This is a genomic window from Comamonas sp. BIGb0152 (assembly GCF_024809975.1).
In the GTDB taxonomy this organism is placed as follows: domain Bacteria; phylum Pseudomonadota; class Gammaproteobacteria; order Burkholderiales; family Burkholderiaceae_C; genus Comamonas.
The window spans coordinates 1-56,998 of record NZ_JANUDY010000007.1 but is presented as its reverse complement, the minus strand read 5'-3'; the positions used below and the strand labels follow the sequence as shown (position 1 = coordinate 56,998).

General features: G+C 63.1%; 51 protein-coding genes (1 of these 51 cut by a window edge). 34 read left to right on the top strand and 17 right to left on the bottom strand.

What is annotated here, in order from left to right:
- From M2375_RS14600 to M2375_RS14530, 15 genes are all read left to right on the top strand, one after another.
- Nucleotides 1-294, top strand: the 3' portion of a protein-coding gene (locus M2375_RS14600) for a GspH/FimT family pseudopilin (protein WP_259168395.1). The gene continues 204 nt to the left of window position 1, outside the view; the window shows 294 of its 498 coding nt (coding positions 205-498); the start codon falls outside the window, past its left edge; its stop codon occupies nt 292-294.
- Entirely contained in the window at nt 291-728 is a 438-nt protein-coding gene (locus M2375_RS14595) for a prepilin-type N-terminal cleavage/methylation domain-containing protein (protein ID WP_259168393.1), read from the top strand. The genes M2375_RS14600 and M2375_RS14595 overlap by 4 nt, the downstream gene beginning before the upstream one ends.
- Entirely contained in the window at nt 725-1,447 is a 723-nt protein-coding gene (locus tag M2375_RS14590) for a prepilin-type N-terminal cleavage/methylation domain-containing protein (RefSeq protein WP_259168390.1), read from the top strand. The genes M2375_RS14595 and M2375_RS14590 overlap by 4 nt, the downstream gene beginning before the upstream one ends.
- Nucleotides 1,447-2,316, top strand: coding sequence for a general secretion pathway protein GspK (locus M2375_RS14585; protein WP_259168389.1), 870 nt, complete (start codon nt 1,447-1,449; stop codon nt 2,314-2,316). The genes M2375_RS14590 and M2375_RS14585 overlap by 1 nt, the downstream gene beginning before the upstream one ends.
- An 18-nt stretch (nt 2,317-2,334) precedes the next feature.
- Nucleotides 2,335-3,672: a PilN domain-containing protein gene (locus tag M2375_RS14580; RefSeq protein ID WP_259168388.1), complete on the top strand. Its 1,338-nt coding sequence runs from the start codon at nt 2,335-2,337 to the stop codon at nt 3,670-3,672.
- Nucleotides 3,669-4,235: a type II secretion system protein GspM gene (gene gspM / locus M2375_RS14575; RefSeq protein ID WP_259168387.1), complete on the top strand. Its 567-nt coding sequence runs from the start codon at nt 3,669-3,671 to the stop codon at nt 4,233-4,235. The genes M2375_RS14580 and gspM overlap by 4 nt, the downstream gene beginning before the upstream one ends.
- Nucleotides 4,232-4,873, top strand: coding sequence for a hypothetical protein (locus M2375_RS14570; RefSeq protein ID WP_259168385.1), 642 nt, complete (start codon nt 4,232-4,234; stop codon nt 4,871-4,873). Before gspM ends, M2375_RS14570 begins: the two co-directional genes overlap by 4 nt.
- Nucleotides 4,874-4,916: 43 nt before the next feature.
- Nucleotides 4,917-7,355: a type II secretion system secretin GspD gene (gene gspD, locus M2375_RS14565; RefSeq protein ID WP_259168384.1), complete on the top strand. Its 2,439-nt coding sequence runs from the start codon at nt 4,917-4,919 to the stop codon at nt 7,353-7,355.
- Between the two features lie 27 nt (nt 7,356-7,382).
- Nucleotides 7,383-7,799, top strand: coding sequence for a hypothetical protein (locus M2375_RS14560; protein WP_259168383.1), 417 nt, complete (start codon nt 7,383-7,385; stop codon nt 7,797-7,799).
- A gap of 179 nt (nt 7,800-7,978) precedes the next feature.
- Nucleotides 7,979-9,499 carry a cell surface protein gene (locus tag M2375_RS14555; RefSeq protein WP_259168382.1) on the top strand — a complete coding sequence of 507 codons (1,521 nt, stop codon included), beginning with the start codon at nt 7,979-7,981 and terminating at the stop codon, nt 9,497-9,499.
- A 166-nt stretch (nt 9,500-9,665) separates the two neighbouring features.
- Complete coding sequence (locus M2375_RS14550; protein WP_259168381.1) at nt 9,666-10,559, top strand: peptidylprolyl isomerase; 894 nt, start codon at nt 9,666-9,668, stop codon at nt 10,557-10,559.
- Nucleotides 10,560-10,648: 89 nt separating this feature from the next.
- Nucleotides 10,649-11,449 carry an ABC transporter permease gene (locus tag M2375_RS14545; protein WP_259168380.1) on the top strand — a complete coding sequence of 267 codons (801 nt, stop codon included), beginning with the start codon at nt 10,649-10,651 and terminating at the stop codon, nt 11,447-11,449.
- An 11-nt stretch (nt 11,450-11,460) separates the two neighbouring features.
- Nucleotides 11,461-12,768 carry an ABC transporter ATP-binding protein gene (locus M2375_RS14540; protein ID WP_259168379.1) on the top strand — a complete coding sequence of 436 codons (1,308 nt, stop codon included), beginning with the start codon at nt 11,461-11,463 and terminating at the stop codon, nt 12,766-12,768.
- Nucleotides 12,769-12,854: 86 nt separating this feature from the next.
- Entirely contained in the window at nt 12,855-13,751 is an 897-nt protein-coding gene (locus M2375_RS14535; RefSeq protein WP_259168378.1) for a bifunctional 2-polyprenyl-6-hydroxyphenol methylase/3-demethylubiquinol 3-O-methyltransferase UbiG, read from the top strand.
- A 14-nt stretch (nt 13,752-13,765) separates the two neighbouring features.
- A complete protein-coding gene (locus tag M2375_RS14530) occupies nt 13,766-14,632 on the top strand; it encodes a bifunctional 2-polyprenyl-6-hydroxyphenol methylase/3-demethylubiquinol 3-O-methyltransferase UbiG (RefSeq protein ID WP_259168752.1) in 867 nt (288 codons plus the stop codon).
- Nucleotides 14,633-14,674: 42 nt separating this feature from the next.
- Here the strand turns inward: M2375_RS14530 and M2375_RS14525 are convergent, their stop codons facing one another.
- Together M2375_RS14525 and M2375_RS14520 are read right to left on the bottom strand one after the other, a co-directional pair.
- Nucleotides 14,675-16,705 (bottom strand): glycosyltransferase family 2 protein, encoded by a 2,031-nt coding sequence (locus M2375_RS14525; RefSeq protein WP_259168377.1) that lies wholly within the window; start codon nt 16,703-16,705, stop codon nt 14,675-14,677.
- 64 nt (nt 16,706-16,769) lie between these two features.
- Nucleotides 16,770-20,483, bottom strand: coding sequence for a methyltransferase domain-containing protein (locus M2375_RS14520; RefSeq protein ID WP_259168376.1), 3,714 nt, complete (start codon nt 20,481-20,483; stop codon nt 16,770-16,772).
- Between the two features lie 81 nt (nt 20,484-20,564).
- On the opposite strand from M2375_RS14520, the gene M2375_RS14515 reads away from it, so the two are divergent.
- The 13 genes from M2375_RS14515 to M2375_RS14455 all read left to right on the top strand — a co-directional run bounded on the left by M2375_RS14515 (nt 20,565) and on the right by M2375_RS14455 (nt 34,531).
- On the top strand, nt 20,565-21,470 hold the full coding sequence (locus M2375_RS14515; protein ID WP_259168375.1) for a glycosyltransferase family 2 protein: 906 nt from the start codon (nt 20,565-20,567) through the stop codon (nt 21,468-21,470).
- Between the two features lie 66 nt (nt 21,471-21,536).
- On the top strand, nt 21,537-22,325 hold the full coding sequence (locus M2375_RS14510) for a glycosyltransferase family 2 protein (protein WP_259168374.1): 789 nt from the start codon (nt 21,537-21,539) through the stop codon (nt 22,323-22,325).
- The gene (locus tag M2375_RS14505; protein WP_259168372.1) at nt 22,325-23,425 is read left to right on the top strand and encodes a glycosyltransferase family 4 protein; all 1,101 of its coding nucleotides are present in this window, start codon (nt 22,325-22,327) and stop codon (nt 23,423-23,425) included. Before M2375_RS14510 ends, M2375_RS14505 begins: the two co-directional genes overlap by 1 nt.
- A 73-nt stretch (nt 23,426-23,498) precedes the next feature.
- Nucleotides 23,499-24,392 carry an acetylglutamate kinase gene (argB, locus tag M2375_RS14500; protein ID WP_259168370.1) on the top strand — a complete coding sequence of 298 codons (894 nt, stop codon included), beginning with the start codon at nt 23,499-23,501 and terminating at the stop codon, nt 24,390-24,392.
- 200 nt (nt 24,393-24,592) lie between these two features.
- Nucleotides 24,593-25,273 (top strand): nucleoid occlusion factor SlmA, encoded by a 681-nt coding sequence (gene slmA, locus M2375_RS14495; RefSeq protein ID WP_259168368.1) that lies wholly within the window; start codon nt 24,593-24,595, stop codon nt 25,271-25,273.
- Nucleotides 25,274-25,447: 174 nt separating this feature from the next.
- Nucleotides 25,448-26,203, top strand: coding sequence for a TetR/AcrR family transcriptional regulator (locus M2375_RS14490; protein WP_259168366.1), 756 nt, complete (start codon nt 25,448-25,450; stop codon nt 26,201-26,203).
- 19 nt (nt 26,204-26,222) lie between these two features.
- Complete coding sequence (locus M2375_RS14485) at nt 26,223-28,025, top strand: acyl-CoA dehydrogenase C-terminal domain-containing protein (protein ID WP_259168364.1); 1,803 nt, start codon at nt 26,223-26,225, stop codon at nt 28,023-28,025.
- A gap of 38 nt (nt 28,026-28,063) precedes the next feature.
- Nucleotides 28,064-28,513: a DUF2147 domain-containing protein gene (locus M2375_RS14480; RefSeq protein ID WP_259168360.1), complete on the top strand. Its 450-nt coding sequence runs from the start codon at nt 28,064-28,066 to the stop codon at nt 28,511-28,513.
- Nucleotides 28,514-28,580: 67 nt separating this feature from the next.
- Nucleotides 28,581-30,989, top strand: a complete 2,409-nt coding sequence (locus tag M2375_RS14475; protein WP_259168358.1) for a 3-hydroxyacyl-CoA dehydrogenase/enoyl-CoA hydratase family protein — start codon at nt 28,581-28,583, stop codon at nt 30,987-30,989.
- Between the two features lie 82 nt (nt 30,990-31,071).
- Complete coding sequence (locus M2375_RS14470; protein WP_259168356.1) at nt 31,072-31,353, top strand: endonuclease domain-containing protein; 282 nt, start codon at nt 31,072-31,074, stop codon at nt 31,351-31,353.
- A gap of 95 nt (nt 31,354-31,448) precedes the next feature.
- Entirely contained in the window at nt 31,449-32,648 is a 1,200-nt protein-coding gene (locus M2375_RS14465) for an acetyl-CoA C-acyltransferase (protein WP_259168354.1), read from the top strand.
- A 164-nt stretch (nt 32,649-32,812) separates the two neighbouring features.
- Nucleotides 32,813-33,655: an acyl-CoA thioesterase II gene (locus M2375_RS14460; protein ID WP_259168353.1), complete on the top strand. Its 843-nt coding sequence runs from the start codon at nt 32,813-32,815 to the stop codon at nt 33,653-33,655.
- 93 nt (nt 33,656-33,748) lie between these two features.
- On the top strand, nt 33,749-34,531 hold the full coding sequence (locus M2375_RS14455; RefSeq protein ID WP_259168351.1) for an enoyl-CoA hydratase: 783 nt from the start codon (nt 33,749-33,751) through the stop codon (nt 34,529-34,531).
- Here the strand turns inward: M2375_RS14455 and M2375_RS14450 are convergent.
- From M2375_RS14450 to M2375_RS14440, 3 genes are read right to left on the bottom strand one after another with little or no spacing between them, the layout of a single operon-like run.
- Complete coding sequence (locus M2375_RS14450; protein WP_259168350.1) at nt 34,518-35,342, bottom strand: ChbG/HpnK family deacetylase; 825 nt, start codon at nt 35,340-35,342, stop codon at nt 34,518-34,520. The genes M2375_RS14455 and M2375_RS14450 overlap by 14 nt on opposite strands.
- A 5-nt stretch (nt 35,343-35,347) precedes the next feature.
- Nucleotides 35,348-35,764 (bottom strand): GtrA family protein, encoded by a 417-nt coding sequence (locus M2375_RS14445; protein ID WP_404979332.1) that lies wholly within the window; start codon nt 35,762-35,764, stop codon nt 35,348-35,350.
- A gap of 5 nt (nt 35,765-35,769) precedes the next feature.
- Nucleotides 35,770-36,837: a glycosyltransferase family 2 protein gene (locus M2375_RS14440; RefSeq protein ID WP_259168347.1), complete on the bottom strand. Its 1,068-nt coding sequence runs from the start codon at nt 36,835-36,837 to the stop codon at nt 35,770-35,772.
- A gap of 152 nt (nt 36,838-36,989) precedes the next feature.
- On the opposite strand from M2375_RS14440, the gene M2375_RS14435 reads away from it, so the two are divergent.
- Both M2375_RS14435 and M2375_RS14430 read left to right on the top strand, forming a co-directional pair.
- Entirely contained in the window at nt 36,990-37,451 is a 462-nt protein-coding gene (locus M2375_RS14435) for a thioesterase family protein (RefSeq protein ID WP_259168345.1), read from the top strand.
- A gap of 172 nt (nt 37,452-37,623) precedes the next feature.
- Entirely contained in the window at nt 37,624-38,250 is a 627-nt protein-coding gene (locus tag M2375_RS14430; protein ID WP_259168343.1) for a polymer-forming cytoskeletal protein, read from the top strand.
- A 102-nt stretch (nt 38,251-38,352) separates the two neighbouring features.
- Here the strand turns inward: M2375_RS14430 and M2375_RS14425 are convergent, their stop codons facing one another.
- A complete protein-coding gene (locus M2375_RS14425) occupies nt 38,353-38,766 on the bottom strand; it encodes an acyl-CoA thioesterase (RefSeq protein WP_259168341.1) in 414 nt (137 codons plus the stop codon).
- A 41-nt stretch (nt 38,767-38,807) separates the two neighbouring features.
- Here M2375_RS14425 and M2375_RS14420 point away from each other — a divergent pair, with 41 nt between their 5' ends.
- Nucleotides 38,808-40,634, top strand: a complete 1,827-nt coding sequence (locus tag M2375_RS14420) for an ABC transporter ATP-binding protein/permease (RefSeq protein ID WP_259168340.1) — start codon at nt 38,808-38,810, stop codon at nt 40,632-40,634.
- A 3-nt stretch (nt 40,635-40,637) separates the two neighbouring features.
- On the opposite strand, the gene M2375_RS14415 is transcribed toward M2375_RS14420, so the two are convergent.
- The 3 genes from M2375_RS14415 to M2375_RS14405 form a co-directional block, all read right to left on the bottom strand.
- A complete protein-coding gene (locus M2375_RS14415; protein WP_259168339.1) occupies nt 40,638-41,081 on the bottom strand; it encodes a polyhydroxyalkanoate granule-associated phasin in 444 nt (147 codons plus the stop codon).
- A gap of 170 nt (nt 41,082-41,251) precedes the next feature.
- Nucleotides 41,252-41,653, bottom strand: coding sequence for a DUF779 domain-containing protein (locus M2375_RS14410; RefSeq protein ID WP_027011387.1), 402 nt, complete (start codon nt 41,651-41,653; stop codon nt 41,252-41,254).
- Between the two features lie 140 nt (nt 41,654-41,793).
- Nucleotides 41,794-43,314 carry an aldehyde dehydrogenase family protein gene (locus M2375_RS14405; RefSeq protein WP_259168338.1) on the bottom strand — a complete coding sequence of 507 codons (1,521 nt, stop codon included), beginning with the start codon at nt 43,312-43,314 and terminating at the stop codon, nt 41,794-41,796.
- A 295-nt stretch (nt 43,315-43,609) separates the two neighbouring features.
- Here M2375_RS14405 and M2375_RS14400 point away from each other — a divergent pair, with 295 nt between their 5' ends.
- Both M2375_RS14400 and M2375_RS14395 read left to right on the top strand, forming a co-directional pair.
- Nucleotides 43,610-45,598 (top strand): sigma-54-dependent Fis family transcriptional regulator, encoded by a 1,989-nt coding sequence (locus M2375_RS14400; RefSeq protein ID WP_259168337.1) that lies wholly within the window; start codon nt 43,610-43,612, stop codon nt 45,596-45,598.
- 84 nt (nt 45,599-45,682) lie between these two features.
- Entirely contained in the window at nt 45,683-46,528 is an 846-nt protein-coding gene (locus M2375_RS14395) for a creatininase family protein (protein WP_259168336.1), read from the top strand.
- Between the two features lie 16 nt (nt 46,529-46,544).
- On the opposite strand, the gene M2375_RS14390 is transcribed toward M2375_RS14395, so the two are convergent.
- The 7 genes from M2375_RS14390 to M2375_RS14360 all read right to left on the bottom strand — a co-directional run bounded on the left by M2375_RS14390 (nt 46,545) and on the right by M2375_RS14360 (nt 52,952).
- Nucleotides 46,545-47,513 carry a threonine dehydratase gene (locus tag M2375_RS14390; protein ID WP_259168335.1) on the bottom strand — a complete coding sequence of 323 codons (969 nt, stop codon included), beginning with the start codon at nt 47,511-47,513 and terminating at the stop codon, nt 46,545-46,547.
- Between the two features lie 31 nt (nt 47,514-47,544).
- Nucleotides 47,545-48,237, bottom strand: a complete 693-nt coding sequence (locus tag M2375_RS14385) for a VOC family protein (RefSeq protein WP_310473179.1) — start codon at nt 48,235-48,237, stop codon at nt 47,545-47,547.
- The gene (locus M2375_RS14380; protein WP_259168334.1) at nt 48,234-49,172 is read right to left on the bottom strand and encodes a PhzF family phenazine biosynthesis protein; all 939 of its coding nucleotides are present in this window, start codon (nt 49,170-49,172) and stop codon (nt 48,234-48,236) included. The genes M2375_RS14385 and M2375_RS14380 overlap by 4 nt, the downstream gene beginning before the upstream one ends.
- A 22-nt stretch (nt 49,173-49,194) precedes the next feature.
- Nucleotides 49,195-50,088, bottom strand: coding sequence for a PhzF family phenazine biosynthesis protein (locus M2375_RS14375; RefSeq protein WP_259168333.1), 894 nt, complete (start codon nt 50,086-50,088; stop codon nt 49,195-49,197).
- 89 nt (nt 50,089-50,177) lie between these two features.
- Complete coding sequence (locus tag M2375_RS14370; RefSeq protein ID WP_259168332.1) at nt 50,178-50,819, bottom strand: glutathione S-transferase; 642 nt, start codon at nt 50,817-50,819, stop codon at nt 50,178-50,180.
- Between the two features lie 98 nt (nt 50,820-50,917).
- Nucleotides 50,918-52,105, bottom strand: a complete 1,188-nt coding sequence (locus M2375_RS14365) for a PLP-dependent aminotransferase family protein (RefSeq protein ID WP_259168331.1) — start codon at nt 52,103-52,105, stop codon at nt 50,918-50,920.
- 250 nt (nt 52,106-52,355) lie between these two features.
- Nucleotides 52,356-52,952 (bottom strand): LysE family translocator, encoded by a 597-nt coding sequence (locus tag M2375_RS14360; RefSeq protein WP_259168750.1) that lies wholly within the window; start codon nt 52,950-52,952, stop codon nt 52,356-52,358.
- Between the two features lie 236 nt (nt 52,953-53,188).
- On the opposite strand from M2375_RS14360, the gene M2375_RS14355 reads away from it, so the two are divergent.
- Entirely contained in the window at nt 53,189-54,655 is a 1,467-nt protein-coding gene (locus tag M2375_RS14355; RefSeq protein ID WP_259168749.1) for a PLP-dependent aminotransferase family protein, read from the top strand.
- A gap of 28 nt (nt 54,656-54,683) precedes the next feature.
- Here M2375_RS14355 and M2375_RS14350 read toward each other — a convergent pair whose 3' ends face one another.
- Nucleotides 54,684-56,606 (bottom strand): ATP-binding cassette domain-containing protein, encoded by a 1,923-nt coding sequence (locus M2375_RS14350; RefSeq protein ID WP_259168330.1) that lies wholly within the window; start codon nt 56,604-56,606, stop codon nt 54,684-54,686.
- Nucleotides 56,607-56,998 lie beyond the last annotated feature (392 nt).

Sequence of the window (56,998 nt, the reverse complement as noted above, 5' to 3'; positions counted from 1 at the left end):
GCTGCCCGCTATATTGCCGTCTCGCAAGGCGAGCCGGTACGCTTTACCGTGGATCTGCAAAGCAGGCACTATGGTTATACGGGCGCGCAAAAAGAGATTCCCGAAGCCGTGGAGCTGCGCACCACGGTGGCGGACCGCGAGTTCGTGCCCAATAGCTCGGCTTCGATCGTGTTTTTGGCCTCGGGCGGCTCCACCGGGGGCAGCGTGGAGATTCTGCGCAAGACCGGCTCGGGCACGCGCTTGCGGGTGGACTGGCTCTCGGGCCGGGTCACCCAGGAGCCGCTGTTCCAATGAGCGCGCGTTCGCTATCTTCACCACCACGCCGGCAGCAAGGCATGACCTTGCTGGAGATCCTGGTGGCACTGTCCATCATGGCGATCTCGCTGGGCATGATCTACCGGGTGACGGGCAGCAATGCACGCAGCGTGGGCGATCTGGACCACTACCAATATGCGGTGCAGCTGGCGCAGTCCATCATGGACTCGCGCGACTCCGTCTATGAAAGTGGCTGGAACGAATCGGGCCAGAGCAATGGCTACCAGTGGAGTGTGCAGAGCGCGCCGTTCAAGACCGGCGTCGACGAAGGCCCGAATATCCCCGTGTTGCATGAGGTGCATATCAGTGTGCACTGGGCTGATGGCGACCGCCCGCGGGTGTTTGAGCTCAGCACCTTGCGTGCACAGCGCAGGCCTGCCGACCCGGCAGAGAACCTGGTGCCACTGGGATGAAAACCATTCGCACGCGTTTTGCTAGGCACGCCCCTCAAGGCCTGGGCCGCGCAGCCGCCGGCTTCACCTTGGTGGAGATGCTGGTGGCGATGTCCTTGCTGTCGCTGATCGTCTTGGGTCTGGCCGGTGCCATGGGCACGATGGGCCGCACCGAAACCAGTATCGACAACCGGCTCGAACGCATGGATGAATCGCGGGCCAGCACCGATTTTCTGCGTGCCGTGCTGGGCCGCATCTCTGGCAAAAGGGTACAGGGCCTGCAGCAGCAGGGCATGCTCAGTGCCGCGCCGTCCGCATTTTTCTTTGAAGGTGGTGGCCAGTCGATGAGCTGGGTGGGCGTGATGCCCGCCCGCTATGGCGTAGGTGGCCGTTACCACTTCCGTTTGGCACTGGGCAACTACGAAGGGGTGCCTGCGGTGGTGTTGAGCTACCTGCCTTGGACGGATGCACAGACCCTGCCCGACTGGGGTGCTGCGCAAACCTACCCCTTGCTGTCGCACGCGACCGGCCTGTCGTTCCAGTACCTCAATGGTGGCATCGATCCGCCGCAGTGGGGCAGTGATTGGGCGGTGATCGACCAACTGCCGCAGGCGGTGCAGGTGGTGATGACGACCGAGACCGCGGTGCTGGCACCGGTGGTGGTGCAACTGCGGGTGATGCCCGCAGGCGACCCGCGTGGTGGTGGCGGCGGCGCGAGCCTGGGAGGCGCGAACGGATGATGCGCGTACAGCAACAACTCAGCGCCACGCATGCGCACAGGCAACAAGGCATGGCCTTGATTGCGGTGCTTTGGCTGGTGGCTGCGCTCAGCCTGATGGTGACGGGCGTCAGCAGTGTGGTGCGCCAGGAGGCCAAGGTGGTCGGCGTGGCCAAGGACAAGGTCACCGCCCAGGCATTGGGCGATGCGGCCGTGGTGATGGTGCTGCAACAGTTAGCGGCCGACCGCACGATCTTGCAGGAGATCACCGAGACCTCGGTCAATTACCAGGGCACGCAGGTGGCGGTCAGTGTGATGCCGCTCAACGGCCTTATCAATATCAATGGCGCTTCGCTGCCGCTGTTGAATGCCTTGCTGAGCGTTGGTGGTGGCGTGCCTGACGGAGCGGCGCAAGAGCTTGCGATTGCGATCCTCGATCGGCGTGAGCGCTCCTCGCTGGATGGCCGCCGACCCGAGCGTTTTGAGGCGATAGAAGACCTGATGCAGGTGCCCGGTATCGATTACGACCTCTATGCTAGACTCGCGCCCTTGATCACGGCGTCGACGACCGGTTCGGGCGGGTCCACGGTCAACCCGCTGGCCGCGCCACCCCAGGTGTTGCGGGTGTTGGCCAATGGTGATGAGGGCATCGCGGCCCGTATTGCCGCATCGCGCGGTTCTGGCCAGACGGGGCTGGACACGACGGGCCTGGATGCCAACCTGGCGCGCCCCGGTGGTGCGCAGCGCCGTTACCGGATAACGGCCCAGGTTCCCATGGCGGATGGACGTATTTTTCTCGTAGATCGCAGTGTGTACTTTGGGGCCAGAACGCGAGACGGCCTGCCTTGGTACACGTTTGAAGCGCGCCAGATGCTGCAGCCGGCATCCTGATCGAAGCAAAGAACCCTTATGGCAATTTCTACTGAATCGCGCTTTTTTGGGCTGGATTTGAACCAGCTCAAGGCCGATATTCTCAAAACCTGGCGCAGGGCACCGCAGTGGCCGCCGCTGTCATGGCTGCGGCCCGAGCAGATGCTGCGTCTGGTGCCTGCCGACGGTGCGCCCTCGGTGGTGTGGGAGAGTGGCGAGGCTGTGGCCAAGCCCGCGCGGGAGCCTGCTTTTTGGGCCCTGGAACTGCCCGAGTACATGGTGCTTCGCAAGACCGTGGCGCTGCCCGCACTGGACCCGCAGGATTGCGCCAGCGCCGCCGAATTGGAGGTGCAGGCGATCAGCCCTTTCGCGGCTGAGGACCTGCTTTGGGGCTTTACCGAGCTGAGCCGCAGCAGCAAGGCGGTCAAGCTGCTGGTGGTGCTGGCCTCCAGAGCCCAGACCGAGCCCTATCTGCAAGCCCGCATAGCCGATCACATGCAGTCGCCAGCGGGCGCGGCCAAGCCTTTGGCACAGCCGGAGGTGTGGGTTTTTGCTGCCGAGCGCCGGCCTGTGGTGTTTCAGGGTTTTGGCGAGCAGGCACGGTTTGACTGGGGCCGCAAGCGGCTGTGGTGGAATGTCAGCGGGGTGGCGCTGCTGCTGCTGCTGGCAGCGGCCATCGCTGCAACGCCGACGGCCCAATTGCGTCTGCGTGCGATCGAAGCGGTGCATGCCTTTGAGGGCATGGCGGCCAGGACTGGCGATGTGGTGGCCAAGCGGGAGAGCCTGATCCAGAGCGCTGACCAGGTGGCGGGTTTGTCAGAGTTGCTGGCGGAGCGCATTGATGGCGTCCAGGTGCTCAGCATGCTGACCAATGTGCTGCCCGATGACACGGCGTTGCAATCGGCCCGCATCCAAGGCAGCAAGGTCACGATTTCCGGCTTGACGGAGAATGCCTCGGCCTTGATGCAAAAGCTCAGCAACCAGGACGGCGTGAAAGATGTGCGAGCCCCCAGTGCTGCCACGCGTATGGGCGGGGGCAACAAAGAGAGCTTCACCATCGAGCTGGGCCTGGATGCCAAGGTATTTGGTCCCAAGACCGTGCAAGAGGTGGAGGCTGCGGCCAAGCCGCAGGCTGCCGAGCCGGTGAACACCATACCTGCGGGTGCAGAGGCAGCGCCCGCTGCAGCGGGCGCTACACCTGCTGCAATGCCGCCAGCCGCCGCCGTGCCGCCTAGTGGCACAGCTGGGCCAGCCGCCGCACCAGGCCAAGCCGCGCCCCCGCCCTCCAAGGCGACTCTGGGCGGCACTACCAAGCCTCGGGCCACCCTGGGCGGAACCGTAACCCCTCCCGCTGAGCCAGGAGGGAAAAAACCATGATCGAAACCCGTCCCAATCGCAAAGAGCTGCTGATCCTGGTGGCGACCGCACTGCTGGTGCTGCTGCCCTTGATCGCTCTGGGCAGCTATGTGGTCAGCAAGCACCTGTGGGCCCAGTCCCGGCTGTCGGAGCTGGAGCCGCGTTACGCGCGCCTGCGTGGTCTGGATCTCCAGCGTGAAGAGATTGACCAGTCGCTGGAGCGCGCCTTGCAGATCCGCGCCGAATATATTTACCCTGGCAGCCAGGATGTGGCGCAGACCGGCAATGCCGTGCAGCAAAAAGTGCGCAGCCTTTTGACCACTGCCGGCCTGACCGTGGTCAGCAGCCAGGTGCTGCCGGCCAAGGAAGAAAAGGGCTTTGACCGCATTCCCTTGTCGGTACGTGCGGAAGGGGACTTGCTGGCCGTAGACAGCGCGCTGGCCGTGCTGAACGAACAGCTGCCGGTGATGCTGCTGGCGGATGTGGAAGTGAGAAACCAGGGAACCTTGCAGGTGATGAACGATAAGGTGGCCCCTCGCTTGACCCTCCAGATGACCTTGAGTGTGTTGAGGGAGCGTCCATGAAGCGCTATACAAGTGCCATTCTGGTGGCGGCCAATGTTGTGCTGGCGTTGTTGCTGGTCTGGATGTGGCTCTCGCCCAGTGGCGGCCTCAAGAACGCCCATTGGGAAGTTCCCCGTGGCCAAAAGGCCAATCTGGACGGTATCGTGCCCCGCCTGGGCAAGGCGCAGACCATGGACCACAGCCAGTTTCTGGCCATGCTCGACCGTCCCCTGTTCTCGCCCAGCAGGCGCCCGCCGCCTCCGCCCCCCGTGGCTGCGGCGGAAGCACCACCGCCACCGCCGGACTACCTGGCCGATGCCGTGCTCAGCGGTGTCTATATCGGCGAGGATGGCAAAAGTGGCGGCATCATCATCAAGTTCCAGGGCAAGGACAAGTCCCTGCCACTGCAGGGCGTGCTCGATGGCTGGACTTTGAGTTCGGTTGCGGATAACCGGGTGTATTTCACCCGCGCTGGCGTGACCAAGGAAATCGCCTTGCAAAAGGGCAAGCTGCAACAGGGCTATGGCCCGGCAACAGAGACCAACATGCCAGCCAGAGCCATACCTACCCAGATCGGTCAGCCCCCCGCCGGCACCGATACCCCACCACCCCGTCGCCGTGCAAGCCTGGGCGGCTCTACCGCTGCCCAGCGCCCTTGAGCGCGGCAATCCCTCTATATAAATAGAACCTAGGGTCAGAACCATGAAGTCTCCCGTATTTTTCAAGACTGCACTGGTGGTCGCATTGGGCCAGATGGGCGTGCTGCTGCCGCTTCATGCGCAAACCGCCGCACCCCTGCCTTCTGCCCAGCCGGCCGTGCAAGCCAATGGCTCGCTGCCCGTCATTCAAGCGCCCAACATCATGATCGGCCCCAAGATGGGCGGCGATGAGGAGGGCGAATCGACTGAGCCACGCGTGCTGCGTGGCACGGACAAATTGCTCAACATCGACAAGTCTGCGCCCGTTGCCGCTGGCGCGCCGGTCAGCTTCCGCTTTGAGGAAGCCCCGGTGGCCGAGGTGGTGCGCACCGTGCTGGGCGATATCCTCAAGATCGACTATGTGATGCACCCGCCGCTGCAAGGCACGGTGACCTTGACCACCCCGAAGCCGATTGACCCGGACAAGGCCGTCTTCCTGCTGGAGGCCGCACTGCAGGCCAATGGCCTGGCCATGGTGCGCGATGCCCGAGGCACCTACCAGGTGGGCAAGCCCGAGGCGCTGCGCAGTCTGGTGGGCAACGTCCGTCTGGCAGGTGCGCCGGGCAGCATGGCACCGGGCTATGGCGTGATCGTGGTGCCGCTGCAATACATTGGCGCGACCGAGATGTCCAACATCCTCAAGCCCATCATCCCTGGGGAAGCCCTGATCAAGGTGGACACCGTGCGCAATGTGCTGATCATGCAAGGCACGCGTACCCAGTCCGAAGGCTGGATGGAGATGGTCAAGACTTTTGACGTGGACTTGCTCAAGGGCATGTCGGTGGGTATTTACCCGCTCAAGCACGCATCGATTGAAGAAGTGAGTGCGGCGTTGCAAATGGTCAACGGCGGCGGTGCCCAGGCGGGCCAGGGGCAAGGTTCCGGTGGGACCGCGGGGATCGCTGGCGGATCCGCCAGCGCTGCTGCTGCACGCCGACCTGGTCAGGCCACCGGTGCGGCGGCTGGCAGCAATGCCAACAACCAGCTCAGCGGCAATGCGGCTGCGGCAGCGGCGCTGCTCACCTCGTTGGGTGATTCCAACCCGCTGTTTGGTGCGCTGCGCGTGCTGCCCATTCCGCGCCTCAATGCGCTGATGGTGATCACGCCACGTGCCTCTTATCTGGATGAAGCCGAAAAATGGATTCGCCGCCTGGATGTGCCCGGTTATGGCGGCAGCGAGCCGGAGCTGTACGTCTACCGCGTGCAGAACGGCAATGCCAAATACCTGGCCCAGGTGCTCAATGGCATCTTTGGTGGCCAGCAGGGCGCCGGCGGCAATATGACCTCGGGCGTCGCCCCAGGCCTGAACGGCGTCAATAACAACAACAACCGAGCGGGAGGCTTCAACAGCTTTGGCAGCACCTCCGGTTTTTCCTCCGGATTTGGCAGCAACAATGCCAACCGTTTTGGCAACAGCGGAAACGCCCAGCAGCAAGGCGGTGGTGCTCCAACCATCACCGCTACGGCGATTGGCGATATCCGCGTGGTAGCCGACGAGTTCAACAACACCATCCTGGTTTGGGCCACCGGCTCGCAGTTCCGCAAGATCGAGTCCTCGCTCAAGCGCCTGGACGTAGCTCCCATTCAGGTGCTGATCGAGGCCAGCATCATTGAGGTGACGCTCAATGACAACCTGGAGTATGGTGTGGAATGGTTGTTCCGTAACAGTGGTATTGGAGGCCGTAATTACTCAGGCACTGGTAGTCTTGGCTCTTTGAATAACACGACTCCCAGCCCTGTTGCTGCTGCAGCGGGCAATTTTACCTATTCGCTCTTCAACAGCGGTGGTGATATCGCCGCTCGCTTGAGTGCCGTCGCGGGTCAGGGGCAGGTGAAGATGCTGTCCAGCCCGTCGGTGATGGTGATGGACAACCACCCGGCATCTATCTCGGTCGGCGAGCAGATTCCGGTGAAGGTCAGCAGCACCATCACTTCCACCAGCTTTTTGTCAGACAACTACCAGCTGAAGGACACCGGTGTGATTCTGAATGTTACGCCTTCGGTCAATTCCGGCAATATGGTCAGTTTGCAGATCGACCAGTCGGTCATCGACAGCGCCGGCCTCGACACCGCATCGCAACAGACCAAGTTCTCCAACCGCCAACTGACCAGCAAGCTGGCCGTGCGTTCGGGTGAATCGATCGTCATGGGCGGCTTGATCAGAGACCGGAATGAAGACTCCGACTCGGGCATTCCTTTGCTGAAAGACATCCCGATCATCGGCAAAGCCTTCAGTAGTACCGTTAGAAAAACCGCGCGTACGGAACTTCTGCTCGTGATGACCCCTCGTGTCGTACGTACCGATGTGGATGTGCGTGAAGTGAGCGAGGAACTGCGCGACCGCCTGCGTGGTCTGAATGATGATGACCTGCTGACCCGTGCGAACAGCGCCGCGATGCCGCAATCCCGTGTTGCACCGGTGCAGCCGGCACAGGCCCAGTAATGAACTATGTTGTAAAGATATTGAAAAATGACCTCTAATGCACTTATTCAATCCGTGAAAGCTTTGTTTGCAATCGGCGCTGCGGTGTCGATGGTGGCCTGCGCCAGCTTTCAGCCCTCAACGCCGGAAGAGGTCGTCGCCAAAAACGCGTTGGCCTTTACCAACGCCCGGATCAAGGGCGACCATGCAGCGGCTTATGCCTATACCAATGCTGCCTACCAGAAGGCCCGTACCTTGGAGGATTACAAGAAGGCCTACCCCGGCACTTTTGCGCAGTCCGCTGCTATCCACGATGTCAAGTGCGACGAAGAAAAGTGCGCAGTGGGCATCGATTTGAAGGTTAAACCGCCATTGATCACAAAAAATCTGGGTACCATTGATATGTATTCGAAGCAAACTTGGTTGCTCGAAGACGGTCAGTGGCGACTCTATGTTGAGCCCTGAGCCCATCGCCAAGCGAGGTGGGTTGTATGCAATGAAGTTGATTGTTGTAAATTATCAACAGCTACTGCAAAAAAACAAGGCGCTTGCTTTGCAAACCCCGAAGGCGCTATGCTATTATTTCTTAGCGTAAACAATCGTGGTAGTTGCGCTGACTAACTTTTTTTAACTGGAGTGTGTTTATGAAGAAAAATGTTCTGGCTCTGAGCATTGCTGCCATGATTGGCGGTTTTGCTGGTGCTGCTTCTGCTCAAACGACGACTTTCACTGCCCCTACGGCAACCGCGTTCGAGCAATCCGAAGGCGGCGTGGGTCACATTTTGGTGGTTCCTTACTTCACCACGCAAAATGACAACATGTCCGTGTTCCACGTGGTGAATACCGACACCACCAATGGTAAGGCCCTGAAGGTTCGTTTCCGTGGCGCTGCCAACTCTGACGATATCTTGGACTTTACCGTGTTCCTGTCGCCTTTCGACGTGTGGACCGGTTCGGTGCAAGCGGATGCCAACGGTTCGTACTTCATGACGACCGACAACAGCTGCACGTACCCGAACATCCACAACCAGAAGGTCAGCTTTGTGCAAGACCGTCTGGCCAATGGCTGGACTGCTGAAAAGCGTGTGAACAACACGAAGGAAGGCTACGTCGAAATCCTGAACATGGCTGACGTGAAGCCAGGTTCCGATCTGTTCAAGACCATCAAGCACGCTGCCAACGGCGCGCCTGCTTGCGCTGACTCGGTGCTGGAGCGTACCCTGGCTATCAACCCAACGACCGAATCGGCCGCTGCGACTCTGGGTTACGACACGCCTACCGGCCAACTGACCGGCGACTGGTACATCCTGAACGTGGCCCAAACCACCACGTTCTCCGGTGCTGCTACCGCTATCAAGGCTGTGAGCGCTCCTGGTGTTAACGGTCGCGGCAAGTTCGTGGCATTCCCACAGGACAACCAGTCGACCGGCCTGAACAACGATCTGTACACTGCTGATCCACTGTTCAAGACTGTTGGTGCTCAATTCGCAGACACCTCTCCTGCTGTGAATCTGGTTGCTGCTGTGAACTATGACTTCCCAGATCTGTCGACCCCTTACCTGACCACCACTGCAACGCCTGAAGCGCAAGCTTCGCTGCTGACCCAGGCTGTGGCTAACAATGGCGTGTCCAACCAGTTCGCTACGGATTCCATCATCTCTGCGAAGACTGACTGGGTTCTGTCTATGCCTACCCGTCGTTACAGCGTTGGTGCAAACTACGCTGCTACGGACGCTAAGCAATACCGTGTGTTCAACCCACTGGTTGTGACCGCTGCTAATGTTCCATTCTTCGACGCTGGCTCCACCAACGTTGATCCAGACGGCAACATCTGCGTGACCACCACCAGCAACACCTTCTACGATCGTGAAGAATCTTCCGTTCGTAACGGCGCTGTGATCTCTCCCGGCACTGCCAAGATCATCTCGCTGTGCGGTGAAGTGAACGTGCTGGCATTCAAGGACACCGGTACCTCCGTGCTGGGCGCTACCGTGGCTCGTCAGACCGCTGATGTGAAGTACGAAAACGGTTGGGGCCAAGTGAACTACACCCGTCCTCTGCCAGTGGTCGGTGCCTCGTTCATCAAGCTGACCAACTCCGGTGGTGCAGCTAACGGCTTCAGCGGTACCTACGGTATCACCTGGCCTCACCGTTTCTCCAAGTAATTCACCCTGTGGCCGCGAGGCCATAGCTTGAAATACTGAGAGAACAAGCCAAAGGGCAGAGAGCAATCTCTGCCCTTTTTACATTTCTGGAACATTTGCAAAAGCCATCGTGGCATGCCATGTCTCCTGATTTGGTATCCTAGCCTTTTTGCGAGTAGGACTGCTAATGCGTAACCGTCTGTTGTTGGCCCCTGTGGGCATGTTATTGAGTGTTTTTGCGTTGGCAGCCTCCGCTGCGGCCAGCGACAGCCAAGTGCTGGTATCCGGTGTGCCTGGCGCAGAAGTCAGGGCCGTCGATGTTCAGGCCGAGGTACAACGTTTGCCTGCAGAAATGCGCGGTCCTTTTTTGGCGAATAAGGACGGTGTGCAGCAAATGGTGCACGCACTGTTTGTGCGGCGAGCCATGGCCGCCCATGCCCGATCCGCTGGAATTGCGGATGACCCGGAAGTAGCAGCCGCTGCGCGTATTGCTGCAGACAAAGTCATCTCTGACGCGTATCTCGCCAAGTTCAATGCCCAGCACACGCCAGATCCCAAGGTGATTGAGGCTCAGATCAAGGCCCATTACGCTGCCAACAAAGACAGCATGGCGACGCCAGAGGAGGTGCATCTGGCACACATTCTGGTAAAGGGTAAAGATGAGGCCGCCAAGCTGAAGGCCGAGAAGTTGCTCGTGGAGGCAAAAGGTGGCGCAGATTTCGCTACGCTTGCCAAGGAGAATTCGGAAGATCCTGGTAGCGCCGCTCGGGGGGGGGATCTGGGGTTCATCGCCCGTGGCCGCATGGTGCCCGAGTTTGAGAAGGCAGGCTTTGCATTGAGCAAGCCCGGCGAGTTTGCGCCTGTGGTGCAAAGCCAGTTCGGCTACCACGTGATCAAGTTCATCGAGCGCAAGCCGGCTGTGCAAAAGACCTTCGAGGAAGCGCGTCCTGAACTGGAAAAGCAATTCCTGCAAAAGGCTTTGCAGGCAGCACGTTCCGCCGAGGTTGAGAAAGTGACGGAGAAGGCCAAGTTTGATGAAAAGGCCTTGGAAGCATTTTTGGCGAAATCTCAGGCAAAATAAACTGTAGTCACTGCCTATGTGGCAAGGAGGAGGCTGATGAGGCCTTCTCCTTTTTTCATGGGCATTTTGCCTCTACCTATTGAACTGAGATGCGCACCTTTTTGCACAGTATCCAAGAAGTCTGGAACGCCCGCGCACTGGTGGGCGTAATGACGCGCCGCGAAGTAGCCGCGCGCCATGCCGGCACGGCGCTAGGTGTTCTCTGGCCCTATCTGCAGCCCTTGCTGTCCGTCGCGGCCTACTACCTGGTGTTTGATATCGTGTTCGCGATGCGCCTGGGTGAGGGGGCATCCAGCCATGCGGTCGGTACCTTCCTGATCGTAGGCGCGCTGCCCTGGATGGCATTTTGCGATGCGGTCTCGCGGGGCATGGGGAGCTTGCTGGAGGCGGGATCGATCCTGCAGAAGAACCCGCTGCCGCCAGTGCTGTTCCCCGTGCGATCCGTGCTGGCCAGTAGCTGGATCTTTGGCCCGCTGATGCTGCTGCTGGCCTTGTGCTACATCCCCGTTCACCACATGCAATGGGGGGTGCTGGCTTTGCTGCCGCTGATGGCCATGCAGCTGTTGATGACCTTGCTGCTGTCTTACGCCTTGGCGATCTTTGCTGCAGCCCTGCGCGATACCGTGCAACTGGTAGGCTTTGCGCTGTCGGTGGGCATCTACCTGACCCCCATCCTGTTTCCGATCACCATGTTTCCGCAAGGCTGGCGCTGGCTGCTGTGGCTCAACCCCATGGCCTCGTATGTGATGGGCTACCAGTCGGCGCTGCTGCAGGGCCAGTGGCCGGCGCTGCAGGTCTGGGTGGTGAGCGCTGTATGGATTGCGCTGCTTGCGGTGGTGGTGAATGTGCTGGTGCGGCGCAGCCGAGACCAGCTGGTGGACTGGCTATGACGGACGTGCAGATGGCAAAGACACAAGGCGCACCAGCGGTGCTGGTGGTCCAAAACCTGGGCAAGGAATACAAGCTCTATGATTCGCCGCGCCAGCGTGTCAAGGCACTGCTGACGGGCCGGGCTATGCACCGCAGCCACTGGGCGTTGCGTGATGTCAGCTTTAGCCTGAAGCGCGGCCAGTGCATCGGTGTGATTGGCGACAACGGCGCAGGCAAAAGCTCGCTGCTCAAGCTCTTGGCCGGCACCATGCAGCCGTCCGCAGGCTCGATTGAGCGCTCCGGCCGTATCACCGCTATTTTGGAGTTGGGGGCTGGCTTTCACCCGGACTTCACTGGGCGCGACAACCTTTATTTTGCCGGCAGCCTGATCGGCATCAGCCATGAGGAGATGCGCAAGCTAGAGCCGGAGATCATCGCATTCTCTGAGCTGCAGGACGCCATTGACCGGCCGGTCAAGACCTATTCTTCGGGCATGAATGTGCGCCTGGCCTTCGCGCTGGTAACTGCCGTGCAGCCCGATGTGCTGATCGTCGATGAGGCGCTGGCCGTTGGGGACCAGAGCTTTCAGAAAAAATGCATCGAGCGCATTCTGGACTTTCGCCAAAAGGGCTGCACCATCCTCTTTTGCTCGCACAGCCCCTACCATATTCGCCATTTGTGCGATGCGGCGCTGTGGCTGGAGCATGGGCAGGTGCAGATGTTTGGCGAGACCGAGGCGGTGCTGGCCGCCTACGATGTGCGTACCCGCCAAAAGCAAGATGAGAAAGAGCAGCAACAGTGGGGCGATGATGCACAGGCCGTGGTACCTGATGCCTTGGCCGATACGGCTGCGGCAGCGATAGCCACAGCACCCGTTGATGCGCTGGCCACCCCGTATACCGTCCAACCACCAGACCTGCCCCAGTCCGAGGCTGCCGGCAATGCCTGCATACTCTCGGTCGACATAGCGCAGCTGAGCCCAGGCGATCCGCCGGTGCTGCAAGGCCAGGATCTGGTGGTGACCATCAAGGCGCGTGGCAACGGCAGCGAGCGGCCCAATATCGGTTTCATGATTGAGCAGAACAAGGGCGTCGGCATTGCCTGCCTGGCCACGCATGAAGAAGGCGCCGTGCCACTGCCATTGCCCGATGGCAGCTGGCAATCGGTGTTGAGCTTTCCCGACCTGCCCTTGCACAGCGGTGACTATGTGGTCAGCGCCTTTTTGTTCGATGGCTCGGGTCTGGCGGTGTATGACCAATGGTTTCAGTACGCCGTGTTCCGCTTTATCTACCCCAAGCCACTGCCCGGACTGGTACGATTGCCCCACCATTGGGCCTGATGCAGCACGCAACGCAGCGTGCAGCCTGACCCCCAGGAAACGAGAGCGCCAGCATCTGCGCTGGCGCGCTCATCGCCCCCAGATTTATGACCACGAACTCTCCCTCTGCAACGAGCCAGGGCCAGCAGCTGCTGGCCGATGCACAGCTGATGCTGACGAACGGCAATTTCGAAGCTGCCTCTGGCTTGCTGCTGCGCGCCCGTGCCGAAAAAGACGTGATGCTGGCAGCCCATGCGCTGATCGAGCAATACGGGCTCACCGGCTCGTTCCGGAACATCATGGGCCTGGACTGCACCATCTCCACGGCCGATGATATTTTTGGCTTCTTTGCCGGCCACCCCAGCAGCAACAATCCTCTGCGCGATTACCTGGCCGACGGCTGGCGTACCTTGGCTGAGCTGATGACCGTGATGGAGCGGGTGGGCCAGCCATTGGTGCAAAGCCAGCATTTTCTGGAATTTGCCAGCGGCCATGGCCGCTTTACCCGCCACTTGGCGCATCTATTGGGGCCGGACAAAGTGACGGTGTCGGATGTGGTGCCCGATGCGGTGGATTTTGCGATGCACACTTTTGGCGTGCAGGGCTTTGTCTCTGCCAGCGTGCCAGAGCAATTGGTGGCGCCGCGCCAGTACGACACGGTCTTTGTCTTATCGCTGTTCAGCCATCTGCCGCGCAGCACCTGGGGCCGTTGGCTGCAGGTGTTGTACAGCCTGGTGTCTCCGGGCGGGATCTTGGTGTTCAGCACGCACGGCATCAAGGCCGCGCGTTTTGACAGCGTACCGCTCGATGAGGAGGGCTTTTTCTTTGCGCCGTCGAGCGAGTCGAACGCAATCGATCCGAACGAGTACGGCACGGCCTTTACGACCGAAGCCTTTGTGCGCGCCCGGATTGCCGAGACTGTCGGCGCCGACAAGCTTGAGTATTTCTCTCCCGTGCAGTTCTGGAACCACCAGGACGTGTACGTCCTGCGAAAGCCATCATGAACCGCGGAAGCCGTATGCGCCGCCTGGCGCAATTGCGTGAAAAGCGGTTGGGCTTGCCTGACTTTGACGACAGCCGAATTTCCGACGAATGGTTCCGCTCCCACTTCCACTACGCATCAGATGTGGTGGCACAGTGGCTGAGCCCGGTGATGGATTTGAGTGCGGCCCGGCTGCTGCAGTTTGGCTGTGGCGATGGCATCACCGATCTGGCACTGGTGCTGCGCCATGGCGCTGGCGCCATCCACGGCATCGATGTGCGCCAGGAATACGCCAAACTGCCGCGTATTGCGCAAGAGCAGCTGGGCATGCAGCGCATTCCGGCCGCGCTGAGCTTCCAGACGATCACGCCCAGCGCGCCGTTGGCAGGGCAGGCAGCGCTTTATGACGGCATCATGAGCTGGTCCACCTTTGAGCATGTGCAGCGCGACCAGTTGCTGCCGATTCTGAAGGACCTGCTGGCCTGCCTGAAGCCGGGCGGGCACTTCTTCTTGCAGATCGAGCCGCTGTTCTACTCCGCCTTTGGCTCGCACCTGCGCCGCTATGACAGCATCGCCTGGCACCACCTGCTGGTCGAAGAGGAAGCGCTCTGGAAGGTGATTGAAGCCTATGACGGCGAACTCAGCCCCGATGAGGTGGATTTTGGCTTTGCCGATTTTGGCGCTGACGGCTACAAGCGCTTTGTGTTCAAGGAGTACCAGGAGCTCAACCGCCTGACCGCCGATGAGCTGGTAGCGCTGGCGAAGGAGGCAGGCTTTGCGGTGGCGCGTGAGGAGCGCCGCCACTATGAGCCGGAGCCCGTGCCCGAGGCCTTGTTGGCGCAGTACCCGCGCGATGTGCTGACCAACAACGAGATCTTTTTGCTGCTGCAGCGGCCCGCTTGATCCCCAGCCTGCAGCCCATCTGGGCTGCGGCCAGGAGGGGCATCAAGCGGTTGTGACCGTAGCTTCTTCCAACTGCACGGGCACAGAGACGCTGGCGCTGTAACTCAGGCGCTGCATGCGCTGGCCCAGGCCGCTGCGGCTGAAGAGCCGGCGCTTGATCGAGGCCTCGCAATGCAGCGGCGTGCGTACCAGCCAGCAGGTGTGGCGCACTTCAAATGCCGGGTGGAAGTAAGGATCGCCCTGGTCCAGAAAATCGCGCCAGCGGCTGGCGAACAGCGCCGAATCCTCGGGGTGCGGGTCGTAGCCTTCGGCCTTGCCCCGGGTGATCGACTCATGGTGCACCAAGGTGGCCTGCGGGCAGTACAACACGCGCCAGCCCAGCTGCAAGCTGCGCAGGCACAGGTCCACATCGCCAAAGCCCACGGCCAGCTTTTCGTCATAGCCGTCGATGGCATCAAAGGTTTCCTTGCGCATCAATAGGCAGGCGGCAGTGACGGCCGAGACCTCGTGCGTGCTCACCAGGCGGCCCATGAAGGCGATATCCACGCGGTCGGGCGGCAGCTTCAAAAACTTGCCATAGTGTTCGGCAATGCCAAAGGCGCCCACGCAGACACCGGCGTGCTGGATGGAGGTGCGGTCGGGGTAGAGCAGCTGCGCGCCCACCATGCCGACGCTCGGGTCCTGGCACTGCGACAGCATGTGCTCCAGCCAGCCGCTCTCCAGCGCCTCGATGTCGTTGTTGCAGAACAGGTAGTGGCTGTAAGTGCCCGTCAGCTGGCGCACGGCCCAGTTGTTGATGGCCGAGAAGTTGAACGGGCCCTGGTAGCGCAGCACGGTGGCGGTGCCTTCTTGCTGCAGCTGTGCAAAATAGTCCAGGCTGGCCTGCTCGGTCGATGCATGGTCGATGACGATCAGGTCGTAGGCGGCATGCGGCACGGTGGCGCGGATGCTGTCCACGCACTGGCGCACGAGGCTGCCGTAGTTCTTGGTCGGGATGATGATGGCCACGCGCTGGCCATCGGCGATCTGGTGCTGCGTTTCAAAGAAATTGAACGACACCCCGGGGGCCGAGCGTGCCGCCACACCGCTGCGGTCTAGATGGCGTTGCAGTACGGCGGTGGAGGTGGCCATCACCTGGGCCATCTTGTCGTGGCCGGCCGAGCCGGTGTGGGTGCGCCACTGGTAGAGGATCTCGGGCAGATGCACGATGCGGCTGGCCGCTTCGCTGACCCGCAGGATCAGGTCGTAGTCCTGCGAGATGCCCAGGGCCTCGTCGAACCCGCCCAGGCTGCGCAGCAGCGCGGTGCGAAAGCCCACCATGTGCACGATATAGGGGTGGCTGCGCAGGTATTCGGGCGAGAAGGCCGGGCGGTGGAAGTACTGCAGCACCTGTTTGCCATCGGGGCTGACCAGCACTTCGTCCGAATACAGCATGTCCGGGTCATCGGCCATGACGCTTTGGGCGACGCGGTAGATGGCCTGGGGCTGGAGCAGGTCGTCATGGTCCAGCAGCACCACAAACGGGGACGTGGCCAAGGCCAGTGCCCGGTTGCTAGCGTGCGATACGCCATGGTTGGTCTCGCCCAGGTGCAGCTTGATGCGCGGCTCCTGCGCCGCAAGTTCTTGCAGCATTTGGCGCACATGGGGCTTGGGCGATGCATCGTCGGCGATGCACAGCTCCCAGTGCGGGTAGATCTGGGCGCGTACCGAGTCAACCATGGCGGTGAGCATGGCCGGGTCGGTGTTGTAGGTGGGTACCAGGATGGAGATGCTGACGGGCTGCGCCAGCGCGGCGATCTCGGCGCGCAGCAGCGGCAGCACATCGCTGGTCAGCCGCTGCTGGTAATCCTGCCAGGCATCGGTGGGCGCCACGGCGATCGTGGGGGCATCGGGGTGGCCCAGGGACAGCAGCTGGTGCTTGAGCATCTGGCTGCCGCCCGTGCGCCAGGCGCGCCAGAGTTTGCGGCTGTTGCTGCCCAGTTGGCGGGGATCGGCGGCGAGCAGGTACAGGCTGCGGCTGAGCTGGCGCAGCTTGTGGGGCAGTTTGCGCAAAGTTGAGAGAGTGGAAGACAAGGATGTTGCTCTTTATTTGGTAGCGGTCTGTGTTTGATTTGCAAACACTATTGGGCTATTTTATTTAATTAAGGGGCTGGCGCAGACCCGTCAGGTAATCGTGCCCATAGCTCCAGGGCTGCAGGTACTGCGCTTGCAAGTCCACTGCTGCAGCCGGGGCAGGCAGGGGCGCCTGGCCGTCGATGTAGTGGCGCTGGCGAATGTCCTGCATCAGCGCCAGCCATGCGTCGGCCGAGGTGCTCCAAGGGCGCAGCCAGGTCCAGGGGCGGCCAGCCAAGCGCTCGGGGAAGGCGCCGATATCGGGGGCGATCACCGGCACACCGGCTTGCAGGCAAGCGCTCAAGGTGTAGCTATAGGTTTCGGGCCACAGCGCCGGGAACCAGACCACATCGGGCTGCAGGCGTGCCATCAGTGCGGGCAGGTCGGCGTCTTCATACGGGCCGTGCACGGTCAGGCTGGCATGGGGTTGGGTGCGCATGCGGCGGTGTGGGTAGCCCAGCAGGTGCAGCTCAACGGGGGCCTGGCTTTGGGCTGCAGCCAGGGCCACGGCCTCCATCACATCGCCCCCCTTGGCCAGGCTGACGCCGCCAAGGATAAAGACGCGCAAATGGGCGTGGCTGGCCAGCGGCTGGCCCTGGGGCAGGGGCAGGGCCGCTGCATCCGGGATGTCATGGTGGGTCACATAGCGCACCGCTGCATCGGGGAAGTACTGGTGCATGCGCAGGGCGGCGTCCTTGCTGGGGGCCAGCACATAACGCGCCTGGTTCAGGAACAAGCGGTGGCGCATGCGCCAGGCATCGATGTACTCGCCGGTGGGTGCCGGCTCCGCGCCCGAGCACTGCGGGCACTGCGCCACGCCCAGCGCCGCATAGTGCGCATTGTGGGTGGGCTCCATCAGGTTGATCTGCGGGCAGATGGCGTAGTAGTCGTGCGCGGTGAAGTCGTAGCGCACACCCAGCAGCTCGGGCAGGCGCATCACCTCCAGGTTCAGGCCCATCAGGTGGTGGAAGTGGATATGGCACACGCCCAGCTCGCGCAGCAGCGCCACCAGCGCTTCAGACTGCGTGGGCCAGTGGAACGCTTCGTCATAGCCCTCGGCCGCATCGAGCCACTGCAGGCGGATGTAGTTGTTCTCCAGCGGGGTCAGCGCCAGCGATACGGCGCGGTCGCGCAGGCTGTGGGCCAGCTCTTTGACATGGCGCAGGGTACCGCCGCCTGCGTTGTGCAGCACCATCAGAATGCGTGGCAGCGGGTGCTGGCGCAGGCGCGCCTTGTCAATGGCATTGCGTGCGGCCTGGGCCGGGTTGGCCTTCAGGTGCGCTTGCACCAGGCTGTCGTAGCCAGGGTGCAGTTGCTGCAGGGTTTGGTAGGCCGCCTGCTCGCGCGGGGTCTTGCTGTCGCCAAAGCTGACACCGCCGGTGTGCAGCACCACCGTGTCCAAGGCCAGCAGGTGGCGCCAGCCCAGGTCATGGGCGCGCATGCAGAAATCGTTCTCTTCGCCGTAGCCCTTGCCGAAATGTTCCACATCGAAAAGGCCGGTTTGGGCCAGGCAATCACGCCGGATGTACATGCAAAAGCCCACGCCGGTGGGCACCTCGACCGTCTGCCCGGCATTGGCGCTGGCCGCCAGGTGGTTCAGGCGCAGCAGGTCGGCATCGGTCGGCAGTGCGTTTTTCTCACAGAAGCGCGGGTAGCTGCAGATGGTGGCGTTGTTGGACAGCGGGGTGACGCTGCCCACTTCTGGCGCGCTGTAGGCGGCCCGGTGCAGGCGGTCCAGCCATTCGTGCGATACCTCTGTGTCGCTGTTGAGCAGCAGCACATCGTGGCTGGGGTGCAGGGCCATGCCGCGGTTGACGGTGGCCACAAAGCCCAGGTTGCTGTCGTTTTCCAGCAGCTGCACGCGGCTGTCCTGCTGGGCCAGCTCGCGCAGCCAGGCGGTCAGCTCGGGCTCGGGGCTGGCGTCGTTGATCACTACCAGCTGGCTGTTGGTTTGCGTGGCTGCTTGCAGCACGGACTGCAGGCAGCGCTGCGTATCGACCAGGCCCCGGTACACCGGGACAATGATGTCGACCATGGGGGCAGGCTGTGCGGCAACGATGGGCAGCACGGGCTCAGCAATGGATTCGTCGGATGCAGCTTCGTCCACCACCACGGCGACGGTGGCGCTGTTCGGCACTTCGGCCAGTGCATCCAGCGCATCCATCGCTTCGGGCGTATCTAGCACAGGCTCGGCGGCCGCAGGCTGGTGCTCAGGCACATGCACCACGGCCGGGGCGGGCGCGGGCCGGCCACGCAGCCGGGCCTTGGCGCTGGCCAGCTTCTGGCCTACGCGGTAGGCCTCCGATGCCTCGATATTGCCCAGATGGGTTTGCAGATTGCCAATATGGGTCTGCTGGCCTTGGATGTGCTCTTGCTGCTGCGCAATGGCCGCTTCCAGATTTTCCTTCTGGTCCTGCATATGGGCCTGCAGCAGGCGCAGCTGGGTGTGGGCCTCGGCTTGGGCTTGCTGGGCGCGCAGCACCTCGGTATCGGCATAGCTGATGCGTGCCTGCAGCTCCTGGGCGCTGTCGGCCAGCGCCGCATAGTCGGCCGACATGGGCCAGCCCAGGCTGACTTCGAGCACCGCGCCCTCGGTCTGCAGGCAGTTTTTGAGCAACGCGGGGTCAATCGGCAAATGCAGGTGGGGGTCATCGCCGGTCAGCAAGAGCAAGGTGCTGCCCGGCGCAGTAGCGTGCGCGGGCTGCCAGCTGATCTGGCTGTGGGGCACCTGGGCCAGCGCTTCGGGTTGGTCCGCCTCCCAGCGCCAGCGCAGGGTGCCGCTCGCGTCATACAGGCGCATGGCATGCAGGTGCAAAAAGCCGGGGCGGTCGGCCGGGTCCCAGCGCAAGGTCGGCTGCGTGCCTTCAAAACGGGGCAGGGCAAAGCGAATGCTCTGCTGCAAGGCGCCAATCTGGCCCTTGGCAATCAGCTTGTGCGACTCGCTGAACTGGCCGGCATCGGCCCAGTACAGGTTGGTGGTAAAGCTGGCATGCGCCGTGTTGGCCTCGCTCTGGATCGCCAGCAGCGCATGGGCCTGGGCGGCAGCGGCGTCGCTGCTGGGGCGGATGCTGCAGATGAACTGGTAGGCCAGCGCATCGGGCTGGGCCAGCAGGTAGCGCATCACCGCAGGCGGCAGGCTGTCGGCGGTGGTGCGGGCAAATTCAGATTCATCGAGCGGCCGGTCGATGGTCTCCAGCGACTGCACACTCCACTGGCCCGCCGTCATCAGGCGCAGCAGCGACTGGCGGGTGAAAAAGCGCAAGTGGGTGTTGTCCAGCAGCCCTTCTTCGCGGTAGCGCAGCTCGCCTTGCATCAGCTCCATCACCAGGCCGCAATAAGCCGCATTCGGGATGGAGACCAAAATCTCGCCGTTTTCTGCCAGCAGGTCGCGGCAGTCGGCCAGCAGCTGCTCGGGTTGGCGCAGGTGCTCCAGGACATCGGCGCAAACGATATAGTCATACTGACGCCGCGTAAAAGCCTCAGCCAGGTTGATCTGTTCCAGATCGGCCACGGCCAGATCGCGATAATACGGCTTGGCGAGCGCGGCTTCTTCGGCGCTGAACGTCACACCATCCAGGGTGCAGGCCTTGTGCTCGTGCAGGTACTGGCCCAGCACGCCTGGGCCGCAGCCCAGATCGAGCACACGGGCGCCCGGCTGTATCTTGTTCGCCAGCACCGACAGTGAGCTGCGCTGCTGGAGATCGATGTGGCGGGTGTAGACGTGGTGTTCGCGGGTCATGGATATGGGAATGGGTAGGAATTCTGCCGAGATAGGCCTGCAGATGCAGGTGAAAGATGAATGACTGACAAGCAAAATCGTGTGGCAATTCTATTGTCTACATTCAATGGCGAGCAGTTTCTGCCTGCGCAGCTCGATTCCCTGATGGCGCAAAGCCATGCGGGTTGCGATATTTGGGTGCGCGATGATGGCTCCAGCGACCAAAGCCTGGCCATTGTCCAGCGCTATGCCGACGCCCACCCGCAGATCCATCTGCACGCAGGGGCCAATCTGGGTTTTGTAGCTAGTTTTTACGAATTATTGCAAAACGTGGGCGCCGGCTATGACTTTTATTTTTTCTGCGACCAAGACGATGTCTGGCTGCCCAGCAAAGTAAGCCGTGCGTTGTCATTGCTGGATGGGCAGCAGGGCGCCGCACTGTACTGCTCCCGCACCCAGTATGTGGCCGGGGACCTGCAGCCTATCGGCCCTTCGCCCGACTACGACCGCAGCTGCATCGGCTGGGGCAATGCCCTGGTGCAGAACATTGCCACGGGCTGCACCGTCGCGCTCAATGCCGCTGCACGTGAGCGTCTGCTGTCCCAGCGTCCCGGTGTCTGCCTGGCGCATGACTGGTGGGCCTACCTGGTGGTGTCGGCCTTTGGCAGCGTGGTGTTCGACAGCGAAAGCCATATCCTGTACCGGCAGCATGGCCGCAACACCATTGGCATGCAAAAGCAGGGCCTGGCCGGCCAGTGGGCGCGCGTGCAGCGCTTTTGGCGCCGGCTGCGCCAGGCGGGGCCGGGCTGGATCGACCAGCTCAGCGAATTCGACCGGCTGCATGGCGCTGACCTGGCCGATGCACAGCGCCGCCAGCTGCGCATGCTGATCCGCTCGCGCAGCAGCTGGACAACTGCCCTGCGGGCCTCCGTCCAGCGTTATTACTGGCGCATGAGTGCGGTCGATACCTTGATCCTGCGGGTGCTGCTGGCTTTGCGCCTGTATTGAGGCGGGCTGTTGCTGGTGATCCGGCGGCGGATTCTGGCGCTGGCCGCTGATGGATAATGCCCGCTGATGTCCACCGCCACCCTCCCGCTCCCTCCCATTGTCTTGTCTGTGGTCAGCCACGGCCATGGCGCTATGGTGCAGCATTTGCTCGACGCCTTGGCCCAGCATGGCGCGGGGGGAGCCGGCGTGCGCCGCGTGGTGCTGACCTTGAACCTGCCCGAACCCGCGCCTGTGGCACCCGCAGGCGGCTGGCCTTTTGTGCTGCAACTGCGCCACAACAGCGAGCCGCAAGGCTTTTCGGCCAACCACAATGCGGCGCTGGCTGGCGCCAGCGAGCCGCTGGTCTGCGTCATCAACCCGGATGTGGACCTGGCCGCCGGCAACCCCTTTCCCGCTTTGGTGCGTGCGGTGCAGCGCCAGGGCGTGGGCCTGGCCTATCCGATGCAGGTGGATGACAACGGCCAGCTGCAGGACAGCGAACGCGAGCTGCCCTCCCCCTGGTCCTTGTTGCGCCGCTATGCCGTCAAGCGGCGTGAGACCCGGGCCGAGTGGGTCAATGGCGCGATGTGGCTGCTGCCCACACCCGTGTGGCAGGGCATAGGCGGGCTCAACACCGCCTATTTCATGTACTGCGAAGACGTGGAGCTGTGCCTCAGGCTGCGCCTAGCGGGCTGGACCCTGGCGCGCGCCGCCTGCGTGGTGGGGCATGCGGGGCAGCGGGCCAGCCATCGCCGCGCCGGCCATGCTTTGTGGCATATTCGCAGCTTGCTGCGGCTGTGGACCTCGGCAGTTTTCTGGCGCGCCCGGGCCTTGCTCCGGCGTACCCCCACGGCAGCACTCACGATGATTGAATAATGATTTTCCTGGCAGTGGTCGCTTTTCTCTGTTCGCTGATCGGCGCGGGTTTTATCGTGCGCCGTATGCGCGGCCATGCCAAACGCTATGGCAAGGATTTGCCCCAGCGCTTCCATATGGGCAATATCCCCCGGCTGGGTGGTTTGGCCATGTTTGCCAGCCTAGTGCTGACGGTGGGGGTGGCGGGTGTGCAGAACTGGTGGGGCTACTACGGCAACGCGCTGCACTGGAACCAGTGGGTGCTGTTCTTTTTCATCGCCATGCTGCCCGCCGTGGCCGGTGGCATCGCCGAGGACATGACCCAGCGCATGACCGTGCGCTACCGCCTGGTGCTGACCCTGCTGACCGGCCTGCTGGCGGTGTACCTGCTGGGCATGACCGTGCCACGCATGGGCCTGGTCTGGCTGGATGCCGCCTTGAGCGCCGCGCCCTGGCTGGGCATGGCGCTGGCGGTGCTGGCCATCGCCGGCCTGCCCCATGCCTTCAACATCATCGATGGCTACAACGGCCTGGCGGGCATGGTGGCGGTCATCATCTGCGCGGCGCTCACCCATGTGGCGCTGCAGCTGGGCGACCGGGAGCTGGCCGCTATTTTGGTGATCACCGCCGCCGCCACCCTGGGTTTCATGTTCTGGAACTACCCCATGGGCCAGCTGTTCGCGGGCGATGGCGGCGCCTACGTCTGGGGCATCGTCATCGCTTTTTGCAGCATCACCTTGGTGCAGCGCCACCCCATCGTCTCGCCCTGGTTTCCGATGCTGCTGCTCATCTATCCGGTGTGGGAGACCATGTTTTCCATCTACCGCAAGCTCGCGCGCGGTGACTCACCGGGCATGGCCGATGCGCTGCACCTGCACCAGCTGATCTACCGCCGCATTGTGCGCAGCGTGCTTGATGAAAACGCCGCCCGCCGCATGCTGCGCCGCAATAACCGGACTGCGCCGTATTTGTGGGCGTTCACTTTGCTCACCGTGGTGCCGGCCGTCCTGTTCTGGCGCAACACCTATATCCTCATCGGTTTCTGTGCGCTGTTCTGTGTCTCCTATGTCGCCGCCTATCTGGTGATCGTGCGCTTCAAGCTACCAGGCTGGATTCGCTGATCTGCAGGCAGATGGCACTTTGGGGCACAATGCGCGTTTTGCATCTTCTCCGCTGCTGTAAAGGCCTGCAACCATGACGACTCCTTCTCTCTCCATTGCCCCGCGCGACAAGGCTGAAATTCTGGCGCAGGCACTGCCCTACATCCGCAGGTTCCATGGCAAGACCATGGTCATCAAGTACGGCGGCAATGCCATGACCGACCCGGAACTGCAGGCCGATTTTGCCGAGGACGTGGTGCTGCTCAAGCTGGTGGGCATCAACCCGGTGGTGGTGCACGGCGGCGGGCCACAGATCGAAAACGCCTTGAAGCGCCTGGGCAAGGAAGGCAAGTTTGTGCAGGGCATGCGCGTGACCGACTCGGAAACCATGGAAGTGGTGGAATGGGTGCTGGCCGGTGAGGTGCAGCAGGATATCGTGGGCTTGATCAACCAGGCCGGCGGCAAAGCCGTGGGTCTGACGGGCCGTGACGGCGGCTTGATCCGTGCGCAAAAGCTCAAGCTCAAGGACAACAAGGACCCATCGCTAGAGCATGATGTGGGCCAGGTAGGTGATATCTTGTCGATCGACCCCAGCGTCGTGAAGGCGCTACAGGACGACGCCTTCATCCCTGTGATCAGCCCGATTGGCTTTGGCGAGAACAACGAGAGCTACAACATCAACGCCGATGTGGTGGCCAGCAAGCTGGCGACCGTGCTGCAGGCCGAAAAGCTGATGCTGCTCACCAACATCCCCGGTGTGCTCGACAAGCAAGGCCAGCTGCTGACCGAGCTGACCTCGCGCCAGATTGATGAGCTGATTGAGGACGGCACCATCTCGGGTGGTATGCTGCCCAAACTGGCCGGCGCCATTGATGCGGCCAAGAGCGGTGTCAATGCCGTGCATATTGTCGATGGCCGTGTGCCGCACGCCATGCTGCTCGAAATTTTGACCGACACGGCTTACGGAACAATGATTCGTAGTTATTGATACATTTGATTGCGTAATTGATTTGTGCATCTAGTAATGCACATGATTTTTATCATTTTTCTGCGGTTCTTTTGCAGTAAGATGTTACAGAGGGCCCAAGGTTGCGCTGGCAACCTGTGAGGCGAGTGCATTACTTTTATCAATAAAAAATACCTGGCGGTGTTGGGAGACTGCGTCGGGTGCAGCCTCATATTCAACGCATGTCTGATCAAGAATCTTCTTTCGCCGCCGACCTCGTCGATGCGCCGCTAGAAGCCGCTAACCCGGCACCTACCCGTAAACGTCCAAAACCCGGAGAGCGTCGAATCCAGATTCTGCAGACGCTGGCAGCCATGCTGGAGCAGCCAGGCGCAGACCGCATCACCACGGCGGCTTTGGCCGCGCAAATGTCGATCAGCGAGGCTGCCCTCTACCGCCACTTTGCCAGCAAGGCCCAGATGTACGAGGGCCTGATCGAGTTCATTGAACAGTCCGTCTACAGCCTGGCCGTGCAGATCACCGGCCGCGATGTGCCGGACCCCGCCAAGACCGTGGAGCAGGGCATTGCCCAGGCCCACCGGGTGGTCACGATGGTGCTGCAGTTTGGCGAGCGCAACCCCGGCATGGTGCGGGTGATGCTGGGCGACGCGCTGCAGTCCGAGAACCCACGCCTGCAGCAGCGCATGCAGCAGTTCTTCGAGCGCATCGAGACCACCTTGCGCCAATGCCTGCGCACAGTGCCTGGCGCGGACGCATCAGCCACACCCACGGTGGATGCCAATGTGCGCTCCAGCGTGCTGATGTCCTTTTTGATTGGCCGCCTGCAGCGCTTTGCGCGCTCGGACTTCCGGCGCATGCCTACCGAGCAGCTCGACAGCTGCCTGTCCTTGATGGCGCATTGACGCCGAACTGCCTTTCGCGCACAAGCTGCTGAACCCCAGGGGGCCAGCAGCTTTTTTGTTGCCGACGGCTGGGTCGCGTGCCGTGGTTTACCCTTGCTTTGCAAACCAGCCGTTGGCAGCACACTGGGTTTGTGCAAGAATCAAAAAAAGAACGACCGTGCTATTTTTTGATTTATGACCAAACCCCTTGCTTCCACCCCCGCCACTGCCGAGATCGCCAAGCTGGCCAAAGGGGCCCAAACGCGTGCCGCGATTGTGGATGCCGCCTTGTCCCTGGCTGCGCAAGAGGGGCTCGATGGCCTGTCGCTGGGCATGGTCGCGCTGGCCATGGGCATGAGCAAGTCCGGCGTGTTTGCCCATTTTGGCTCCCGCGAAGAGCTGCAGTGCTCGGTGGTGCGCGAATACCACGAGCGCTTTGAGCGTGAGATCTTTGTGCCTGCGCTGCAGGTGCCCCGTGGGCTGGCGCGTTTGCTGCACATGGCCACCGGCTGGATGGGCAGCACCGCCCAGCCCAATGATGCCAGCCGCCTCTACGGCAGCCTCTACATCAGCGGCGCGGTGGAGTTTGACGACCGGCCTGGTGACGTACGCGATGCACTGGCCGATTCGGTGCACATCTGGATGGATGCCATGCGCCGGGCGATTGCCCAATCGCAAGCCGAAGGGCAGCTGCGCGCCGATGTGGCGCCCGACCAGGTGCTGTTTGAGCTGCACGGCATTATTTTGTCCTTGCACTACGAAACCCGTTTTCTCCATGGCCCGCAGGCGCTGCAGCATGCCGCCACCGCGCTGCGCGGTGTCTTGCTGCGCCATGCCGTGGATCCCCAGCGCGATGCCGCGCTGATCGATGCCGCACTCGCCCCTTGCCTGGTGGCGCTGCCCGATGCGGCTGCTCCCCCGCCCGTTTCCACTTCTGTCTCGACCTCCTAGTTTTTCCAAAGGACTTTCCATGCCTCAGTACACCCCACCGCTGCGCGACATGCAGTTCCTCATGCAAGAAGTGCTGGATCTGCCGGCCCGTTTTGCCCAATTGCCGGCCTATGCCGAGGTCGACACTGGCACCATGGATGCGATTTTGGAAGAGGCTGGCAAGTTCGCGGTCGAAGTGGTGCAGCCGCTCAACCTTTCGGGGGATGCCGAAGGCTGCACGCGCAACCCAGCTGATTCGAGCGTGACGACGCCCAAGGGCTTCAAGGAGGCCTACGCCAAGTATGTAGAAGGCGGCTGGGCGGCGCTGTCCTGCGACACCGCCCACGGCGGCCAGGGCCTGCCCTTTGTACTGAACCAGTGCCTGTATGAAATGCTCAACAGCGCCAACCAGGCCTGGGCCATGTACCCTGGCCTGTCGCATGGCGCCTACGAGGCGCTCCATGTGTATGGCTCGGACGAGCAGAAAAAGCAGTACCTGCCCAAGCTCACCAGCGGCGAGTGGACCGGCACCATGTGCCTGACCGAGCCCCATTGCGGCACCGACCTGGGCCTGCTGCGCACCAAGGCCGAACCGCAAGCCGACGGCAGCTACAAGATCAGCGGCAACAAGATCTTCATCAGCGCCGGTGAGCACGACATGACCGACAACATCCTGCACCTGGTGCTGGCCCGCCTGCCGGATGCACCCAAGGGCAGCAAAGGCATCAGCCTGTTTCTGGTGCCCAAGTTCCTGGTCAATGCCGATGGCTCGCTGGGTGCGCGCAACCCCATCAGCTGCTCGGGCCTGGAGCACAAGATGGGCATCCACGGCAATGCCACGGCGCAGATCGCCATCGATGGCGCCGTGGGCACCCTGGTCGGCCAGGCCAACAAGGGGCTGCAAGCCATGTTTGTGATGATGAATGCCGCGCGCCTGGGCGTTGCCAACCAGTCGCTGGGCCTGATGGCCGTGGCTTATGAGAACGCGCTGGCCTATGCCAAGGACCGATTGCAGATGCGCAGCCTCTCGGGCACCAAGGCCAAGGACCTGCCGGCCGACCCGATCATCGTGCACCCCGACGTGCGCCGCATGCTGCTGACCGCCAAGGCCTACAGCGAAGGCGGCCGCGCCATGATGGTTGCCACTTCGGCCCTTGTCGACGAAGAGTTGAACCACCCGGACGAAGCCGTGCGCAAGGCCCATGCCGCGCAGGTGGCCCTGCTCACCCCCATCCTCAAGGCCTTTTTGACCGACAAGGGTTTTGATGTGACCGTCCTGTGCCAGCAGGTGTTTGGTGGCCATGGCTACATCCACGAAACCGGCATGGAGCAGTATGTGCGCGATGCGCGCATCAACATGATCTACGAAGGCACCAACGGCATCCAGGCGCTGGATCTGCTGGGCCGCAAGGTGCTGGGCGACCAGGGCGCGGCGCTCAAGGCGCTGGGCAAGCTGGTGCAAGGGTTGGTGGAGGAAGAGGGCGTCAACGAGCGCATGGCCGATTTCATCAACCCGCTGGCGCAGCTGGCCGGCCAGATGACCGGCATCACCACGGAGCTGGGCCTCAAGGCGCTGCAGAACCCTGACGAGGTGGGTGCTGCGGCCACCGACTACCTCTGCGTGATGGGCCACTTGGTGATGGGCTACTGGTGGGCACGCATGGCCCAGACCGCGCTGCGCGCACTGGCCGAAGGCGATGTGGCCGACAAGACCTTCTACGAAGGCAAGCTGCAGACAGCGCGCTTTTACTTTGCGCGGCTGTTCCCCGAGGCGGGCCTGCGTGTGCGCACCATGCGCACCGGCAGCAAGCTCTTGATGAACACCGACGCGGCGCTGGCCTAAGGCCGTCGCCCCCGCTGAACAACCCTTTGGAGACTGCGATGCGACCCTTGATCAAACCCTTGCTGGCGCTGGCTGCTGGCCTGGCGGTGGCGCTGCCCGCGCTGGCCGCCGAGATGTCGCCGGTGGGCCTGTGGCGCACCTTTGACGAGAAAAGCGGTGAGCCCAAGTCCGAGGTGCGCATCAGCGACAGCGGCGGGGTGCTCAGCGGCAAGGTGGAAAAACTGCTGCGCAAAGGCGCCGACCCGCAGGCCGTGTGCGACCGCTGCAGCGATGACCGCAAAGGCCAGCCGCTCCTGGGGCTGGAGATCATCCGGGGTGCCAAGCAGGCGCAAGGCAAGGCGGTGTGGGAGGACGGCAAGATCCTCGACCCTGAAAACGGCAGCAGCTACAGCTTGAAGCTCACGCCCACCGACAACGGCAACAAGCTCGATGTGCGCGGATCGATTGGCCCCTTTGGCCGCACGCAGACCTGGTCGCGCGTCGAATAGGTTTTGAATAAAACGGGCTGCCAGCCTCGACCAGAGTGCGCTGGCAGCTAACAAAAGTGGAGTAAGCATGTCCCGATTTGTGGTGAAAAAAGTGGCGGTGCTCGGCGCCGGGGTGATGGGAGCGCAGATTGCGGCCCACCTCGTCAATGTGCGCGTGCCGGTGGTGCTGTTTGACTTGGCAGCAAAAGAGGGCCCCAAAAGCGCCATCGCGCAGAAGGCGATTGCCAACCTGAAAAAGCTCAAGCCCTCGCCGCTAGGTGTGGCCGCTGAAGCCGATCTGATCACGCCCGCCAACTACGAAGAGCATCTGGCGCAGCTCAAGGACTGCGACCTGGTGATCGAGGCGATTGCCGAGCGCATGGACTGGAAGCGCGATCTGTACCACCAGATCGCGCCGTTCGTCGCACCCCATGCGATCCTGGCATCCAACACCTCGGGCCTGTCGATCACGGCCTTGTCCGAGGCGCTGCCCGAGCAGCTGCGCCACCGCTTCTGCGGCATCCACTTTTTTAACCCGCCACGCTATATGCAGTTGGTGGAGCTGATCCCGACGGCTGCGACCGAGCCCCAAGTGCTGGACCAGCTCGAAAGCTTTGCCACCAGCCAGCTGGGCAAGGGCGTCATCCGCGCCAAGGACACGCCCAACTTTGTCGCCAACCGCGTGGGCGTGGCCGGCATGCTGTCCACCATTGCCGAGGCCGAGCGCTTTGGCCTGAGCTACGACGTGGTCGACGACCTCACTGGCAAAAAGCTGGGCCGCGCCAGCTCGGGCACCTTCCGCACCGCCGATGTGGTGGGCCTGGACACCTTGGCCCATGTGATTGCCACGATGCAAAGCCAGCTGAGTGCGCAGACCGACTCGTTCTACGCCAGCTACACCACGCCAGCGGTGCTGACCCAGCTGATCGCCAATGGCGCGCTGGGCCAAAAGGCCAAGGCAGGCTTCTACCGCAAAACCAAGATGGGCATCGAGCGCTTTGACCCCGAGCACCAGGCCTATGTGCCATCGGGCGAAAAGGGCAATGACGTCTACACCCGCATGCTGAAAAAGCCGGCAGGTGAACGCCTGCAGCTGCTGCGCAACAGCGAGGGCGCGCAGGGCCAGTTCCTCTGGGCCATTTTGCGCAACAGCTTCCACTACGCCGCCGTGCACCTGAAGGACATTGCAGACAATGCCCGCGATGTCGATCTCGCTATGCGCTGGGGCTTTGGCATGCAGCAAGGCCCGTTCGAGCTGTGGCAAGAAGCCGGCTGGCTGCAGGTGGCCAAGATGGTGCAGGAAGACATTGACGCGGGCAAGGCGCTCAGCACCGAGCCGCTGCCGCAATGGGTGTTTGAGGGCCCCGTCGCCGATGCTGGCGGCGTACACACGGCGCAGGGCTCCTGGAGTGCGGCTGAGAACCGCTTTGTGCCGCGCCGTGATCTGCCGGTGTATGCACGCCAGCTGTTCCCCGAGCGCGTGCTGGGCGAAGCCAGCGCGGCCGCGCAGGACTGGCGCACGGCAGGCCGCACCCTGGCCGAGAGCAAGGCCTCGCGCAGCTGGACCCTGGATGACCAGGTCATGGTTTTCAGCATCAAAACCAAGATGCATGCCATCAGCCCCGATGTGATGGAAGACCTGCAGACCGCGCTGGCGCTGGCCGAGAAGGATTTTGACGCGCTGGTCGTCTGGTCGGGCGATGCGCCTTTCAGCGTGGGCGCCGATCTGCAGGCCATGATGCCCGCCTTTGCACTGCAAGGCCCGATGGCCATCGACCAGATCGAGCAGGTGATGCAGCAGCTGTTTTTGTCGCTGCGCTATGCGCAGATCCCCGTCGTGGGCGCTGTGCATGGCATGGCGCTGGGCGGCGGCTGCGAGCTGCTGCTGCACTGCGCACGCCGCGTGGCGCATATGGAAAGCTATATCGGCTTGGTGGAGATGGGCGTGGGCCTGGTACCCGGTGCCGGTGGCCTGACCAATGTGGCCTACCAGGCGGCGCGCCATGCGCAGTATTCGACGGGCAACGACTTGCTGCCCTTCCTGGCCAACGGCTTTACCGCAGCGGCCAAGGCCACCGTCGGCACCAGTGCGCTGGAGTCGCAGGCTCTGGGCTACCTGCAGGCCGACGATGTTATCGTGCCGCACCGCGACGAGCTGCTGTTTGTGGCACTCACCCAGGCCAAGGCCATGGCGCAATCGGGCTGGCGCCCGCCGCAGCGCAAGCCTTTCCCGGTGGCCGGCCGCAGTGGCGCAGCCACCTTGCGCAGCACCCTGGTCAACATGCGCGAGGGTGGCTTTATCACCGAGCACGACATGCTGATCGCCGGCCACATGGCCGATGTAGTCTGCGGCGGTGATGTGGATGCCGGCACCCTGGTGAACGAGGAGTACCTGATGGCGCTGGAGCGCAAGGCCTTCACCGACCTGATCGTGAAGGAAAAAACCCAGGAGCGCATTCTGGGCATGCTGAACACCGGCAAGCCCGTCCGCAACTAAGGCCACCGTGGAAAAGCAAGCCCTTGTCCCCAACCCCCTCTCCCGCCAGCGGGAGAGGGCAGGGGTGAGGGCGGATGTCAAGGTGCAAAACGCCCGCGCACTGCGCCAATCCGCCACCACTGCAGAGCAACTGCTATGGCGCCACCTGCGCAACCGCCAACTGGTGGGCGCCAAGTTCCGCAGACAGCATCCACTGGGTTCTTACATCCTGGATTTTGTCTGCCTAGAGCATGGCCTGGTGATTGAGGTCGATGGTGGCCAGCGTGCCGATCTGCAGGCGCAAGGCTATGACCAGCAGCGCACGGTGTGGTTGCAGCAGCAAGGCTTGCGGGTGCTGCGGTTTTGGAACCATGAGGTTGTATAACAAACGAACGAGGTGCTTGCACATGTGCTGCAGGCCCTCACCACGGCCCTCTCCCGCATGCGGGAGAGGGCGGTGAATACAGAGGACTAGTGACCATGAGTAAACAAGTTCAAGACGCCTACATCGTGGCGGCGACGCGCACGCCGATTGGCAAGTCGCACAAAGGCTATCTGCGCAATATGCGGCCTGACGATCTGCTGGCCACGGTGATGAAGGCCGTGCTGGCGCAAGCGCCGGGGCTGGACCCGCAGGCGATTGAGGATGTGGTCTGCGGCTGCGCGATCCCCGAAGCCCAGCAAGGCCTGAATGTGGCGCGCATCAGCGCGGTGCTGGCAGGGCTACCGGTGGGGGTGGGCGGGGTGACGGTCAACCGCTTTTGCGCATCGGGCCTGACTGCGCTGCAGATGGCGGCCGACCGCATCCGTGTGGGCGAGGCCGATGTGATGATCGCCGCAGGGGTTGAGAGCATGAGCATGGTGCCGATGATGGGCAACTCGCCATCGCTGTCGCCGTCCATATTCGAGCGCGAAGGCGATGTGGGCATTGCCTACGGCATGGGCCTGACGGCCGAGAAAGTCGCGCAGCGCTGGAAGGTGAGCCGCGATGCCCAGGACGCATTCGCGCTGCAGTCGCACCAGCGCGCGCTGGCGGCGCAGCAGGCCGGTGATTTTGCCGCCGAGATCACGCCGATCACCGTGACCGACCGGGGCGTGGACATCGCCCGGGGCGAGGCGGTCAGCCGCTCGCGCACGGTGGACCTCGATGAAGGCCCGCGCCCGGATACCTCCATCGAAGGCCTGGCCAAGCTGCGCACCGTGTTTGCAGCGCGTGGCTCGGTCACCGCCGGCAACAGCTCGCAGACCAGCGATGGCGCAGGTGCGCTGCTGGTGGTCAGCGAAGCGGCGCTCAAGCGCTTTAACCTGACGCCGCTGGCACGCTTTGTCAGCTACGCCAGCAAGGGCGTGCCGCCCGAGATCATGGGCATCGGCCCGATTGAGGCGATTCCGGTGGCGCTGCGCCATGCGGGCTTGTCGCTGCAGGACATGGACTGGATTGAGCTGAACGAGGCGTTTGCCGCGCAATCGATCGCGGTCATGCAGCAGCTGGGCATGGACCCGGCCAAGGTCAACCCCATGGGCGGCGCAATTGCGCTGGGCCATCCGCTGGGTGCCACGGGTGCCATCCGCGCGGCCACCGTCGTGCATGCGCTGCAGCGCAACAAGCTCAAGTACGGCATGGTGACCATGTGCGTCGGCATGGGGCAGGGCGCTGCCGGCATTCTGGAACGCGTGTAAACCGGCGCAGGCCACGGCGTCTGTCGCCCACAGGGCTGCAGCAGACGCCGCAGGCTGCTACTGTTGGGTGGCAGAAAATGCAACTGCAAGGCCGGTCTTAAAAGGCATGGTACGGGCATATGGCGTTTTCAGTGGATTCAAAAATTTCTGCGAAAGATGTCCGAATGAGTGAACTCTCCTCCAACAGCGCCCGCCATGCCTTTGACCGTGCCATGGCCATGGAGCCCAGCGGCCAGAACCAGTACGCGGCGCAGGCCAGCAAAGACTACTGGAACATGGTCGGGCCCTATGGCGGCATAACAGCAGCGCAAGTGGCCCAGGCCGTGCTGCAGCACCCGCAGCGCCTGGGGGATCTGGTGGCGATCACCGTGAACTACGCCGGCGCCGTGGGCGAGCGGCCTTATGTGATTGAAGCTATCCCCGTCCGCACCAACCGCAGCACCCAGCACTGGATCATCAGCTTGCGCGAGCAAGATGCCGAGGGCCAGTGGTCCACCACCACGACGGCCACGGCCATGACCGCCCTGGCGCGCAGCACCTGGTCGGACGATGAGCATGCGATGCCCGAGGTGCCGCCCTCCAGCGCGGTGGAGCGCTATACCACCGACTTCCGCGTGGAATGGCTGAACCGCTACCACATCCGGCCGCTGGTGGGCGGCTATCCGACGGAGTGGGATGGCGCGACCAGCCCGAGCCTGACCCGCATGTGGGTCAGTGATGAGCCCCCGCGCCCGCTCGATGTGCCGGCGCTGACCTCGCTGTGCGATGTTTTCTTTCCCCGCATCTGGCTGCGCCGCGCCACGCGTGTGCCGGTGGGCACCGTCTCCTTGACGGTGTATGTGCATGCCAGCGCCGAGCAACTGGCAGCGGTGGGCACCCAACCGGTGCTGGCCCAGGCCCAGGGCCAGGGGTTCCGGGATGGTTTTTTTGACCAGACCGCACAGATCTGGTCGCCCCAGGGCGTTTTGCTGGCCACCAGCCACCAGCTGGTCTATTACAAGGAATAAGGCAGGCCAAATCCGGTTAGCATGCCAGCGTCTTCGGTGCGCGCCCTGGCAGTGGCCCGGGCCCGGCACCGACCCTTTTTTTGAGAGACTGTTATGACGATCCAATCCTCTTGCGACGATATCCGGGTGCTGGCCGAAGCGGGCATCTGCACCATCACCTTCAACCGGGTGGCCAAAAAGAACTCGCTGACCGGCGCCATGTACCTGGCCTTGGCGGAGATCTTGCAGCAGGCCGCCAGCAGCACCGAGGTGCGTGTGGTGCTGTTCCAAGGCGATGCCTCGGTGTTCACGGCGGGCAACGACCTGGGTGATTTCCTCCATGGCCCCCAACCCGATGACAACGCGCCGCCTTTCCAATTTCTGCAAGCGCTGGCAGCCTTCCCCAAGCCCATCGTCGCAGCCGTCTGCGGCCCGGCCGTGGGCATTGGCACGACGATGCTGCTGCACTGCGACCTGGTCTATGCCGGTGACAATGCGATGTTCTCCTTGCCCTTTGTCAACCTGGGCTTCTGCCCCGAAGGCGCATCCAGCCTGCTGCTGCCCCAGCTGATGGGCCACCAGCGTGCCTCCGAGGCCTTGCTGCTGGGCGATCCCTTCATGGCCGAGGCGGCCTTGGAAGTGGGCCTGGTCAACCGCGTGGTGCCGCCGACTGAATGCAACACCATTGCCCAGGCACAAGCCGCCAAGCTGGCGGCCAAGCCGCTGGCCTCCTTGATGGCCAGCAAGCGCTTGCTCAAGAGCGGGCAGATGGCGGCCGTTCAGTCCCGCATTGCCGAAGAGGGCCGTGTGTTTGCCGATCTGCTGCAGCAGCCCGCTGCCAAAGAGGCGATGCAGGCCTTTATGGAAAAGCGCAAACCCAACTTCAGCGGTCTGTAAGCGCAGCCTTGGCAGGCACCAGCTTGCCAATGCGGCAGTCTTGCGCTGCCAGCAGCTCGCCAAACGCGGGCGAGCGCAGATAGGCCCATTCCACCGGCCGCTGCTGGCCAATCGCGTCGCCTGGCATCGGTGTTTGCGCGGGGTGGCACATCAAGAGGCTGCCGTCTTGGCACTCGGCCAGCCATTGCGCCATCAAGCCGCCATAGGCGGCCTCCGTCGGCGCATCAAAACCATAGACCCCCGCAAAGCCCTGGTTCGTCGCCCAGCGCTGGCGCTGCAGCTGGTGGCTGAGGCGGTAGCCGCCCAAGAGCGCAATCGTGGCCGATTTGGCCTGCCAGCGCAAAGCGCCTGCGGGGGCCGTGGAGCGGATCCAGATCTGCCGGGCTGCTGCGCCATAGCGCGCGTCAAGTTCAGCCAGCATCGCTTTGCGCACGCCGGGCAGCTGGTGCACATGCTGGTGGCCGTCTACGTAGGCGGGCGGCATGCCCAGTGCATCCTCAAACGCATCGAGCTGGCGGCGCCAGGCGTCGCGCAGCGCAGCAGCAGACAGCCGGGCGGTATAGGCCTGGCTGAGAATGCGGGTGATCGCCGTATCGGGCGCGACGCCATGGCCTTCGGTCAGGTTGAAATGCAGGCCCAGGTCCAGCTGGTCGCGCACCGCTGGCAAGGCCCGTGCTGCTGCGCGCCAGCCCGGTGCGGTCGTCATGCAGCTGGTGGCGGAGAGGCGGCCCAGCGCGGCCAGCTCCAGCACGGCGGCATCCACGGCAGGGTGCAGCGCAAAATCATCGGCGCAGAGGGTGATGTGCTTCATGGTGCTCAGTGCGGCGCCGCATGGGCAAAGGCCCAGCACTTGGCCGCGACAAAGGTGAATACCGCCACGACGACCAGCACGGCGACCAGGCTCCAGGCATAGTGCCAGTGCAACTGGTTGAGCGCCAGGTAATAGAGCAGTTCATTGAGCGCGAAGGAGCTGCAGGCCACCAGAAAAAAACGCGGCAGCGCCTGGGCGTGGGGCGCGTTTTTATCCGCAAAGGTCAGCCAGGCATGGCCGCTGTAGCTGACGACAAAGGCGACCAGAAAAGCCAGCACATTGGCCAGCAGCGGCGCCATGCCCGCGCCGCCCACCAGCAACAGAACCACCAGCAAATGCGTGGCAGCGGCCGAGCCGCCCACGGCAATAAACTGCAGGCCCTGCGGCAGCCTGCGCAGGCGATGGGCCAAGGCAGCGATCAGCAAGCTCAGGACTCCGGCGGCATGGGGGCCACGGGGGCGGGCGCGGTGGCCGATGCCGGCACCAACGCAGCTGCAGCCGGCTCGCTGGTCACGGGGCTGCGGTCATCGTTTTGGGCCACCACATACAGCGGCCGGCGCTTGACCTCGTCGTAAATGCGGCCAATGTACTCACCCAGCATGCCGATGGACATCAGCTGAACGCCGGAGAACAGCATCAGGCCAGCGGCCAAGGTCGGCCAGCCGTCGATGGGGTTGTCCAGCACGATGGTCTCGATGGTGATGTAAATGCCGTAGATGATGGCCATCACCGAGATGCAAAAGCCCACCAGGCTCCAGATGCGCAGCGGCAAGGTGGTGAACGAGGTCAGCCCCTGGAACGCCAGGCCAAACAGCCGGGTGAAGTTGAAGCTGGACTGGCCGCTGCGCCGGCTATCGGGCACAAAGGGCAGGGCCACGCTTTTGAAGCCGACCCAGGCGTACAGGCCCTTCATGAAGCGGTTGCGCTCGGGCAGCTGGCGCAGCGCATCCACCACCTTGCGGTCCATCAGCCGGAAATCGCCGGCATTCTCGGGGATATGGACGGCGTTGTCGCGGTTCATCAGGTAGTAGAACAGCCAGGTGCCCCAGCGCTTGGCCTTGGCCTCGCCGGCGCGGTCGGCGATGACGCCATAGACCATGTCATAGCCGCTTTGCCACAGCTGCACCATCTCGGCGATCAAGGCCAGCGGGTGCTGGAAATCGGCATCGATCAACAGCACGGCATTGCCGCGTGCATAGTCCAGCCCGGCGGTCATCGCCGCTTCCTTGCCGAAATTGCGCGCCAGCTGGATGTAGTGCAGTGGCAATTGCTGGCCCAGGCGCTGGGCCACCTCATCGGTCGCATCCTTGCTGCCATCGTTGACCAGCACAATCTCGCAGTCCACGGACAGCGCGCGCACCGTCTCGTACAAGGCGGGCAGAAAGGCTTCCAGGTTGCTGGCTTCGTTATAGGCGGGCACCACGCAGCTCAGCCGCAAAGGCGGCCTGGGCGCGGTACGGGCGGTCGGCAGGGCGGGGGGCAGGGTTTCAGGCATAGATGTGCTGCAGTTGCGCGCAGTCTAGCGCATGGCGCGCCTGGGGCCAGTGGAATCTGCGATTGCCGTGCCTGGGACTTGGCTGCATACTCCTGCGGATGACCAGCCCGACGCCACCCACTTCCCACTCTGCCGCAGCAGCCTATGTCTCTATGCAGGGTTTGGATAGCGCCTATGTGGAGGGCATGCGCGAGATTTTTGAAGAGCGCATTGTCTTCAACAAGCTGCTGGGGCTGAAGCTCCAGTCGGTGCAGGACGATGCGGTCTGGGCGAGCTTGGAGATGCGCGCTGAGCTGATTGGCCATTTTGGTCTGCAGCGTGTGCATGGCGGCGTCATCAGCGCCAGTCTCGATGCGCTGGGCGGCATGGCGGTGATGGCCGCCTCGGGTGCCAAGCACCTGGGCGAGCCGGTGATGCAGCGCTTGATGCGTTTTGCCAAGTTGGGCACCATTGATTTGCGGGTGGACTATTTGCGCCCAGGCACCCAGGGCCCGTTTGTGATGCAGGCCCGTGTGCTGCGACTCGGATCGCGCGTGGCCACCACGCGCTCTGATTTTTGCGACCACAGCGGCCAGTTGCTGGCCACCGCCACGGCGGCCTATATCGTGTCCTGAACTGGACTTGCGCAGCGTTCTGGGTGTTGGGAATTGTGAGATTTGTCCGCGTGGTGAAAGTATTGATAAGAAAGACGGCCAGGGTTGCCGTCTGTTACGACTAGTGTCAAATTTTGTGAACACCCTAGCTATAAATTGAATAGCATGTAGAAGCTTTTCACAAGGAGAACCGATGGCTGTACAAAACCCTTTTTTCGGCGGACGCCGTGACAATGACACTTCCGCCTCCAAGTTTCTGGGAGGCTCACCCTCCAATACGTCGGGCAGTACCTTGCCCAGCACGGCAGCGGGTTCTGCCAGTTCCGTGCTCGGCGGCAACCTGAGTGGCCACAAGGCCGATGAACCCAGCAGCCCATCCCCTACTTCTTCCTACACCAGCACTGTGACCACTGATACCACCGCCAGCACCGGCAGCAAACTGACTGTCGGCCCGAACATCAAGCTCAAGGGTGTCGAGATCACCGATTGCGACACCTTGGTGGTGGAAGGCACGGTTGAGGCCACGATGGACTCCCGCGTGATCCAGATCACCGCTGATGGCGCTTTCCGGGGTTCGGCAGAAATCGACATCGCCGAGATCCATGGCGAGTTCGAAGGCAACCTGACGGTGCGCGACAAGCTGGTGATTTTTGGCAGCGGCCGCGTACACGGCAAGATCCGCTACGGCAAGGTCATCATCGAAGAAGGTGGCCAGCTGACCGGTGAGATCGAGTGCTCCAACAGCACGCGCAAGCCGGTGGCCGCCAGCACCAGCACCCCCGCCAGCAAGACGGAAAAGCCCGCCGAAAGCCTGGCTTGACGGCTGAGGCCGGCAGCTTGGCCCGGCGCTTGTGAAAAAGCCGTTGCAGCGCAGATCTTGCGTTGCAGCGGCTTTGGTGTTTCTGAGGCCGGGGTGGGCCGATCAAACCGGCAGCGGGGGCACCGTGCGGGGATGGCCTTCCTCGTCAATGGCGACATAGGTCAAGGTGGCCTGGGTGACCTTGAAGAACTGGCCTTGCTTGGACAGGCGCTCGGCGAACACCTCGACCTCGACCGTCATCGACGTGGTGCCCACTTTGACCAGCTTGGCGTAGAACGACAGGATATCGCCCACGCGCACCGGCTGCTTGAAGATGAACTCATTGACCGCCACGGTAACGGTGCGGCCCCGTGAGTGGCGCAGCGGCAGCACGGATCCGCCCAGGTCCACCTGCGACATGACCCAGCCACCAAAAATATCGCCGTTGGCATTGCAGTCAGCGGGCATGGGCACAACGCGCAAAACCAGCTCTTTGTCCTGGGGCAGCTCGTCGGATGCGGTGCGTGGAGTATTCATGGGCACAATCGAGGTCTATAACAAACCCACAATTGTCTCCCATGCGACGTTTAGCCGAGGCGCCAGCCGCCACAAACCCTAGCTCCAGTGATGGAAAACCTCTGACCGCTGGCGACGGCCGCACTTTGAAGCGCCTGTTGCCCTACCTCTGGACCTACAAGTGGCGGGTGCTGGCTGCACTGCTGCTGATGGTGGGCGCCAAGGTGGCCAATGTCGGGGTGCCGGTGCTGCTCAAGCATGTGGTCGATGCGCTCGACATCCGGCCGGGCAACCCGCAGGCCCTGCTGGTGGTACCGCTGGGCTTGCTGCTCGCCTATGGGGGCCTGCGGCTTGTGACCTCGGTGTTTGGCGAGCTGCGCGAGCTGGTGTTCTCCAAGGCCACGCAAGGCGCAGCGCGCGCGATTGCGCTGCAGACCTTTGAGCATTTACATGCCATGAGCCTGTGCTTTCACCTGGAGCGCCAGACGGGCGGCATGACCCGCGATATCGAGCGCGGCGTCAAAGGCGTGGAGTCCCTGATCTCCTACTCGCTCTACAGCATCGTGCCCACCCTCATCGAGCTGGCGCTGGTGCTGGGCATTTTGGCCGTTCAGTTCGATATCTGGTTTGCCATCATCACCATCGTGGCGCTCACGGTCTACATCAGCTTCACTGTGGTGCTCACCCAGTGGCGCACGCACTTCCGGCGCGAGGCCAACCTCATCGACTCCGCCGCGCACAGCAAGGCCATTGATTCGCTGCTGAACTACGAGACCGTCAAATACTTCAATAACGAAAGCTTTGAAGCACAGCGCTACGACGGGGATCTGGAAAAACTGCGCCGCTCGCGCCTCAAGAGCCAAAGCAGTCTGAGCCTGCTCAACAGCGGCCAGCAACTGATCATTGCGGTGGCGCTGGTGGCCATGCTCTGGCGTGCCACCCAGGGCGTGGTCGATGGCCGGTTGAGCCTGGGCGATCTGGTGATGATCAATGCCTTCATGATCCAGCTGTACATTCCGCTCAATTTTTTGGGCACCTTGTACCGCGAGATCAAACAAAGCCTGACCGACCTGGACCGCATGTTTGTGCTGATGGACCAGCAGCGCGAAGTGGCCGATGCGCCAGACGCTCAGCCGTTGGCGCTGCAGGCAGAGCCCGAGCTGCGTTTTGACGATGTGCATTTTGCCTACCACCCGGACCGGCCTATTTTGCAAGGGCTGAGTTTTGTCGTGCCTGCGGGCAAGACCGTCGCCGTGGTGGGGCCCTCGGGCGCCGGCAAATCCACCTTGGCGCGGCTGATCTTCCGCTTTTACGACGTGCAGGCCGGCGCCATCCGCATTGCGGGCCAGGATATCCGCGGTCTGACGCAGGACAGCCTGCGCCGCGCCATTGGCATCGTGCCGCAGGATACGGTGTTGTTCAATGACACCGTTGCCTACAACATCGCCTATGGCCGGCCCGGCGCCTCGCAAGACGAGGTGGTGCAGGCCGCGCAGGCGGCGCGCATCCACACGATGATCGCCGCCTCACCCGAGGGCTATGCCACCCGCGTGGGCGAGCGCGGCCTCAAGCTCTCAGGCGGTGAAAAGCAGCGCGTGGCCATTGCCCGCACCTTGCTGAAGAACCCACCGATCCTCATCTTTGATGAGGCCACCTCGGCCTTGGATTCGGCCAATGAGCGCGCCATTCAGCTGGAGCTGCAAAAAGCCGCGCAAGGCAAGACCACCTTGGTGATTGCCCACCGCCTGTCCACCGTGGTGGACGCGCACGAAATTTTGGTGATGGATGCCGGCCGCATTGTGGAGCGCGGCACGCATGCGCAGCTGCTGGCACTGGGTGCGCGCTACGCCAGCATGTGGGCTTTGCAGCGCAACCAGGCGCAAGATTAATGCTCAGGAGCGTGGTGTGTGCGACAGGCGCTTGGCATTGCTGACTGCCTTGGCATGGACGGGCGTGATGCCAGCGTTGAGCACATCTGTGACGGCCCGCACCTGCTGCGTGACCATGCGCGAAGTGGCCTTGCCCACACCAAAGGCAGCCAGCGGGTTGCTGCTGCTGGGGGTGAGCAGCCCAGAGGTTGTGCACAGGCTGGCGGCGGTTTGCCAGTAGGCCGTGCAGGCCTGGGTCCACATGCCCATCCAGGATTCGTAAAAGGCGGTGACCTTCTCGTTGCCCATGCGGTAGAACTCTTGCTGGTCGCGGGCTGAAGGCTGGCTGCCGGCGAGCATCATGCGGCCGACACGTTGGGCGACTACCTGGGGAGCAGCCAAGCTGAGCTCCAGGCTTTTGGTGGCCAGATTCTGGACCTTGGCATGGGTAGTGTATTTGGCAGTCATGGCATCCACAGTGGGTTAGTACAGTGGAAATTGTAGAAAGCTTTGAAGAATGCTGCATTGCAACAATTTCACCAGCCTGTACCCATGGTTATTGATTAACCTATTGAATAAAAAAGAATATTTCTATTTTTGCACCATTGTTGTGCAGTAGACGCAGCGCTTGCCATGACCTAGGACTGCGCATTGTTTGCAATGCCTTGTGCGTCCTGTTGCTGCAGTGCCGCCAACTCCTCGTCGCTGAAGACGCGGGAGCGCGTGTGGAAGGCCTTGCCCTCAGGGCCTTCGAGCGAGAAAGTGCCGCCGCCGTGGGTGTCGATCACATCGATGATGAGCTGGGTGTGCTTCCAGTACGCGTACTGGGAGGTGCTCATGTAAAACGGGCAGCCTCCAATATCGCCCAGGTAGACATCGCCCTGGCCAATGGTCAGCTCGCCCAGCAAATAGCAGTTGGCTGCGCTGTTGTCGCAGCAGCCGCCCGATTGGTGAAACATCAGGCCCGGGCCATGTTTGTCCTTGAGCAGCGCGATCAGCGCTTGCGCGGCCGGCGTGGCCACCACTTTTTCCACAACCATGTTGCTGTCTCCTGAGATGGCTGGCCAGGGTTGGCTGCGCCTGCCTCGGTGGGTGGGTTTGCAAAGGCGGGTGTGCGTGGCCCCGGCCCAAACTACGGCTGCAGTTTGGGCCAGGCACACCGCCCTGGCACACCTTTCTATTAGAAGAAGCCCAGCTTGTTTTCCGAGTAGGACACCAGCAGATTCTTGGTCTGTTGGTAGTGGTTGAGCATCATCTTGTGGTTCTCACGGCCAATGCCCGACTCTTTGTAACCGCCAAAGGCGGCGTGCGCTGGGTAGTGGTGGTAGCAGTTGGTCCACACGCGGCCGGCCTTGATGGCGCGCCCCATGCGATAGGCCAGGTTGCCGTTGCGCGTCCATACGCCGGCGCCCAGACCGTACAAGGTGTCGTTGGCTAGCTCCAGTGCTTCTTCTTCGGTCTTGAAGGTGGTGACCGCCAAGACCGGACCAAAGATCTCTTCCTGGAAGATGCGCATCTTGTTGTGGCCCTTGAACACCGTGGGCTGCACATAGTAGCCGCCGCTCAGATCACCACCCAGTTTGGCCTCTGCACCGCCAATCAGCACCTCGGCGCCTTCCTGGCGGCCCAGGTCCAGGTAGCTGCTGATCTTGATCAGCTGCTCCTTGCTGGCCTGCGCGCCCATCATGCTGTCGGTGTCCAGCGGGTTGCCGTGCTTGATGGCGGCAATGCGCTTGAGCACTTTTTCCATGAAGCGGTCGTAGATGGATTCATGGATCAGTGCACGGCTGGGGCAGGTGCAGACCTCGCCCTGGTTGAAGGCAAACAGCACCAAGCCTTCAATCGCTTTGTCGAGGAAGGCATCGTCATGGTCCATCACATCGGCAAAGAACACATTGGGCGACTTGCCGCCCAGCTCCAGCGTCGCGGGGATCAGGTTGTTGGCAGCAGCCTGGGCGATGACGCGGCCGGTGCTGGTCGAGCCGGTAAAGGCAATCTTGGCAATGCGCTTGCTGTTGGCCAGCGGCATGCCCGCTTCGCGGCCAAAGCCGTTGACCACGTTGAGCACGCCAGCGGGCAGCAGGTCTTCGATCAGCTCGATGAGGATCAGCAGGCTGATGGGGGTGGATTCGGCCGGCTTGAGCACCACGCAGTTGCCTGCAGCAATGGCGGGTGCCAGCTTCCAGGCGGCCATCAGGATGGGGAAGTTCCAGGGAATGATCTGGCCCACGACGCCCAGCGGCTCGTGGTAGTGGTAGGCCACGGTGGTGTTGTCGATCTCGCTAAGGCCGCCTTCCTGCGCCCGCAGTGCGCCGGCAAAGTAGCGGAAGTGGTCAGCCGACAGCGGAATATCAGCGTTGAGCGTTTCACGGATGGCCTTGCCGTTGTCCACCGTCTCGGCGTAGGCCAGTAGTTCGGTGTTGGCATCGATGCGGTCGGCAATTTTCAGCAGCACATTGGAGCGATCGGTGGCTGATTGCTTGCCCCAGGCGTCGGCTGCTGCATGGGCAGCATCCAGTGCCAGCTCCACGTCTTCGGCGGTCGAACGTGCGGCCTGTGTGTAGACCTGGCCGTTGATGGGCGAGATCACATCAAAGTACTGGCCCTTGACTGGCGCCTTCCACTGGCCGCCGATGAAGTTGTTGTACTGCTTTTTGTAGGCGATTTTTGCGCCCGATTGGCCGGGGAATGCGTAGTGCATGGTTTGTCTCCTTGGATATGGATGGCTCAAGCTGATTCGTGCCGCTGGCAAGCCGGTAGGGGCACGAGTCACATAAGACATATCAAGATGCGTGCCATGCTTTGCAGCGCGCCAAGTGCTTGATTTGGCACAATCTGGGTGACCGCTTCGCGAGGGGCTGGAACAGGGTCGGACAATGCAGGTGTTCCAATCTGGAACAGTCGGACAGCGGCATGGCTATTCGCAACAACCCCGCGTGGCCGCTTTCCTATACTGTCCCCATGGGCCTGCGCAGACAGGCTTGCAAGGAGACAACATGGATCCCCAGATCACCTCCCAGGTGCTGCGCCAGGCACGGGTGCATTTGTTGGCACATGGTGAATGCCCGCCGGGGGCGGTGCAGGCACGCATTGCCAGCTCCTGGCAGCGCAGCCTGCGCGCGGGGGTGCAGCCGGTCGGCCGCGTGTCCGGCGGCGATCCGCTGACGGGATCCGAGATGCGCCAGGTGCTCACCCGCAGCGAAGACCTGCTGGCCATCGCCAGACCGGTGATGGACTATGTGTTCGAGCAGATCCAGGACAGCCACAGCATGGTCATCCTGGCCAATGCCCAAAGCACCTTGCTGCACACCCTGGGTGACGCCCCTTTTCTGAACAAGGCCGAGCGCGTGGCGCTGCGCAGTGGCGCGATATGGACCGAAGAAGCGCGCGGCACCAATGCCATTGGCACGGCGCTGGTGGAAGCCACGCCGCTGCGCGTGGAGGGCTCCGAGCATTTTCTGGAGGCCAACAGTTTTTTGAACTGCGCCGCGTCGCCCATCTTCAGCGCCCAAGGCCAGTTGCTCGGGGTGCTCGATATCTCTGGCGACCAGCGCCTGGCCCAGGCCCATACCTTGGGGCTGGCCACCACGGCGGCCCGCATGATCGAGAACCGCTGGCTGCTCGCGCGCCACCAGCGCGACTGGCGCATGCATTTCCACACCCAGGCTGAAGGGGTGGGTACCGCCGCAGAAGGCATTTTGGCGCTGGCGCCCGATGGCCTGCTGCTGGGTGGCAACCGCGCCGCCATGCACAGCCTCAAGATTGCGGTTGCCGACTGGGGCCATCTGCACTGGGACGACATCAGTCCGCTGCCGCTGCGCGATTGGCTGGCTGTCGGCCGCTCCCAAACCGAGCGCCTGCACCTGGCGGCTTTGCACACGGGGCGCAGTGTGTTTGCACGGCTGGTGCTGCCCCAGGCTGCGCAAGCCGCACAGATGGCACATACGCTGCCTGCCTTGCCAGGCGAGCGCGCGGGCCGGGCGCTGCCTGCTACGGCGCCCCAGCTGCCGGTAGCGGATGCACTGGCCCAGCTGGATACCGGCGACCTCAGCTGGCGCGCTGCGGCCGAGCGCGGCCGGCGCACCTGGGGCAAGGGCATTGCCTTGCTGGTGCAGGGCGAATCCGGTGTGGGCAAGGAGCTGTTTGTGCGCGCGCTGCATAACAGCAGCGCACGCCACGCAGCGCCTTTTGTGGCGATCAACTGCGCGGCCATTCCGGAGCATTTGATCGAGGCCGAGCTGTTTGGCTACGAATCCGGGGCCTTTACCGGCGCCCGGCGCGATGGCCAGTTGGGCCGCCTGCGCGAGGCCCAGGGCGGCACCTTGTTTCTCGATGAAATCGGCGATATGCCGCTGGCGCTGCAAACCCGTTTGCTGCGGGTGCTGCAGGAGCGCAGCATCACCCCGCTGGGCGGCGGCAAGGCCCAGCAGCTGGACTTTGCGCTGGTCTGTGCCACCCACCACCAGCTGCGCGACGCCGTGGCGCAGGGGCGCTTTCGGGCCGATCTGTTCTACCGCATCAACGGCCTGGCCTTGCAGCTACCTGCCTTGCGCGAGCGCAGCGACCGTGAGGCGATCACGCGCCGTTTGCTGGACCAGTTCAACCCCGGCCAGTCGGTGCGGCTGCACCCCGATCTGGCCTTTGCGATGGCGCACTACCCCTGGCCCGGCAATCTGCGCGAATACGCCAACGCGCTGCAGACCGCATCGGCGCTGCTGCTGCCCGGTGAGGATTGCATTGGCTGGTCTCAGCTCTCGGATGATCTGGCGCAGGAGCTGCTGCGCTACCGCGAAGGCGCGCCGATGGCCGTCGCTTCTTTGGCGGCGCATCCGCAGCAGGCCAGCCTGCCAGCAACTGATCTGAAAACCCTTTCCCACACCGCCATCGCGCAGATGCTGCAGCAGTGCCGGGGCAATGTGTCGCAGGCGGCCAAGTTGCTGGGCATCAGCCGGCAGACCTTGTACCGGCGGTTGAAGGCCGCCTGACCTGGGCGGCTCGCATCGCCGGTCAATCGCCTAAGATAGCTGCTGCGCTGGCACATGGTGTGCCGGCCGTTTGTTGGAATGCCCATGCCTGCCTCTGAAAACCCTGCTGTCGCCACCTGGTCTTCCCGTTTCTGGGCAGATATCAGCACGCGCGAATTTGCCCAGGCGCAGACCAGCGGCCTGGCGGCCAGCACGGTAGCGGTGCTGCCGGTGGGTGCGGTGGAGCAGCATGGTCCGCATTTGCCAGTCTCCGTCGATGCTACTTTGCTGCAAGGCATTGTGGCGGCCGCCATGCCGCTTCTGCCCGCCCATGTGCCGGTGCTGGTGCTGCCCGCGCAGAACATTGGCCTGAGCACCGAGCATCTGAACTTTCCCGGCACCCTGAGCCTGCCGCCCAAGCTCATCATCGATCTCTGGACCGCATTGGGCCAGGCGGTGGCGCGCGCCGGTATCCGCAAGCTGCTGATGTTCAACACCCATGGCGGGCAGGTGGCGGTGATGGATATTGTGGCGCGCGAGCTGCGCATGGCCCATGGCATGCTGGTGTACAGCAGCAGCTGGGGCAGCCTGCCGTTACCGGCCGAGGTGACGGGTCTGTTCAGCGCCGAGGAGCACCGCTTTGGCATCCATGGCGGTGAGGTGGAAACCTCGATGATGTTGCACCTCTCGCCCGCGCAGGTGGACATGGCGCAGGCGGGCTGTTTCCATTCCACATCGCAAGACCGTGCAGGGCGCTTTGCGATTGTGGGCAATGGCAAAAGCGCCAAGATGGGCTGGGCGATGGAGGACTACAACCCCTGCGGCGCCGTTGGCAATGCCGCGGGTGCCACGGCAGACAAAGGCCGCGCAGTGGTGGAGGCGGCGGCCCAGCAACTGGCCTTGTTGCTGCAGGAGATCCACCAGCTGGCGTGGACGGTTCCCCCTCGCTGAGCAGGCCTGGGCAAGCTCAGTCCCGCAGCACCTGTCCAAACACAGAGGCATCCACATTGCCACCGGTCAGCGCCAGGCCCACGGTCTGGCCTGCGATCAGCTCGCGCTCTTGCAGCGCGGCGGCCAGCGCGCCGGCACCGGCGCCTTCGGCCACATTGTGGGTATCGGTAAACAGGTAGCGCATGGCTTGGCGCACCTCGTCGTCGCTGACGGCCACCAGGTGGTCCAGATGCTGGCGCAGCACCGGCAGGGCGAGCGGGTCGGCACGGCGCACGGCCATGCCGTCGGCAATCTCGGTGCTCACTGCGGCCTCGACCACTTCACCGGCGGCGATGGAATCGCGGTAGGTGGTGGCACCGGTGCTGATCACGCCGACGATGCGCACCGGGTGCTGCAAGGCCAGCTTGGCCGCGATGGCAGAGCAAGCCCCCGAGCCCAGGCCAATGGGCACATAGGCGATCTGCATATGGGGCACGGCACGCAAGAACTCCCACCAGTAGGTGCTGACACCGCTGACCAGATCGGGGTGGTAGCTGGGCACCATATGGGCACCGCTTTGCTCGGCCAAGGCCATCGCATGCTCGCGGGCGGCCTGGAAGTCATCCCCGTGCTCGACCAACTCTGCGCCCAGTGAGCGCATGGCCATGTTCTTCTCTACCGAGTTGCCGTGGGGCACGACGATGGTGCAGCGCACGCCATGGCTGCGCGCGGCCCAGGCAATGCTCTGGCCGTGGTTGCCGCGCGTGGCGCTGATCACTCGCGCGGGCAGGGTGCCGCGCGCTGCCATCTGGGCGAAATAGGACAGACCTCCGCGAATCTTGAAGGCGCCCACCGGCGTGTGGTTCTCGTGCTTGAGCCAGCACTCAGCCCCCAGGCGCTCGCCCAGCAATTGCCAGCGGTACTGCGGCGTGGCCTGGAACTCACGGTAGACGATGCGGGAGGCGGCCTCGATCTCGGCGAGGTTGGGGAGGGAGAAGGCTTGCATAGGATAGGAAGGTTGGGCGATGAAGGGCTGGTCAGACGGTGCTGCGCAGTTGCACGGGGCCTTGCGGGGTGTGTAAATGGGCCACCAGCGCAGGGCTTGGGGCATGCATCACCTGCAAGGCGGGGTTGCCATCCAGGCCCAGCGCCTGCAAGGCGCTTTGCAGGGCTGGCGCATCGGGGTGCAGCAACTGCAGCTGCTGCAAGGCGATGCCCTTGTCAGCCAGGCTGGCTGCGGGGTGCTGCTCCCCCCATTCGATCAAGGTGGGCAGCAGGCCTTGGAGCAGGCGCTGGCCATCGGGGCGCAGGCCAATCTGCCAGGCCAGCAGGCCCCGGGGCGTTTGCCGGCTGGCGGCCTGGGGTGTGCCAGCGGCATGGCCCAGCACGTGCAAGGCCTCGGTGGCCTGGGCGATGCCGCTGACGCGCGCGACCCAGTGGGTCAGCTGCGGCCCCTGGCTGCGTACCTGCGCCTGCAGGGCTGGGTCGTCCATGTCAAACCAGCGGCGGTGGTTGCTGGGCGCCTGGCCTTGGGGATCGATCGCGATGATCTCCAGGTAGCTGGCCGCAAAGGCCGGGCTGCTGATGCGCAGCAGGCGGTTGTGGGTGCCCATAAAGCCATGCTGCCCGCCGGCATCCGGGGTTATGCCCAAGGTCGCTTCGCACCAGGCCACGCCTTCTTCGAGGCTGGTCGCCATGACCACCAGGTGGTCCAGTCCGGCGCCGATCACAGCAGCACCTCGCCCTGAACGCCCGCTGAGACATGGCCGCCCACCCAAACCTGGCCTGCGGTATCTTGGGTGATATTGACGGTGCCGCTGCGGTCCAGGTTGATGCCCTGGCTGGCGACATAGGGGGCTTGCAAATGCCCATCGGCCAGCAGCCACTGGGCCAGGCTGGCATTGAGGCTGCCGGTGATCGGGTCTTCGCTGAGGCTGGCGCCGGTGTTGAACCAGACGCGCACTTCGATATCGGCTTCCGGTGGGCGGCTGGCCTGGCCCGAGGCGCTGTCAAAAGCGCGGGCCTCGCGGCTGGCGCGGCCGATCAGCGTCTTGCCCGCTTGCGGGTACAACGCGGACACGGCCAATTCCATGCCCATGCCATGCAGCGCCGTCAGATCGGGCTGCAGCGCCAGGACGGTATCAGGGTCGTCCAGCAACAAGGCCCAGAACACGGGGCCGTTGTTGAGCTTTTGGCAGGCCAGCACCTGGCTGGCCTGCAGGCCAGCGGCCTGCAGCACCGGGGCCAGCTCGGCATCCGCAATAGCGCTGCGGATCAGCGCGGGTGCGGCAAAGGCCAGCCTGCCATTGCGCGCGTCTTGCTGCAAGGGCACCAGGCCTTTGGCGCATTCCTGCACCACGCGGCCGGCTTGCTGCGGCTGGCCGCCGGCGGCCAACCAGGCGTGGCAGCTGCCCAAGGTAGGGTGGCCAGCAAAGGGCAGCTCACCACCGGGGGTGAAGATGCGCACCCGGTAATCCGCACCCTGGGCACGCCCCTCGGGCGTGGGGGGCAGCAAAAAGGTGGTTTCGGACAGGTTGGTCCAGCGGGCAAAGGCCTGCATGGCCTCGTCGCCCAGGCCTTCGCCATCGAGCACCACGGCCAGCGGGTTGCCGCGGTAGGCGGTTTCGGAAAACACATCCACCTGCATAAAGGCGCGTGTACGCATAAGAGCTTCCTTTCTTCGGTATTCAGAGAACGACTTGGCCGGTGACCACGCTGTGCACCCGCCCCTGCACCCAGATCTGGCCCTGCGCATCAGCGACCAAACGCATACGACCTGCACGGCCCATGGCGGCGCCTTGCTGCACGCGGTAGGGCAAAGCCAGGTGCCCCGCAGCGCTGAGCCACTGGGCCAGGCTGGCATTGAGGCTGCCGGTGGCGGGGTCTTCGGCAATGCCGTGGGCGGTCAAGGTGATGCCGCGCACTTCCAGCACGGGCTCGGCATCACCGCTGCCATTGCCTGGCGCGTGGATGGCGCAGAGGCCGGCCTTGACACCCAGTGCCCGCAGTGCAGCGGCATGGGGCTGGGCGCGCGGCAGCACATCTGCATGGCGCAACAGCAAGCCCATCCAGCGCGATCCATTGTTCAGCCACTGTGCGGCCACCAGGTCATCGGCCTGCAGCGCCAGAGCGGCCAGCACCTGCGCCTGCACCCCGGCGGGCACCTCGCTGCGCTGCAGCGGCGGCGCAGCAAAGGCCAGGCCTTCCGGGCCTGCATTGTCTGCAGCGGTCGAGCGTTGGATACGCACCAGGCCCTTGGCACATTCCTGCATCACCACCTGGGCTTGGCGCGGTGTGCCGCCCGCGTTGAGCCAGGCCTGGCAGCTGCCCAGGGTGGGGTGGCCGGCAAAGGCCAGCTCCCCCGCCGGGGTGAAGATGCGCAGGCGGTAGTCGGCGCCGCCGGCGGCCCCCTCGGCCGTGGGCGGCAGCAAGAAGGTGGTTTCGGACAGGTTGGTCCAGCGCGCAAAGTCCAGCATCGCCGCATCGCTGATGCCTTCGCCATCCAGCACCACGGCAAGGGCATTGCCTTGCAAGGCATGGTCGGCAAATACATCGAGCTGGGTAAAGCGGCGTGGCTGCATGGCGGGCGGGTCTTGGGGTGTCAACAAAAGGCGGGGCGCGCCGCTGGGGCGCGCTGCGTAGGTGGCGGGTGAGGCGGGTGGGCCTGCGGTTATTCGATCGTGATGTCCAGCACGCCCCGGCTGGCTGGGCGGGCCTGCATCGCGGCAAACCAGCGCTCCACATGCGGGTAATGGGGGCGCTGGTAGGCGGCGGCAGGCAGGTTCCACCAGCGGTGCACCTCACAGGCGACGGGGATGTCGGCCATGCTGAACTGCGCGCCTTGCAGGTAGGGGTGGCTGGCCAGATGGCGGTCCAGCAGTTGCAGCAAGGGCTCCATCGCGGCAATGGAGGCGGCGATCTTTTGTGCATCGCGCTGCGCGGGGGCGGTGCGGATGAGCTGGATAAAGGCATCGCGCCCGGCGGGGTTCATCGTCGTCTGCTGCCAGTCCATCCAGCGCTCGGCACCAAAGCGCTGGGCCAGCGCTGCCGGGTAGAGCACGCCGGGCGCGTAGCGGGCGCAGAGGTAGCGCACGATCACGTTGGACTCGAACAGGGTCAGCCGCATGGCGCCTTCACCGTCCTCGATGGCCGGCACCATCGCGTTGGGGTTGCGGGCCAGGTACTCTGGCGTCTGTGTGCCACCGAACTTGCCGCCGGTGTCTATGCGCTCAAATGGAACTCCCACTTCCTGCGCCGCCCAGACGGCTTTGCGCACATTGATTGAGCTGATACGGCCCCAGATTTTCAGCATAGTTTGTCCTTGGAACGAGGTGGCCGCCCGGCACAAAGCGGGAGGCCAGGGTGGGAATGGGCAGGTGGCTTGGTGCACCACCTGGCCCTGTCTTTGGCTTATCGGGCCGCCAGCGTGGCCCGCACGGTATCGGCCAGCGCCTTGATGCCGATATGGATCTGCTCTTCCGAGGCGGTCACATAGGACAGGCGCATCGTGCGGTGATCGGGCTGGCTGGCATAGAAGGCGCTGCCGGGCACATAGGCCACATTGCGCGCGACGGCGGCCGGCAGCATGGCCACGGTGTCCACGCCCTCGGGCATGCGCAGCCACAGGAACATGCCGCCCGTGGGCGTGGTCCACTGCACATCCAGACCCGCGAAGTGCTCGGCCAGCGCGGCCAGCATCGCATTGCGCTGCTTTTTGTACAGCGCGCGGATGGTGGGCACATGCTGGTCGAGAAAGCCGTTCTGCACCACTTCGGCCACCATGCGCTGGTTGAAGGTGGGCGTGTGCAAATCGGCTGCTTGCTTGGCCTGCAGCAGTTTGCTGTAGATCGCCTTGGGCGCCACCACATAGCCCAGACGCAGGCCCGGTGCCAGCACCTTCGAGAAGGAGCCCAGGTAGACGCCGCCTTCGGGGTTGCGGGCCGTCAGCGGGGCGGGCGGTGCCTCGTCAAACCACAGGTCGCCGTAGGGGTTGTCTTCCAGAAAGGGGATGCCCAGCGTGGTCAGGCGCTCGACCACCGCTTGGCGGCGGGCCTCGTCCATGCTGCGACCGGTGGGGTTTTGGAAGTTGGGCAGCAGGTAGACCATGCGTGCCTTGTGCGCGCCTTCGCCGGCCTTGCGCGCCAGGTCGTCGGGGACTACGCCGTGGTCATCGCTGTCCACCCCCACCACCTCGGGCTGCTGGGGCGAGAAAGCCTGCAAGGCGCCCAGATAGGTGGGGGTCTCCACCAGCAGGCGGCTGCCTTCATCGAGCAAGATCTTGCCCATCAGGTCCAGGCCCTGCTGTGAGCCGGTGGTGATCAGCACCTGGTCGGGGCTGACGTCCCAGGGCAGCTGCTTAGCCACAAACTCCCGCAAGGGGGCATAACCTTCGCTGGCGGCGTATTGCAGCGCGGATGCGCCGTCTTGCAGCAGCACCTTGTCCGCTGCTTCCTTGAAGGCGCTGATCGGGAAGGTCTTGGGTGATGGCAGGCCACCGGCCAGGCTGATGATGCCCGGCTTCTCGGTCACTTTCAGGATCTCGCGGATCACGGATGGATTCATGCTGGCAGCGCGTTTGGCCAAGGTCCAGTTCGTCATCATTTCCTCATCTCTTTGACGTACAGCCGGGGCGACAGTGCCCGGGCCGGGGTGGGTGCAGGGCAGGGCCACCGTGGGGTTTCAAGGGTGGCAGTTGCCGGGCGTCTGGGATGGCACACGGCGGGCGGCAACTGCCGGCAGGCTTTTGGCCTGCATGGTTGTTTGCAGGGGCAGGCCTGTTCTTGGGCCTGCCGGTTTGGCTTTGCTTGTCTTTGCCATGGGGGCTGAGGGGCTGGGTTTCGTCGCGGGTTCAGGCCTTGAGCATCCAAACAGCGGTGAGCACCAGGATCAGCGCCATCGCGCGGTTGAACCAGAGCAAACGTTGCCCCTGGGCCAGCCAGCTGCGCAGCAGCGCGCCGACCGAGGCATAGAGCAAGTTGCTGGCGAAGGCGTAGAAAAGCATGATCGGCAGCACAATGATGAGACGTGCCAGGGGGTCCTGAAAGCCCACAATCCAGCCCGCGACAATGGCCAGTGCCAACAACCAGGCTTTGACGTTGACGAACTGCAAGCCCACAGCCTGCCAAAAACCGAGCAGATGGCCGTTCTTGGTTTCGGCCAATTGGCCGCTGCGGCTGAGCTTGTAGGCCAGCCAGACCAGGTAAACAATGCCGATGGCTTTGATCGCGCCTTTGAGTGCGGGCGCCGCCATGACCAACGCGCCAACGCCGCTGGCGCAGAGCAGCAGCAAGGCACCCCAGCCAATGGGCACGCCCCAGACAAAACGCATCGCCGGTTTGAGCCCCCAGTTGGCGCCCATGGCCGCAGCCATGGTGGTGTTGGGCCCGGGGGTAAAGCTCATGGCCGTGGCCAGAACCAGGAATGCACTGAACTCTACGGCGGTCATTGTCGTTGTCATGGTGATCGTATCCACTGCCCTTGGGGGGTTCTCATCATGCACTGCTGCTGCCGCAGTCCGGCGGGCCTGGGGGCCTGGCCGGTTGCGGTGGTGACAGTCTGGGCGCGTCCGCAGGCTTGCTCAAAATAATGTAGCGTTGATAGCAATACAGTTACAGTACAGACAGAAAATCAATACCATGAACTGTATTGGTGCCAAAACCGGTACATCTCGCTCCTATGGCCATGCTGACCCGCGATACCACCCACACCCTGACCGAACAACTGGCGGCGCGCTTTGCCGAGCGCATCCGCTCGCGCCTTTTGCCGGCCGGTGCGCGCCTGCCTTCGGTGCGCGCCTGTGCGGCCCAGCAAAACGTGAGCCCCTATACGGTGGTGGCGGCCTACGATTTGCTGCAGGCCCAGGGCCTGGTGGAGGCCCGCCGCCAGCGCGGCTTTTATGTGCGCGACTATGTGGCCAAGGCGGCGGTGTCCACCTCGCCGGCAGCGCCTGTGGCCAAGGGCAAGACTTTGAAGGACGCGGTATCGCTGTCCTTGCCGGCCGCGTCGGCCCGCATCAATGCCACCTCGCTGATCCGCGGCATGATGCACAAGGCCACGCATCCGCAACCGGGGGCTGGTATGTTTCCGCCCGAATGGCTGCAGAACCAGTTTTTGCAATCGGCCCTGCGCAAGGTGGTGGGATCGGACGCGCTGCATGCCATGCACTGGAGCTACGGCGTGCCCATGGGCGATGAGTTGCTGCGCCAATTGCTGGCCGAGCGGCTCAAGGGCCTGGGTTTGCCGGTGGGCTACGAGCAGGTCATGACCACCATGGGGGCGACCCAAGCCTTGGATATTGTCAGCCGCACCTTGCTGAAGGCGGGCGACGCGGTGATGGTGGAAGAGCCCGGCTGGTCGGTGGAGTTTGCCCGCCTGGCCGCATTGGGCATGCAAGTGCTGCCGGTACCACGTGGGCCCGATGGCCCGGACCTGGCCGTCATGCGCCACTACTGCGAAACCCATGCGCCCAAGCTCTATGTCAGCGTCAGCGTGCTGCATAACCCCACCAGCTACAGCCTGCATCCGGCAGCGGCCCACCAGGTGCTGCAGCTGGCCCAGGCCTTTAATTTCTATATCGTCGAGGACGACACCTACAGCCATATCGCACCCGAGCATGCCACCCGGCTCAGTGTGCTCGATGGCCTGAAGCGCAGCATCTATGTGAGTGGTTTTGCCAAGATACTGGCGCCCAACTGGCGGGTGGGCTACATGGTGGCGCCGCCGGATTTGGTGGACCGCATGTTGGACACCAAGCTGCTGTCCACCTTGACCAGCCCGGCGATGATGGAGCGCGCCATGGCGCTGTGCATGGAGAACGGCCAGCTGCGGCGGCACATCGAGCGCATGCGTAGCCATTTGGTGCAGGCGCGCAAGCACAGTGTGCCGCTGGCTCTGGAGGCCGGTTGCCAGTTTGTCACCGAGCCCGCAGGCATGTTTGGCTGGGTGGAGACCGGCATGGACACCGAGGTGCTGGCCCAGCGCATGCTCGATGAAAACTACCTGATCGCGCCTGGCAGTCTGTTCCATGCCAGCCGCCGGCCATCGACCTTGATGCGCATCAACTACGCTTGTACGCAGGATGCGAGCTTCTGGCGTGTGTACCAGCGGGTACGTGCGGAGTTTCCGCAGTCCGAGCAAATGCCGCGCTGAGCCCTGATGGGTGCAGCGCGGCGCGCGATCAGCTCGCCAGTTCTTCCCAGCGCATCAGGGCTTCCAGCAGTTCTCCTTCAATCACCGTATCGCGCTGCTGCAACTGCATGGCCTGGCCATAGTCCTTGGTGAAGAGGCTGCCATCGGCCAGCTTGGCCTGGATGCTCTTTTGCTCCGTCTCCAGCTCCGCAATGCGGGCAGGCAGCAAGTCCAGGTCGCGCTGGTCCTTGTAGCTGAGCTTGCGCTTGGGCTGGGCAGCAGGCGCTGCGGCAGCGGCGGGGGACGGAGCTGGTGCTGGTGCCGCTGCGGCGGCCTTGGTCTCTTTGGCAAGCTTGCCGACTTGTGCGGCATCCCGCTGCTCGGCGATCTCGCGTGAGCGGCGCGACTGGATCAGCCAGTCCTGCACCGAGCCTTCGTATTCACGCCAATGGCCATCGCCTTCGGCGGCGATGATGCTGGTGACCACGTTGTCCATGAAGGTCCGGTCATGGCTGACTAGGAACACCGTGCCGTCGTACTGCTGCAGCAAGTCTTCCAGCAAATCCAGGGTGTCGATATCCAGGTCATTGGTCGGCTCGTCGAGCACCAGCACATTGGCCGGGCGGGCGAACAGGCGTGCCAGCAGCAAGCGGTTGCGCTCGCCACCGGACAGGGAGCGCACAGGCGAGTGCGCACGCGCTGGCGAAAACAGGAAATCGCTCAGGTAGCTTTTGACATGCTTGCGCTGGTTGCCAATCTCGATCCACTCGCTGCCTGGGCTGATGAAGTCTTCCAGGGTGGCATCCAGATTGATGGCATCGCGCATCTGGTCAAAATAAGCCACCTGCAGATTGGCGCCTTGGCGGATCGTGCCGCTGTCTGCGGCCAACTCGCCCAGAATCATCTTCAGCAAGGTGGTCTTGCCGGCGCCATTGGGGCCGAGCAGGCCAATCTTGTCACCGCGCAGCACCGTGGTGCTGAAGTTGCGCACAATGGTTCTTTCGCCAAATTGCTTGCTGACATCGGTCAGCTCCGCAACGATCTTGCCCTGGTAGCCATTGCCCGCACCGGAGGCGATATCCATCTTGACGCTGCCCTGGGCATTGCGCCGTGCGGCATGCTCACCGCGCATCACCTTGAGCCGCTCGATCCGGCTTTGGCTGCGGGTGCGGCGTGCCTCCACACCCTTGCGGATCCAGATCTCCTCCTGGGCCAGCAATTTGTCGGCCTTGGCATTGATCACCAGCTCTTGGGCCAGCTGCTCCTGCTTTTGCACCACATACTGCGCAAAGTTGCCGGGGTAGCTGCGCAGTTGGCCGCGATCCAGCTCAACAATGCGGGTGGCCACTGCATCCAGAAAGGAGCGATCGTGGGTGATGGTGATGATGCTGCCCTTGAACTCTTTGAGCAGCTCTTCCAGCCAGGCGATAGAGTCCAGATCCAAGTGGTTGGTCGGCTCATCGAGAAACAGCACGTCCGGGCGCAGCACCAGCGCCTGGGCCAAGGCCACGCGCTTCTTCACGCCGCCCGACAGATTGCCGACCAAGGCTTGGGGATCCAGATGCAGGCGCTGCAAGGTCTCTTCCACGCGCTGCTCCCAGTTCCAGGCATCGAATGCCTCAATCTGTGATTGCAGCGCATCTAGGTCTTCGCCATCCTCGGCGGCAAAGTAGCGGTCACGCACAGCGGATACAGCAGCCATCCCATGGGAGGCGGCTTCAAACACCGTGTGCTCCAGGTTCAGGTTGGGCTCCTGGGCCACATACGCAATGCGAATGCCGTTTTGCAATTGGAGGTTGCCGTCATCGGCCTTCTCCATGCCTGCCAGAATCTTCAACAACGAAGACTTGCCTGCGCCATTGCGGCCAATCAAGCCAACCCGCTCCTGGGACTCCAGGGCGAAGTCTGCGTGATCCAGTAAGGCAACGTGGCCAAAGGCCAGCTGCGCGTCTAATAAGGTAATCAATGCCATGTTGGCGCCATTATCCTGTGCGCGCCGATGGATGCCTCTTTGCAGGGAGATCAGCGCCTAGCGCTGCGCTGCCTCAGGCTCGCATCGTCATCGGTAGGTCATGGAGATGCTGTTCAATCAGAAATTTTCGCCAACTGCGTGACGCCCCGGGAAAACGCCTATACAATAGCGTCTATCGACAGCACGATGCCTTGCAAAGCTGCCAGACTCGAAAGAGGGCGGTTCGCAAGGTTTGTTTTTTTGGGGTGCTGACAAGGTGGCAAGCGAAGACGCTGAAAACTTTGTCAAACAGTTCAAAAAGCTGTGCTACAATACAAGGCTTCGCTGATTGCAGCGGAGTGGATCCAGGGGCTAAGGCGCTTGGGTTAGGTCTTTAAAAATTAACAGCCGAT

Bases quoted from the DNA above. Each gene is read 5' to 3' on its own strand.
- M2375_RS14595 (WP_259168393.1), top strand. From the start codon at position 291: ATGAGCGCGCGTTCGCTATCTTCACCACCACGCCGGCAGCAAGGCATG.
- M2375_RS14590 (WP_259168390.1), top strand. From the start codon at position 725: ATGAAAACCATTCGCACGCGTTTTGCTAGGCACGCCCCTCAAGGCCTG.
- M2375_RS14585 (WP_259168389.1), top strand. From the start codon at position 1,447: ATGCGCGTACAGCAACAACTCAGCGCCACGCATGCGCACAGGCAACAA.
- M2375_RS14580 (WP_259168388.1), top strand. From the start codon at position 2,335: ATGGCAATTTCTACTGAATCGCGCTTTTTTGGGCTGGATTTGAACCAG.
- gspM (WP_259168387.1), top strand. From the start codon at position 3,669: ATGATCGAAACCCGTCCCAATCGCAAAGAGCTGCTGATCCTGGTGGCG.
- M2375_RS14570 (WP_259168385.1), top strand. From the start codon at position 4,232: ATGAAGCGCTATACAAGTGCCATTCTGGTGGCGGCCAATGTTGTGCTG.
- gspD (WP_259168384.1), top strand. From the start codon at position 4,917: ATGAAGTCTCCCGTATTTTTCAAGACTGCACTGGTGGTCGCATTGGGC.
- M2375_RS14560 (WP_259168383.1), top strand. From the start codon at position 7,383: ATGACCTCTAATGCACTTATTCAATCCGTGAAAGCTTTGTTTGCAATC.
- M2375_RS14555 (WP_259168382.1), top strand. From the start codon at position 7,979: ATGAAGAAAAATGTTCTGGCTCTGAGCATTGCTGCCATGATTGGCGGT.
- M2375_RS14550 (WP_259168381.1), top strand. From the start codon at position 9,666: ATGCGTAACCGTCTGTTGTTGGCCCCTGTGGGCATGTTATTGAGTGTT.
- M2375_RS14545 (WP_259168380.1), top strand. From the start codon at position 10,649: ATGCGCACCTTTTTGCACAGTATCCAAGAAGTCTGGAACGCCCGCGCA.
- M2375_RS14540 (WP_259168379.1), top strand. From the start codon at position 11,461: ATGGCAAAGACACAAGGCGCACCAGCGGTGCTGGTGGTCCAAAACCTG.
- M2375_RS14535 (WP_259168378.1), top strand. From the start codon at position 12,855: ATGACCACGAACTCTCCCTCTGCAACGAGCCAGGGCCAGCAGCTGCTG.
- M2375_RS14530 (WP_259168752.1), top strand. From the start codon at position 13,766: ATGCGCCGCCTGGCGCAATTGCGTGAAAAGCGGTTGGGCTTGCCTGAC.
- M2375_RS14520 (WP_259168376.1), bottom strand. From the start codon at position 20,483: ATGACCCGCGAACACCACGTCTACACCCGCCACATCGATCTCCAGCAG.
- M2375_RS14510 (WP_259168374.1), top strand. From the start codon at position 21,537: ATGTCCACCGCCACCCTCCCGCTCCCTCCCATTGTCTTGTCTGTGGTC.
- M2375_RS14505 (WP_259168372.1), top strand. From the start codon at position 22,325: ATGATTTTCCTGGCAGTGGTCGCTTTTCTCTGTTCGCTGATCGGCGCG.
- argB (WP_259168370.1), top strand. From the start codon at position 23,499: ATGACGACTCCTTCTCTCTCCATTGCCCCGCGCGACAAGGCTGAAATT.
- slmA (WP_259168368.1), top strand. From the start codon at position 24,593: ATGTCTGATCAAGAATCTTCTTTCGCCGCCGACCTCGTCGATGCGCCG.
- M2375_RS14490 (WP_259168366.1), top strand. From the start codon at position 25,448: ATGACCAAACCCCTTGCTTCCACCCCCGCCACTGCCGAGATCGCCAAG.
- M2375_RS14485 (WP_259168364.1), top strand. From the start codon at position 26,223: ATGCCTCAGTACACCCCACCGCTGCGCGACATGCAGTTCCTCATGCAA.
- M2375_RS14480 (WP_259168360.1), top strand. From the start codon at position 28,064: ATGCGACCCTTGATCAAACCCTTGCTGGCGCTGGCTGCTGGCCTGGCG.
- M2375_RS14475 (WP_259168358.1), top strand. From the start codon at position 28,581: ATGTCCCGATTTGTGGTGAAAAAAGTGGCGGTGCTCGGCGCCGGGGTG.
- M2375_RS14465 (WP_259168354.1), top strand. From the start codon at position 31,449: ATGAGTAAACAAGTTCAAGACGCCTACATCGTGGCGGCGACGCGCACG.
- M2375_RS14460 (WP_259168353.1), top strand. From the start codon at position 32,813: ATGAGTGAACTCTCCTCCAACAGCGCCCGCCATGCCTTTGACCGTGCC.
- M2375_RS14455 (WP_259168351.1), top strand. From the start codon at position 33,749: ATGACGATCCAATCCTCTTGCGACGATATCCGGGTGCTGGCCGAAGCG.
- M2375_RS14450 (WP_259168350.1), bottom strand. From the start codon at position 35,342: ATGAAGCACATCACCCTCTGCGCCGATGATTTTGCGCTGCACCCTGCC.
- M2375_RS14440 (WP_259168347.1), bottom strand. From the start codon at position 36,837: ATGCCTGAAACCCTGCCCCCCGCCCTGCCGACCGCCCGTACCGCGCCC.
- M2375_RS14435 (WP_259168345.1), top strand. From the start codon at position 36,990: ATGCAGGGTTTGGATAGCGCCTATGTGGAGGGCATGCGCGAGATTTTT.
- M2375_RS14430 (WP_259168343.1), top strand. From the start codon at position 37,624: ATGGCTGTACAAAACCCTTTTTTCGGCGGACGCCGTGACAATGACACT.
- M2375_RS14425 (WP_259168341.1), bottom strand. From the start codon at position 38,766: ATGAATACTCCACGCACCGCATCCGACGAGCTGCCCCAGGACAAAGAG.
- M2375_RS14420 (WP_259168340.1), top strand. From the start codon at position 38,808: ATGCGACGTTTAGCCGAGGCGCCAGCCGCCACAAACCCTAGCTCCAGT.
- M2375_RS14415 (WP_259168339.1), bottom strand. From the start codon at position 41,081: ATGACTGCCAAATACACTACCCATGCCAAGGTCCAGAATCTGGCCACC.
- M2375_RS14410 (WP_027011387.1), bottom strand. From the start codon at position 41,653: ATGGTTGTGGAAAAAGTGGTGGCCACGCCGGCCGCGCAAGCGCTGATC.
- M2375_RS14405 (WP_259168338.1), bottom strand. From the start codon at position 43,314: ATGCACTACGCATTCCCCGGCCAATCGGGCGCAAAAATCGCCTACAAA.
- M2375_RS14400 (WP_259168337.1), top strand. From the start codon at position 43,610: ATGGATCCCCAGATCACCTCCCAGGTGCTGCGCCAGGCACGGGTGCAT.
- M2375_RS14395 (WP_259168336.1), top strand. From the start codon at position 45,683: ATGCCTGCCTCTGAAAACCCTGCTGTCGCCACCTGGTCTTCCCGTTTC.
- M2375_RS14390 (WP_259168335.1), bottom strand. From the start codon at position 47,513: ATGCAAGCCTTCTCCCTCCCCAACCTCGCCGAGATCGAGGCCGCCTCC.
- M2375_RS14380 (WP_259168334.1), bottom strand. From the start codon at position 49,172: ATGCGTACACGCGCCTTTATGCAGGTGGATGTGTTTTCCGAAACCGCC.
- M2375_RS14375 (WP_259168333.1), bottom strand. From the start codon at position 50,088: ATGCAGCCACGCCGCTTTACCCAGCTCGATGTATTTGCCGACCATGCC.
- M2375_RS14370 (WP_259168332.1), bottom strand. From the start codon at position 50,819: ATGCTGAAAATCTGGGGCCGTATCAGCTCAATCAATGTGCGCAAAGCC.
- M2375_RS14365 (WP_259168331.1), bottom strand. From the start codon at position 52,105: ATGACGAACTGGACCTTGGCCAAACGCGCTGCCAGCATGAATCCATCC.
- M2375_RS14360 (WP_259168750.1), bottom strand. From the start codon at position 52,952: ATGACCGCCGTAGAGTTCAGTGCATTCCTGGTTCTGGCCACGGCCATG.
- M2375_RS14355 (WP_259168749.1), top strand. From the start codon at position 53,189: ATGCTGACCCGCGATACCACCCACACCCTGACCGAACAACTGGCGGCG.
- M2375_RS14350 (WP_259168330.1), bottom strand. From the start codon at position 56,606: ATGGCATTGATTACCTTATTAGACGCGCAGCTGGCCTTTGGCCACGTT.